The organism is Actinomycetota bacterium (assembly GCA_040881665.1).
Lineage (GTDB): Bacteria > Actinomycetota > UBA4738 > UBA4738 > HRBIN12 > JBBDWR01.
Genome location: JBBECT010000004.1, coordinates 238634 through 295706 on the forward strand (window position 1 = coordinate 238634; position 57073 = coordinate 295706).

53 protein-coding genes and 1 tRNA gene (2 of these 54 cut by a window edge) are annotated in these 57073 nt (G+C 69.0%); 22 read left to right on the forward strand and 32 right to left on the reverse strand.

Annotation, left to right across the window (positions count from 1 at the left end):
- The 6 genes from ftsH to WEF05_02135 all read right to left on the reverse strand — a co-directional run.
- Nucleotides 1-1295, reverse strand: the 5' portion of a protein-coding gene (gene ftsH / locus WEF05_02110; GenBank protein MEX1100695.1) for an ATP-dependent zinc metalloprotease FtsH. 589 nt of this gene lie to the left of the window's left edge; 1295 of the gene's 1884 nt are visible here — the first part of the coding sequence; the start codon lies at nt 1293-1295; its stop codon lies beyond the left edge, outside the window.
- 215 nt (nt 1296-1510) lie between these two features.
- Nucleotides 1511-2140, reverse strand: coding sequence for a hypoxanthine phosphoribosyltransferase (hpt, locus tag WEF05_02115; GenBank protein MEX1100696.1), 630 nt, complete (start codon nt 2138-2140; stop codon nt 1511-1513).
- Nucleotides 2121-3176: a tRNA lysidine(34) synthetase TilS gene (gene tilS, locus WEF05_02120; GenBank protein MEX1100697.1), complete on the reverse strand. Its 1056-nt coding sequence runs from the start codon at nt 3174-3176 to the stop codon at nt 2121-2123. The genes hpt and tilS overlap by 20 nt, the downstream gene beginning before the upstream one ends.
- Nucleotides 3177-3181: 5 nt before the next feature.
- Nucleotides 3182-4255 (reverse strand): zinc-dependent metalloprotease, encoded by a 1074-nt coding sequence (locus WEF05_02125; GenBank protein MEX1100698.1) that lies wholly within the window; start codon nt 4253-4255, stop codon nt 3182-3184.
- A gap of 10 nt (nt 4256-4265) precedes the next feature.
- Complete coding sequence (locus WEF05_02130) at nt 4266-4916, reverse strand: hypothetical protein (GenBank protein MEX1100699.1); 651 nt, start codon at nt 4914-4916, stop codon at nt 4266-4268.
- Between the two features lie 22 nt (nt 4917-4938).
- A tRNA-Thr gene (locus WEF05_02135) sits at nt 4939-5012 on the reverse strand.
- Nucleotides 5013-5136: 124 nt separating this feature from the next.
- Here WEF05_02135 and WEF05_02140 point away from each other — a divergent pair.
- Nucleotides 5137-7284, forward strand: a complete 2148-nt coding sequence (locus tag WEF05_02140; GenBank protein MEX1100700.1) for an AarF/UbiB family protein — start codon at nt 5137-5139, stop codon at nt 7282-7284.
- Nucleotides 7285-7341: 57 nt separating this feature from the next.
- Here WEF05_02140 and WEF05_02145 read toward each other — a convergent pair whose 3' ends face one another.
- Entirely contained in the window at nt 7342-8358 is a 1017-nt protein-coding gene (locus tag WEF05_02145) for a cyclic nucleotide-binding domain-containing protein (protein ID MEX1100701.1), read from the reverse strand.
- A gap of 28 nt (nt 8359-8386) precedes the next feature.
- The gene (locus tag WEF05_02150; protein ID MEX1100702.1) at nt 8387-8554 is read right to left on the reverse strand and encodes a hypothetical protein; all 168 of its coding nucleotides are present in this window, start codon (nt 8552-8554) and stop codon (nt 8387-8389) included.
- A 214-nt stretch (nt 8555-8768) separates the two neighbouring features.
- Between WEF05_02150 and WEF05_02155 the strand changes: the two genes are divergently transcribed.
- Nucleotides 8769-9269 carry a hypothetical protein gene (locus tag WEF05_02155; protein MEX1100703.1) on the forward strand — a complete coding sequence of 167 codons (501 nt, stop codon included), beginning with the start codon at nt 8769-8771 and terminating at the stop codon, nt 9267-9269.
- A gap of 105 nt (nt 9270-9374) precedes the next feature.
- Here the strand turns inward: WEF05_02155 and WEF05_02160 are convergent, their stop codons facing one another.
- From WEF05_02160 to topA, 3 genes are read right to left on the reverse strand one after another with little or no spacing between them, the layout of a single operon-like run.
- Complete coding sequence (locus WEF05_02160) at nt 9375-10490, reverse strand: DNA polymerase III subunit (GenBank protein MEX1100704.1); 1116 nt, start codon at nt 10488-10490, stop codon at nt 9375-9377.
- Nucleotides 10487-12664, reverse strand: a complete 2178-nt coding sequence (gene tmk, locus WEF05_02165; GenBank protein ID MEX1100705.1) for a dTMP kinase — start codon at nt 12662-12664, stop codon at nt 10487-10489. The genes WEF05_02160 and tmk overlap by 4 nt, the downstream gene beginning before the upstream one ends.
- Entirely contained in the window at nt 12664-15294 is a 2631-nt protein-coding gene (topA, locus tag WEF05_02170; GenBank protein ID MEX1100706.1) for a type I DNA topoisomerase, read from the reverse strand. Before topA ends, tmk begins: the two co-directional genes overlap by 1 nt.
- A gap of 369 nt (nt 15295-15663) precedes the next feature.
- Between topA and WEF05_02175 the strand changes: the two genes are divergently transcribed.
- Together WEF05_02175 and WEF05_02180 are read left to right on the forward strand one after the other, a co-directional pair.
- Nucleotides 15664-16281, forward strand: coding sequence for a DedA family protein (locus WEF05_02175; protein MEX1100707.1), 618 nt, complete (start codon nt 15664-15666; stop codon nt 16279-16281).
- A gap of 52 nt (nt 16282-16333) precedes the next feature.
- Entirely contained in the window at nt 16334-17212 is an 879-nt protein-coding gene (locus tag WEF05_02180) for a YihY/virulence factor BrkB family protein (GenBank protein MEX1100708.1), read from the forward strand.
- Here WEF05_02180 and WEF05_02185 read toward each other — a convergent pair.
- Nucleotides 17209-19608 carry an APC family permease gene (locus tag WEF05_02185; GenBank protein MEX1100709.1) on the reverse strand — a complete coding sequence of 800 codons (2400 nt, stop codon included), beginning with the start codon at nt 19606-19608 and terminating at the stop codon, nt 17209-17211. The two genes, WEF05_02180 and WEF05_02185, sit on opposite strands and share 4 nt — an antisense overlap.
- A gap of 13 nt (nt 19609-19621) precedes the next feature.
- Entirely contained in the window at nt 19622-21940 is a 2319-nt protein-coding gene (locus WEF05_02190; protein ID MEX1100710.1) for an APC family permease, read from the reverse strand.
- A gap of 101 nt (nt 21941-22041) precedes the next feature.
- Here WEF05_02190 and WEF05_02195 point away from each other — a divergent pair, with 101 nt between their 5' ends.
- Both WEF05_02195 and WEF05_02200 read left to right on the forward strand, forming a co-directional pair.
- Entirely contained in the window at nt 22042-22701 is a 660-nt protein-coding gene (locus WEF05_02195; protein ID MEX1100711.1) for a TrkA family potassium uptake protein, read from the forward strand.
- Nucleotides 22701-23417: a TrkA family potassium uptake protein gene (locus WEF05_02200; GenBank protein ID MEX1100712.1), complete on the forward strand. Its 717-nt coding sequence runs from the start codon at nt 22701-22703 to the stop codon at nt 23415-23417. The genes WEF05_02195 and WEF05_02200 overlap by 1 nt, the downstream gene beginning before the upstream one ends.
- 27 nt (nt 23418-23444) lie before the next feature.
- Here WEF05_02200 and WEF05_02205 read toward each other — a convergent pair whose 3' ends face one another.
- From WEF05_02205 to WEF05_02220, 4 genes are all read right to left on the reverse strand, one after another.
- Entirely contained in the window at nt 23445-24098 is a 654-nt protein-coding gene (locus WEF05_02205; protein MEX1100713.1) for a hypothetical protein, read from the reverse strand.
- Between the two features lie 52 nt (nt 24099-24150).
- Nucleotides 24151-24510, reverse strand: coding sequence for an OB-fold nucleic acid binding domain-containing protein (locus WEF05_02210; GenBank protein MEX1100714.1), 360 nt, complete (start codon nt 24508-24510; stop codon nt 24151-24153).
- A 19-nt stretch (nt 24511-24529) separates the two neighbouring features.
- Nucleotides 24530-26782, reverse strand: coding sequence for a sodium-translocating pyrophosphatase (locus tag WEF05_02215; GenBank protein ID MEX1100715.1), 2253 nt, complete (start codon nt 26780-26782; stop codon nt 24530-24532).
- A gap of 113 nt (nt 26783-26895) precedes the next feature.
- Nucleotides 26896-27507, reverse strand: a complete 612-nt coding sequence (locus tag WEF05_02220) for a histidine phosphatase family protein (GenBank protein MEX1100716.1) — start codon at nt 27505-27507, stop codon at nt 26896-26898.
- 93 nt (nt 27508-27600) lie between these two features.
- On the opposite strand from WEF05_02220, the gene crcB reads away from it, so the two are divergent.
- Both crcB and WEF05_02230 read left to right on the forward strand, forming a co-directional pair.
- A complete protein-coding gene (gene crcB, locus WEF05_02225) occupies nt 27601-27975 on the forward strand; it encodes a fluoride efflux transporter CrcB (protein ID MEX1100717.1) in 375 nt (124 codons plus the stop codon).
- Nucleotides 27972-28319: a DUF190 domain-containing protein gene (locus WEF05_02230; GenBank protein ID MEX1100718.1), complete on the forward strand. Its 348-nt coding sequence runs from the start codon at nt 27972-27974 to the stop codon at nt 28317-28319. Before crcB ends, WEF05_02230 begins: the two co-directional genes overlap by 4 nt.
- Here the strand turns inward: WEF05_02230 and nhaA are convergent.
- Nucleotides 28289-29782 carry a Na+/H+ antiporter NhaA gene (nhaA, locus tag WEF05_02235; protein MEX1100719.1) on the reverse strand — a complete coding sequence of 498 codons (1494 nt, stop codon included), beginning with the start codon at nt 29780-29782 and terminating at the stop codon, nt 28289-28291. The genes WEF05_02230 and nhaA overlap by 31 nt on opposite strands.
- A gap of 87 nt (nt 29783-29869) precedes the next feature.
- On the opposite strand from nhaA, the gene WEF05_02240 reads away from it, so the two are divergent.
- The 5 genes from WEF05_02240 (at nt 29870) to WEF05_02260 (ending at nt 36718) form a co-directional block, all read left to right on the forward strand.
- The gene (locus WEF05_02240; protein ID MEX1100720.1) at nt 29870-30502 is read left to right on the forward strand and encodes a hypothetical protein; all 633 of its coding nucleotides are present in this window, start codon (nt 29870-29872) and stop codon (nt 30500-30502) included.
- Nucleotides 30499-31446: an LCP family protein gene (locus WEF05_02245; protein MEX1100721.1), complete on the forward strand. Its 948-nt coding sequence runs from the start codon at nt 30499-30501 to the stop codon at nt 31444-31446. The genes WEF05_02240 and WEF05_02245 overlap by 4 nt, the downstream gene beginning before the upstream one ends.
- 71 nt (nt 31447-31517) lie before the next feature.
- Nucleotides 31518-32930 carry a sodium:proton exchanger gene (locus WEF05_02250; GenBank protein MEX1100722.1) on the forward strand — a complete coding sequence of 471 codons (1413 nt, stop codon included), beginning with the start codon at nt 31518-31520 and terminating at the stop codon, nt 32928-32930.
- A 70-nt stretch (nt 32931-33000) separates the two neighbouring features.
- Nucleotides 33001-35292, forward strand: a complete 2292-nt coding sequence (locus WEF05_02255; GenBank protein MEX1100723.1) for a DEAD/DEAH box helicase — start codon at nt 33001-33003, stop codon at nt 35290-35292.
- Between the two features lie 97 nt (nt 35293-35389).
- Nucleotides 35390-36718, forward strand: a complete 1329-nt coding sequence (locus WEF05_02260) for a glycosyl transferase family 2 (GenBank protein ID MEX1100724.1) — start codon at nt 35390-35392, stop codon at nt 36716-36718.
- Nucleotides 36719-36725: 7 nt separating this feature from the next.
- Here the strand turns inward: WEF05_02260 and WEF05_02265 are convergent, their stop codons facing one another.
- Genes WEF05_02265 through WEF05_02275 form a run of 3 tightly spaced genes read right to left on the reverse strand, consistent with a single transcriptional unit; the run spans nt 36726 to nt 40578 of the window.
- The gene (locus tag WEF05_02265) at nt 36726-37340 is read right to left on the reverse strand and encodes a universal stress protein (GenBank protein MEX1100725.1); all 615 of its coding nucleotides are present in this window, start codon (nt 37338-37340) and stop codon (nt 36726-36728) included.
- A 9-nt stretch (nt 37341-37349) separates the two neighbouring features.
- Entirely contained in the window at nt 37350-39017 is a 1668-nt protein-coding gene (locus WEF05_02270; protein ID MEX1100726.1) for a flippase, read from the reverse strand.
- Nucleotides 39001-40578, reverse strand: a complete 1578-nt coding sequence (locus WEF05_02275) for an alkaline phosphatase family protein (GenBank protein MEX1100727.1) — start codon at nt 40576-40578, stop codon at nt 39001-39003. The genes WEF05_02270 and WEF05_02275 overlap by 17 nt, the downstream gene beginning before the upstream one ends.
- Before the next feature lie 203 nt (nt 40579-40781).
- On the opposite strand from WEF05_02275, the gene WEF05_02280 reads away from it, so the two are divergent.
- The 3 genes from WEF05_02280 to WEF05_02290 all read left to right on the forward strand — a co-directional run bounded on the left by WEF05_02280 (nt 40782) and on the right by WEF05_02290 (nt 43239).
- Nucleotides 40782-41327, forward strand: coding sequence for a type 1 glutamine amidotransferase domain-containing protein (locus tag WEF05_02280; GenBank protein MEX1100728.1), 546 nt, complete (start codon nt 40782-40784; stop codon nt 41325-41327).
- Between the two features lie 155 nt (nt 41328-41482).
- A complete protein-coding gene (locus WEF05_02285; GenBank protein ID MEX1100729.1) occupies nt 41483-42121 on the forward strand; it encodes a PadR family transcriptional regulator in 639 nt (212 codons plus the stop codon).
- A complete protein-coding gene (locus WEF05_02290; GenBank protein MEX1100730.1) occupies nt 42118-43239 on the forward strand; it encodes an inositol-3-phosphate synthase in 1122 nt (373 codons plus the stop codon). The genes WEF05_02285 and WEF05_02290 overlap by 4 nt, the downstream gene beginning before the upstream one ends.
- 4 nt (nt 43240-43243) lie before the next feature.
- Here the strand turns inward: WEF05_02290 and coaA are convergent, their stop codons facing one another.
- Genes coaA through WEF05_02305 form a run of 3 tightly spaced genes read right to left on the reverse strand, consistent with a single transcriptional unit; the run spans nt 43244 to nt 45058 of the window.
- Nucleotides 43244-44218 carry a type I pantothenate kinase gene (coaA, locus tag WEF05_02295; GenBank protein MEX1100731.1) on the reverse strand — a complete coding sequence of 325 codons (975 nt, stop codon included), beginning with the start codon at nt 44216-44218 and terminating at the stop codon, nt 43244-43246.
- 10 nt (nt 44219-44228) lie between these two features.
- Entirely contained in the window at nt 44229-44732 is a 504-nt protein-coding gene (locus WEF05_02300; protein ID MEX1100732.1) for a hypothetical protein, read from the reverse strand.
- Nucleotides 44729-45058 (reverse strand): helix-turn-helix transcriptional regulator, encoded by a 330-nt coding sequence (locus WEF05_02305; protein MEX1100733.1) that lies wholly within the window; start codon nt 45056-45058, stop codon nt 44729-44731. The genes WEF05_02300 and WEF05_02305 overlap by 4 nt, the downstream gene beginning before the upstream one ends.
- 94 nt (nt 45059-45152) lie before the next feature.
- On the opposite strand from WEF05_02305, the gene WEF05_02310 reads away from it, so the two are divergent.
- The gene (locus WEF05_02310) at nt 45153-46622 is read left to right on the forward strand and encodes an MFS transporter (GenBank protein ID MEX1100734.1); all 1470 of its coding nucleotides are present in this window, start codon (nt 45153-45155) and stop codon (nt 46620-46622) included.
- A 21-nt stretch (nt 46623-46643) separates the two neighbouring features.
- Here WEF05_02310 and WEF05_02315 read toward each other — a convergent pair whose 3' ends face one another.
- The 4 genes from WEF05_02315 to WEF05_02330 all read right to left on the reverse strand — a co-directional run bounded on the left by WEF05_02315 (nt 46644) and on the right by WEF05_02330 (nt 50209).
- Nucleotides 46644-47957: an MFS transporter gene (locus WEF05_02315; GenBank protein ID MEX1100735.1), complete on the reverse strand. Its 1314-nt coding sequence runs from the start codon at nt 47955-47957 to the stop codon at nt 46644-46646.
- Nucleotides 47958-48036: 79 nt separating this feature from the next.
- Nucleotides 48037-48327 carry a hypothetical protein gene (locus WEF05_02320; GenBank protein MEX1100736.1) on the reverse strand — a complete coding sequence of 97 codons (291 nt, stop codon included), beginning with the start codon at nt 48325-48327 and terminating at the stop codon, nt 48037-48039.
- A gap of 101 nt (nt 48328-48428) precedes the next feature.
- A complete protein-coding gene (locus tag WEF05_02325; GenBank protein MEX1100737.1) occupies nt 48429-49757 on the reverse strand; it encodes an MFS transporter in 1329 nt (442 codons plus the stop codon).
- On the reverse strand, nt 49754-50209 hold the full coding sequence (locus WEF05_02330) for a MarR family transcriptional regulator (GenBank protein MEX1100738.1): 456 nt from the start codon (nt 50207-50209) through the stop codon (nt 49754-49756). Before WEF05_02330 ends, WEF05_02325 begins: the two co-directional genes overlap by 4 nt.
- 122 nt (nt 50210-50331) lie before the next feature.
- Here WEF05_02330 and WEF05_02335 point away from each other — a divergent pair, with 122 nt between their 5' ends.
- Both WEF05_02335 and WEF05_02340 read left to right on the forward strand, forming a co-directional pair.
- Nucleotides 50332-51006, forward strand: coding sequence for a M15 family metallopeptidase (locus WEF05_02335; GenBank protein ID MEX1100739.1), 675 nt, complete (start codon nt 50332-50334; stop codon nt 51004-51006).
- 204 nt (nt 51007-51210) lie between these two features.
- Complete coding sequence (locus WEF05_02340; GenBank protein ID MEX1100740.1) at nt 51211-51369, forward strand: hypothetical protein; 159 nt, start codon at nt 51211-51213, stop codon at nt 51367-51369.
- Nucleotides 51370-51381: 12 nt separating this feature from the next.
- Here WEF05_02340 and WEF05_02345 read toward each other — a convergent pair whose 3' ends face one another.
- The gene (locus WEF05_02345) at nt 51382-51924 is read right to left on the reverse strand and encodes a DsrE/DsrF/DrsH-like family protein (GenBank protein ID MEX1100741.1); all 543 of its coding nucleotides are present in this window, start codon (nt 51922-51924) and stop codon (nt 51382-51384) included.
- Nucleotides 51921-52160 carry a sulfurtransferase TusA family protein gene (locus WEF05_02350; protein ID MEX1100742.1) on the reverse strand — a complete coding sequence of 80 codons (240 nt, stop codon included), beginning with the start codon at nt 52158-52160 and terminating at the stop codon, nt 51921-51923. The genes WEF05_02345 and WEF05_02350 overlap by 4 nt, the downstream gene beginning before the upstream one ends.
- A gap of 242 nt (nt 52161-52402) precedes the next feature.
- Here WEF05_02350 and WEF05_02355 point away from each other — a divergent pair, with 242 nt between their 5' ends.
- The gene (locus tag WEF05_02355) at nt 52403-53650 is read left to right on the forward strand and encodes an arginine deiminase (protein MEX1100743.1); all 1248 of its coding nucleotides are present in this window, start codon (nt 52403-52405) and stop codon (nt 53648-53650) included.
- 2 nt (nt 53651-53652) lie between these two features.
- On the opposite strand, the gene WEF05_02360 is transcribed toward WEF05_02355, so the two are convergent.
- Entirely contained in the window at nt 53653-54432 is a 780-nt protein-coding gene (locus WEF05_02360; protein MEX1100744.1) for a hypothetical protein, read from the reverse strand.
- A 288-nt stretch (nt 54433-54720) separates the two neighbouring features.
- The gene (locus WEF05_02365) at nt 54721-55173 is read right to left on the reverse strand and encodes a S26 family signal peptidase (protein ID MEX1100745.1); all 453 of its coding nucleotides are present in this window, start codon (nt 55171-55173) and stop codon (nt 54721-54723) included.
- Nucleotides 55174-55196: 23 nt separating this feature from the next.
- Here WEF05_02365 and WEF05_02370 point away from each other — a divergent pair, with 23 nt between their 5' ends.
- Entirely contained in the window at nt 55197-56774 is a 1578-nt protein-coding gene (locus tag WEF05_02370) for a metallophosphoesterase (GenBank protein MEX1100746.1), read from the forward strand.
- A gap of 122 nt (nt 56775-56896) precedes the next feature.
- Nucleotides 56897-57073, forward strand: the beginning of a protein-coding gene (sodN, locus tag WEF05_02375) for a superoxide dismutase, Ni (GenBank protein MEX1100747.1). It continues 222 nt past the right edge of the window; the window shows 177 of its 399 coding nt (coding positions 1-177); its start codon is at nt 56897-56899; the stop codon falls past the right edge of the window.

The window sequence follows — 57073 nt, forward strand, 5'->3', positions numbered from 1 at the left end:
ACCGAGATCTTGTGCACCTCGTCGGTGTTCGGGAGCGCGTGCGCGACGACCGCGTGACCCAGCTCGTGATAGGCGATCACCTTCTTCTCGTGCTCGCTCATCACGCGGGTCTTCTTCTCGGGTCCCGCCATCACGCGGTCGATCGCCTCGTCGACCTCGTCGTTGGTGATCGTCTTCTTGTTGCGTCGCGCGGCCAGCAGTGCGGCCTCGTTGATCACGTTCGCGAGGTCGGCGCCGGTGAACCCCGGCGTGCGACGCGCGACCACGTCCAGGTCGAGGCCCGGGTCGATCGGCTTGCCGCGTGCGTGGACCGCGAGGATCCCCTTGCGCCCCTCGATGTCGGGACGATCGATCACGATGTGGCGGTCGAAGCGACCCGGACGCAAGAGCGCCGGATCGAGGATGTCGGGGCGGTTCGTCGCGGCCATGAGGATCACCGCGGTGCGCTGGTCGAACCCGTCCATCTCGACGAGCAACTGGTTCAACGTCTGCTCGCGCTCGTCGTGGCCGCCGCCCAGCCCGGCGCCACGGTGGCGGCCGACGGCGTCGATCTCGTCGATGAACACGATCGCCGGCGAGTTCGTCTTCGCCTGCTCGAACAGGTCCCGGACGCGGGCGGCGCCGACGCCGACGAACATCTCGACGAAGTCCGACCCCGAGATCGAGTAGAAGGGAACGCCCGCCTCGCCGGCCACGGCGCGAGCAAGCAGCGTCTTACCGGTTCCCGGAGGTCCGAACAGCAGCACACCACGCGGGATCTTCGCCCCCATCGACTGGAACTTCGCGGGGTTCTGCAGGTACTCCTTGACCTCTTCGAGCTCCTCGATCGCCTCATCGACGCCGGCGACGTCGGAGAAGCTGGTCTTCGGCTGGTCCTTCGTGACGACCTTCGCCTTCGACTTCCCGAAGCTCATCACCCGGTTTCCGCCCCCTTGCGAGCGGTTCATCACGTAGATCAGCACGGCGCCGATCAGTACGATCGGGAGGATGAACTGCAGGAAGAAGGTGAGCAGCCCGTTCGGCTGCTGCGCGTCGGCGGACACATCGACCCCGGCTTCGTCGAGTTCCTGGAACAGCTCGTCCTGGACCTCGAGGGGATAGGTCACCTCGTAGGTCTCACCGTCGCTGAACTCGCCCGTGATCACCTGCTGGCCCTCGAGGAACTCCGCGGTCTTGACCTCCCCGTCGGCAACGCGAGTCTGGAACGCCGTCACGGTGAGCGGGGCGTCGCTCTGCTGATCGCTCAGCAGCGGCATGAAGAACAGGATCGCGCCGAACAACAGGAGCAACCACAGAGCAGGACTGCGGAACGCCCTCCGGAACGGGGACTCAGGAGGTTGGGCGGCCGTCGGATGCTCCTTTCGCGCGTCGTCGCGTGTGACCTGCGGAGATGCTTCGGGGCCCGGACGCGAGCGACGCGTTCCGGAGCCCTCCGCGATGGTAGCACGGGGGTCTCTGGACGACCCCTAGAGGTATCGGCCCACCAGCGCGTTCACTGAGGAACGACCGGTCAGCTGTCGAGGTACGCGTCCGGCTTGAGGGTTGCGATGTAGGGGAGGTTGCGGAAGCGCTCGCCGAAGTCGAGACCGTAGCCGACGACGAACTCGGGGGGGATCTCGAAGCCCGTGTAGCGGATGTCGAGGGGTACCTGCTGGATGCCTTCCTTCTTCAACAGCGCGCAGACCTCGAGGCTCGCCGGCCGACGACCGCGGAGGTTCTTCAGCAGGTAGTTCAGTGTGAGGCCGGAATCGACGATGTCCTCGACGAGCAGGACGTCGCGTCCCTCGATGTCGTGGTCGAGGTCCTTGAGGATCCGAACGACACCCGACGTCTTCGTTGCCGCCCCGTACGAGGCGACCGCCATGAAGTCGAACTCGACCGGCAGCCGGATATGGCGCGACAGATCGGCCATCATCACGAACGCACCCTTGAGGACCCCGATCAACAGCGGGCTGCGGCCCCGATAGTCCTCGGTGATCTCGTCGCCGAGACGCCGGACCGAGGACTGGATCTCGTCCTCGGTGATCAGCACACGGTCGATGTCGTTCTCGTACGCCTCGACGTGGCCCTCGAGCCGGGCGAGCGAATCGTGCTCGGTGCCGGTCCGTGCGCTCGTGCGGTCAGTGGTCGGACGGTCCATATCCCGTTCCTCCGGGGGCGGTCTGGGGGGAAGTCCGTACCAGGACAATGTACGAGCCAACCCGCCTCGCCAACAAACCCCCCGACAGGTCCCGCGAACGCCCGGGTCGCCCCGCGGCCAGGTCGAGCACGGACTCGAGGTCCTCATTCGTGACCCGCGTGCAGCCCGCGGCGCGAAGCACGACCGAGATCGCGCGCGTGCCGATCGCCGGCGAGAGCGTCCGCAAGGGTCCGGCGGCGATGCGGACCTCGTCGAGATGCGAGAGCCGGTCGAGCGACCGGCGGCCGAGCAGGCGGCGTGCCGCCGTCTCCGCCTGTGCGCGAAGCTCGTCGCTGTCGCGCGCGAGCAGCGCAGCGCTGCGTGCGAGAGGCCGGCGCACCTGTCTGCCCGTCGCCTCCTCGATCGCCGGAAGGACCTCGAGCCGCAGCGCGTTCCGCAGGTACCGGGTGGACCGATTCGTCGGATCACGGCGCGGACGCATCCGCAGTGCCCGGCAGAACCCTTCGACCTCCTCACGGGTGACGTCGAGGAGCGGACGTGTGTGCACCCCCGAACGGGGACGGATCGCCGTGAGCGAGTCGAGCCCGCCCCCTTCGAGGATCCGCATCAGCACCGTCTCCGCCTGGTCGTCGACCGTGTGACCCCAGGCGAGGGCCGTTCCGCCGATCTCGTTCAACACCGCCACGGCGGCCGAGCGTCGGTGATCGCGGGCCCACTCCTCGACCGATGCACCGCGCGGCGGCGCGTCGTGCGCCGCACACGGATGGAACGCGAGGCGGTGGCGCGCGGCGAGTCGGCGGACGTAGGACGCGTCGTCGGCGGAGTCCGGACGGAGGCGATGGTCGTAGTGGAACACCTCGAGTGAGATCCGCAGCAACCTGCGCAGGCGAACGAGCGACTCGAGCAAGCACACCGAATCGGGCCCTCCCGACACGGCGACGAGGATCCGATCGCCGGGCTCGAAGAGATCCTCGCGACGGACGGTGCCCGCGACCCGCTCGAGCACACGAGCGACGGCCGGGGGACGACGCGCCATCGCCGCTAGGGTCCGACCCTCGCGATCCAGCGATCGGGGTCGGCGATCTCCGCGCCCGTGGGCAGGTTCGCCTCCTCGCGCCAGACCGCGTTGAACCCGTCCATACCCACGCGGTCGACGACCGCGGCCACGAACCGCTCGCCCGAGTCGTACTGCTGGATCTTCGAGTCGAACCCGACCGCCTTCTGGAACGAGCGCTCGACACGCCCCGAGCGACGTCGGTGCGAGAGCGCCCGGCGCATCCGGGGCAGGTCGGCGACCCGGCCGTCCGCGACGCGGTTCATGACGTAGGAGGCGTGGCCCTCGAGCAAGGACATCAGTCCCTGCGTCCGATGGAACAGCTCGCGCTGCTCGTCGTTGAGGAGCAGGTAGAACACGCCGATGCCCCGAGCTTCGGTCCGCCCGCTGCGGACCTCGTCGACGGCGCGGGAGAGCTGGCGCAGCAGCTCCCCGGAATCGAGGGAGACCGTGCTCAGGTAGTGGTCCACGGTCGCCGCGAGGTGGCTCGACAGCCACGGGGTCGCGCCGAACTGCACGCGGTGACAGACCTCGTGGACGGCGACCCAGAAGCGGAAGTCGCGCGGGGGCAGCCCGAAGCGCCGTTCGGCCTCGGCGAGATTCGGCCCGACGAAGTAGAGCAGGCCCTCGTCGTCGGGCGGGAGGAACACGTCGTACTGACCGAGCACCTTGCGGGAGACGTATCCCAGCAGCCCGCCGATCTGGGCCCCGAGCGCCTTGCGCCGGAACTCCGCCCGCGAGCGTCCTCCGGCGAGGACCCGCTCGGCGAGCGGCTCGAGCACCCGCTGCATGCTCCGCAGGTTCGCCTCGATCCATTCGCCGCGCGACATCACCCAGGCCCGGGAACGGAACCCCTCGATCTCCAGGCCGGTGAAGTCGGCGATCAGGCGTTCGCACTCGGGGACGAGATCGGAAAGGTCCTCACGCATCCGGGCACGCTCGACGGCGCTGACGCCGACGCCCGGTCCGGCCACACGGCGGCCGAGATCGATCGCGGTGTGCCAGTCGGCGAGCCGGGCCGCCGCCGACCCCATCGACCAGTCGACGTCGGTGGCGGCCATCACACGGGCTCTAGGAGCCCTCGGCCTTCTTCCGGGCGGCGATCATCGCGGCGCGCCGGGCCTGGCCCTCGGCGACGCGCCGGGTGACGCCTTGGTCGAGCAATTCCGCGAGCTTGGCTTCGAAGACCTCTTCGTCGAGCGAGACCTCCGGACGCTCCGCTGCGGGAGAGGCTTGCGCCGGGGCGGCGGCGGGAGCGGGAGCAGCTTGCGGTGCGGGAGCGACTTGCGCGGCCGCCGCTGGAGGGGCTGCGGGAGCCGCGGCGGGAGCCGGAGCGGTTGCGGCAGCCGCGGCGGGCGTTTCCGCGGGGAGTGCGGGCGGGGCGACGACCACCGGCTGCGCCTGGCTGACGTCGACCGAGCGTCGCGGGAATTCCTCCCCGACGGCCACGCGATCGGCGTGAACGATCTTGCGCCCCTGCTCGTCCCGCTGGAACCGCGGTGCGAACCGCAGGTAGCCGACCACGAGCGCGATCACCACGACGACGCCGAGGACCCCCACGAGCACGGCCATGCCGTAGACGAACCCACCGGTGTTCTTCGTGGGAACGACGTTGGGGTCGGGCACCACCTGCGCCAGTGCGGCGGGCGTCCAGAGGACCAACAGCACGATCACCCCCGCACAGAGGGCGACGGATCGGGCGGCAACTCCCCTGTCGAACACGGCGCGCATCTTAGCAAGCACGAGCCGGAGGACGGATTTGAACCGACGACCTACCGCTTACGAGGCGGTTGCTCTACCGAGCTGAGCTACTCCGGCGAACAGGCGCCGAGTCTATCAATGTGGGGGCGACGGACCTGTCGAGCGGCCCGCAACACCGCAGGATGCGAGCCGCGGCGAAGGGGGATCCTCGTGCCGGGCCGAGGATGGGACAATCCCCGCCATGGGTCTGCGGGATACGGTCGCGAGCGGCACCGGCGAGGGCAACGGGCAGGCTCCCGTCCATCGCGTGATGGTGGCGACCGATCGCTCCGAGAGCGCCGATCGCGCCGTCCGATGGGCGGCCTCGATGGCCGAGCGCTTCGGCTCCCAGCTGCTCGTCCTGCAGGTCGTCCCGCCCGACAGCCCGCCGGGCACCGAGGCCGGCATGGCGGAGGCGACGCGTGCGAGCGCCGCGGCGGAGGAGTTGACCGCGTTCGCGTACGAGCTCGCGGGAGAGCGGGGCGTCGCGCGGGTCGCGCTCCATGCCGACCCCGCTCTCGCGATCCTCGAGGCCGCCGAGGAGATGGGAACCGACGTCCTCGTCGTCGGTAACGCCGGGATGACCGGCCGTAAGGAGTTCCTGCTCGGGAACATCCCCAACCGGATCTCGCACAACGCCCGGTGCACGGTGATCATCGTGAACACCGCGACGCTCGACGCGGACGGCCGCGAGGTCGACAAGCCTCCGCCTCGCGGATCGGTGACGACCCAGCACGGCGGACGTCTCACGGACGAGATGACCGCCGAGGATCCGAAGCTGCTCGGTCGCGCGACGCGGATCGCGACCGTGATGGCACGGCACGGCGTGAAGGAGCTGTTCTCGCGCGGCGACGACGTGGAGTCCCGACGCGAGTCCGCGCGACGCCTCCGCGCCGCGATGGAGGAGCTCGGCCCGACCTTCTCCAAACTCGGCCAGGTGCTCTCCACGCGTCCCGACCTGCTCCCGCCCGAGTTCATCGAGGAGCTCGCCACCCTGCAGGACCACGTGTCGCCGCTCAGCGAGGCGGAGGTCGTGCGCGTGATGGAACAAGAGCTCGGCGTCCCGTGGGAGGACGTGTTCGAAACGATCGGCCCCGACCCGATGGCGGCGGGAACACTCGGACAGGTCCACCGCGCGACACTTGCCGCCGGAGAGCGCGTCGTCGTGAAGGTGCAGCGCCCGGGCGCTCGCGAGGCGATCGAACAGGACCTCGGTCTGCTGGAACTCTTCGCGGAGAAGACGGGGAACAGGCCGGCCCTCAAGCAGGTGATCGATCTGCAGGCGGTGTTCGAGCACCTGTCCGGGTCGCTCCAGCGCGAACTGGACTTCCTGTCCGAGGCCCGCAACATCGAACGGATGCGACAGGTGATCGCGAGCTACACGCGCCTCGCCGTTCCCGACGTCTTCAACGAGCTGTCGAGCCAGCGGCTGCTCGTGATGCAGGAGATCCAAGGCGTGCCGATCCGCGAGGCACCCGACGGACCCGCGCGCACGGATGCAGCGCGGCAACTGCTGGAGTCCTATTACCGCCAGATCCTCACCGAGGGCTTCTTCCACGCCGACCCGCACCCCGGAAACCTGTTGTGGTGGAACGACACGATCTACTTCCTCGATTTCGGCATGGTCGGCGAGCTCGGTCCGCAGATGCGCGAGAACCTGATGCTGCTGCTGATGGCCTTCTGGCAGGAGGACGTCGACTTCTTGATGGACGTGTCGTTGCAGTTGTCCGGGGTCACCGACCAACCGGGGCTCGACGTCAACACGTTCCGCCAGGACCTCGGCGAGGTGATGGCGCGCTACCGCAACGTCCCGTTGCAGGAGATCCAGCTCGGTCCGATCCTCCAGGAGATCACCGAGATCTCGATCCGTCACGACGTCCCGTTGCCCGCGTCACTCGCGTTGACCGGCAAGGCGATGGCGCAGATGCAGCTCGCGACCGCCGAGCTGGATCCCACCCTCGATCCGTTCGACGTGGCCGGCAGTTACCTGATGCGCAGTCTGATGGGCAAGATGCGCGAGCGGATCGACCCCAAGAAGGTGTTCTACGAAGGGCAGAAGCTCAAGGTCCGCCTGACGAGGTTGGTCGAGGCCTTCGAGCGGCTCGCGGGCGCGCGACCGGGGCCGAAACTCCAGGTCAACTTCGCCGCGGAGAAACTGGAAACGACCGTCCGGCGCGCCGGACGCCGTCTGTCGCTGGGCATCGTCGCCGGTGCATCGCTGCTCGGCTCGGCGATCACCGCCTCGTCCGCGCGTGCCGCCGACTGGGTGCCCCTCGTGCTCGGCTCGATCGGCGGCGGCCTCACGCTGACGCTCGTCGTCGATCTGATCCGCAAACGCGGTCCCGCCTGACCCTCGCGGGACTCGTCGATCAAGCGAGTCCCGCTTGATCCTCGCGCGACTCGTCGATCAAGCGAACGTGCCGGGCACGCGCGAGGCGTCGCCGCCGCCCTCCAGGCGACCGGCCGCAAGCTCCGCGAGCGCTTCGCGATCGATCAGGTCGCCCGGAACGGTGGCCACCCGGACCGCGGTGAGAGCACGGAGCGTCGCGGATCGCACGCCCCCCGCGAGCAGAGCTCCCTCGCCGACGACGGCACCGGGACCGAGTCGGGCGATCGTCTCCCCGTCGCGTTCGACCTCGAGCACGCCGTCGAAGATGAGGAACAGCTCGCCGCCCGGGTCGCCCTGCCGAGCGAGCTCCTCGCCGGGCCGCAGGCGACGGAACGGTGGGTCGCTGCCGACGATCACTCCCGACAGGCGACGTTCGAGCGCCGATTCGGCGGCCGCGACCAGGGCGGGCGTGTCGACGCCGCCCCACGGCGAAACGCGTCCGGCGTCCCGGTAGAACCAGTCGTCGAACTCGATCACGGCCGTCTTCGCGCGCAACCGGCCCGCCCCGTCATAGAGCCAGTGTCGGGGGAACGCGCTCGCCCCGATCAGCTCGTGGTCGCTCGTCCCGTCGGCGCGGATCGTCAGGACCAAGGTCGTCCATGCGGGCGGCGCACTCACGTGTGCGTCGCCACGCGGGCCGAGGCGACGAGGCGCCGCCAGGCCGGTCGACGCGCCGGCCGTCTGCACGAAGCGCACGTAGTCCTCGGCAACCTCGGGCTCGGGTCGCAGCACGGGGAACGCGTGTTGCGCGAAGGTCACCGTTTCGGTCACGGTCCGCTCGACGCCCCCGACCACGACCCCGCCGGCGATCCCGTGGGCCCTCACGCGTCCGTCCTCCACCTCGATCCACGCTCGGAGATCGTTCGCGACGGTGAACCCGCCCGCGCGCAGGAAGCTCCGTGGATCGTCGAGCATGTCGGGCGGCGGCTCGTCGAACCGGACGAGCCCGAGCTGGAACGGGAGTCGCGCCGGGCCCTCGACCGCCTCTCGTGGAACCCACGTGACGGCGAGGACGCCGCCCTCGATCCGGGTCACCACGAGCGATCCGAGACGCCCGTCGGCGTCACCGCCCCGGCTCCGAGATGTCGATCGTGCTGTCCTGGAGCAGCTCCTGCTCGAGGTTGTCGCCCAGGGTGTGCCGCGGCGGCGGCGCCTCCCCCCGACGCTTGATCCCGCGAAGGACGCGGCGCTCGAGAAGGACGGCGACGATCGTCATCCCGATCCCGAGCACCCATCGCTCGATCCTCCGCCCGATGCGACGCCGGCGGGACGGGCGTGGCCGGAGCGTTCTCGCGGATCCCATCACCGAAGTGTCCCATCCGGACCGGACCGCGGTCGAGGGGAGCCGGAGACAGGAGGCACTACCGGAGGTTCTCGATATGCTCTCGCGTACCTCCGCAACGGGCACGGGGGAGCCAGGATCCCCTCCCGAAAGGAGTCGCACGATGCACCGAACGACCCGAACCGCGATCGCACTTCTGCTCGGCGGCAGTCTGTTGCTCGCCGCCTGCGGCAGCGACGATCCCGAACCCGCCGACGACGCCACCCCGACGACCGAGGCGACGACCGAGGCCGCGACCGACCCGACGATCGTCGCCGAGGACTTCGCGTTCGACGGTCCCGACACGTGGGCCGCGGGTCCGCAGTCGGTGACGCTCGAGAACGAAGGGGAAGAGGACCACGAGATGGTGCTCGTCGGGCTCGACGAGGGCTACACGATCGACGACGTGCTGACCGAGGTCGAGGAGAACCCGAAGGGCGACCCGCCCCCATGGGCCACGATCATCGGTGGCACCTTCGCGAAGTCGGGCACCACCTCCGAGCAGCCCCTCGCGGCCGACCTGCAACCCGGGACCTACGCCCTCGTGTGCTTGGTCCCCTCGAAAGCGAACGACGGTCAGCCCCACGCGGCACTCGGCATGGTGAAGGAGATCACGGTCGCCTGACCGATCGAGTCATCCTCCCCCGTCCGGCGCCCGGTGAGCTTCCCGCCACCGGGCGCCGTCGCGTTCGGAGCTCCTCGCGCCCAGTGCCACCGGTCCGAGAACCCGTCAGGCAACGCGAACGGGCGCGCCGAGCTGGAGGAACGCCTGCTCGATCACGAGTCGCTGGTTCAGGTTGAGGTCCTCGGCGAGCGCGGCGCGCGCCTCTTCCACCGCGGCGAGGCCGCCGGCCGCGCCGACGATCGTCTCACCGTCGGGAGCCAGATCGACGTTCAGCAGCGCGTCCGGGCCCGCACCGACCCGGTCCGCGATCCGGTCGCGCAGGATCGCCGAGATCGCCAGCAGGACCCGGTCGACGAAGTCACGTTCCTCTCGGCGCAGGCGCCGGTGGTGACGCGTCTCCAGTCGCTTGATCGCGCCGCGGTAGGCCGCCTCGGGACGACCCTTGTCGTCGAGGAACGGCTCGAGCTCGACGGCGAGCTCCTCTTTCATGTCGGTGCGGCGCCGCTCGGCCGCCTTCAGAACGAGATCGGCGGCAGCGATCGCGCCCGGCGGCCCCGTGGACGCCCGGTCGAGGGCCTCCCGCGCGACGTCGCGGAACCCGAGGCCGTCGGCCCGGGCCATGCGACGCGCCCGTCCGACGTTGCCGCCGGCCAATCGCGCGGCGAGCGTTGCGAGGCTGCGCTCGGTCCCGTCCGCCGCGAGCGTCTCGACGACGAGGTCCTCGGCGAGCGGCGAGAAGGTGACGACGTGACACCGTGACAACACTGTCTCGGGCAGCTCATGCGGCCGCGCGGACATCAACAGGAAGACGCAGGCGGGCGGGGGCTCCTCGAGGACCTTCAGCAGAACGTCGGCTGCGGCGGGGTTCAGCCGGTCGGCCTCGCGGATCACGAAGAGCTTTCGGCCGGGCTCCGGAGGCGTTCGGTAGGCGGGATGCCAGATCTCGTCCCGGACCGTATCGACATGGATGTCACGTCCCTCCGGTTCGACGAGGAACGAGTTCGGATGGCGGTCATCGAGCGCGAGCCGGCAGGCGCGGCAGGTCCCACAGCCGCCGTCGGGGCACAGGAGCGCCGCGGCGAACGCGCGCGCGCCGAGCTGCTTGCCGCTGCCCTCGGGACCGGCGAACACGTATGCGTGGTGGGGACGTTCGGCCGCACCGCGGAGGAACGTCATCGCAGCGTCCTGACCGGGAACGAGATCGAGCACGGGCGGATTCACGACGAATCCTCCGATCGTCCGGGATCGATCTCGCGCTCGGTGACCGGTGTGGGGTCCGGCGCATCCGAAGTCGAAGCGTCGGTGGTTCCGGTGGAGCCGGCCTCGGTCTCGGAAGGGGTCCGGACCTCGTGCGAGGGAACGGGATGGATGTCACCGTCGCCCTGGCGCTCGCCCAACGTCCGGTCGACCGCGTCACGAACGTCGACGAAGACCTCGTCGGGTCCCCGCCCCGCGTCGATCACGACGAACCGCTCGGGGTGTTCCTCGGCGATCTTCAGGAACGCGTCCGCGACCTTGTCGAGGAAGGACGCTCCCTCGGCCTCGATCCGGTCGGCCTCGGCCGTGTCGATCCGGCCGAGACCGATCTCGGGCTCGAGGTGCAGCAGGAGCACGAGATCGGGGAACAACCCCTGCGTTCCCCACACGTTGAGCGAGAGGATGTCCTGCTCGCCGACGCCACGTCCCGCGCCCTGATAGGCGAGGGAGGAATCGATGTACCGGTCGCAGATCACGGTGCGACCTTCGGCGAGCGCGGGCCGCAACACCGTCGACACATGCTGGGCACGACTCGCCGCGAACAGCAGAGCCTCGGTCCGCGGTTCGATCCTGCCGGTCGCCGGATCGAGGACGACATCGCGGACCCGTTCTCCGAGGGCGGTTCCCCCCGGCTCGCGCGTCACCAGGACATCGTGACCCCGTTCGGCCAGGTACGAGCGGAGCATCTCGACCTGGGTTCCCTTGCCGGCACCCTCAACCCCCTCGAACGCGATGAACAACCCCGTGCTCGGCGGACGGATCAGCTTCGGCACGAGGGTGAGTGGCTTCGGGCGGAGTACCCGGAGCCGTCGGAGCCGTCGCCACGTGGTGCCGCCCGCCATCAGTGCCCCCAAGCCGGCGACCCACAGCGCGATCCTCGTTCCGGACAGATCGATGTCCGCCTGTCCGACCTGGATGACTCGCGGCCCGATGATCGCGGCGAGGGACGGGAAGGTCGTGAGCGCCAGGAACAGTGCGAGTCTAGCGACCACGGTGATCGAGCCGAAAGTTCGTCCGCGCATCTCATCGGTGACGTTCTCCTGAAGCAGTGTGTACCCCGTGACCCACATCGTCCCGCAGAATCCGCCGACCCCTACCGTGACCAGGGCGGCGGACGCGATGTTCGGCATGGCCGCGAGCACGAAGAGCGAGGCCGCGGCGCCGATCATCGATCCCGCGAACAACAGATCCTGATCCAGCCGCTTGCCGAACAGGTTGACCGACGCCATCCCCGCGGCCATCCCCACGCCGAACGCGGTCACGAGGATCGGCCAGCCGGCCGCCGACGCTTTCAGCGTGTCGGCGGCGAACACCGGTCCCAGCGAGAGCACCGCACCGACCGCACCGAACGCGAGCACGATGCCGATCGTCATCGTCGACACCAAGGGGTCCTTCGACAGGAACCGCACGCCTTCGAGGATGTCGTGACCGACCTTGCGGAACTGCAAGCCTCGGGCGCGCCCCGCCGCGACGGGTGAGGCGATCGCGATCCGGCTCACCATGAACGCGCTGAACGCGAATGTGCCAGAGTCCAGCCACAGCGCGAGGGACTCGGGGTGGGTCGAGAAGTAGGGGACGCCCGCGCCGAGGAAGTCCGACAGTCCCGCGAGCACCGTTGCGATCGCTCCTCCGATCGGCAGGGTTCCGTACGTCGTGAGCAGACCGATCGAGTTCGCATTCGGCAGCTGCCGACGCGGAACGAGGTGAGGCAGGCTCGCGTCACGAGCAGGCGTCCACAGCAGCGACATGCACTCGATGAAGAACGACAGGACGAAGATCGCCCACAGGTGTCCGACGAACGGCATCGATGCGTACATCAGCCCGCGTCCGACGTCGGCGGTGATCATCAGCTGCTTGCGATCGAGCCGGTCGACGATCGCGCCGGCGAACGGACCGAAGATCAGAGCGGGGAGCATCCGGGCGGTCATCACGGCCGCCACGGCACCCAGCGCCACTCGTTGGGAACCGGCGAGCCGCGCGACGAGCGAGGTGACCGCGACGAACCCGATCCAATCCCCGAGCGAGGACACCGTCATCGCCGCGAGCAGACGGGAGAACGTCGGGGAGGTGAGGAGATCCTTGAGGGTGGCTGACTTCGTCCCGCGGAGGGCGGCAACCTCCTCGGAGATACTGGCCATCAGGCCCCGGGACGCGTCGCCGGCACCTTGTCGGCGGCCTCGGAACCCGCCTCGATCGGGACCGACTCGTCGGCCTCAGCCGGACCCGCCGAGGAGGTCGCGCCGTTGCCACCGGCGACGGTTGTTTCCGCGGTCGTCGTCTTCTGCTTGGCGGTGGCCTTCCTCTTGGCGGTCGTCTTCTTCTTCGTGGCCTTCTTCTTGGCGGTCGTCTTCTTCTTCGTGCTCTTCTTCGTGCTCTTATTCTTCGCGGCCTTCGCCTCGGCGCGCTTGGCACGCGCGGCGTCCTTCGCCGCTCGCCGCTCCGCCTCCGCCTCCGGATCGCCGGACTCGACCACGGTGCCCTCGTCGTCGACGACGCACCCACAGTTCCAGCAACGGGCTCCGCCCTTCGTGGGCGCCTGCTCGAGCATGACCGAGGCGCACTCGGGGCAGGGACGATCGGGCACCGGCGGGTAGCTCGCGGCGAACGTGCAATCCGGGTACCGGCTGCAGGAGTAGAAGGTGCGGTTCCCGCGCGCGCGCTTGGGTACGATCTCGCCCTCGGAGCACTGCGGGCAGGTGACACCGGTGCCGGGAACTTCCTCGCGCTTGATGTAGCGGCAGTCGGGATAGCCCGAGCACCCGACGAACGGACCGAATCTGCCGACCTTCTTCGTCAGCTGCTTCCCGCATTCGGGGCAGGTCTCGTCGAGCATCTCCGGTTCCGGGCGTTCGGTGCCGTCCATGTTGCGGATGTAGGAGCAGTCGGGGTACTTGTCGCACCCGATGAACTTGCCGTACCGCCCCAGCTTCACGATCAGGTTCCCGGGCTCGCGACCTTCGGTCGGGCACTTCGGGCACTTCTCGTCGAGCTGCTGCTCGAACCGCTTGATCTCGTCCTCGTTCTTCTCGAGCAGCCGCTCGAAGGGACCGTAGAACTCGTCGAGCACCTGCGTCCAGCCGAGCTTGCCTTCGGCGATGTCGTCGAGCTCGTCCTCCATCTTGGCCGTGAAGCGCACATCGACGATGTCGGGGAAGAACTCGACGAGGAGGTCGGTGACGACCTCGCCGACGTCCTCGGGGAAGAACCGCCGGTCCTCGAGGCGCACGTACTCGCGGTCGCGGATCGTCGACAGGGTGCTGGCGTACGTCGAGGGGCGGCCGATCCCCTGCTCCTCGAGGGTCTTGACGAGTGAGGCCTCGGTGAACCGCGGCGGTGGCTGGGTGAAGTGCTGTTCGGGAAGCACTTCGAGCATCCGGAGCAGTTGCTCGGCGGTGAGCGCCGGAAGCATCGCCTCGGCGTCCTCGTCGACCGCATCGTCGCGGCCCTCGAAGTACACCCGCCGGAACCCGTCGAAGAGCAGCTGCTGCCCGGTCGCGCGCAGCACGTAGACGGAGCCGTCCGTCGTCGCGGTGGCCTCGATGTCGACCGACAGCTGCTTGAAGCGAGCTTCGGCCATCTGCGAAGCGACCGTGCGCTGCCAGATCAGGCGGTAGAGCTTCATCTGGTTCGCGTCGAGCGCGGACGACACCCGCTGCGGGGTGCGGAGCACCGACGTCGGGCGGATCGCCTCGTGCGCCTCCTGCGCGCCGCGTTGCTTCTTCTTGTACCGGCGCGGTTCCCCAAGCGTGTAGGCGTCGCCGTAGTCGTTCTTGACGAGCTCGGCGATCTCCCGGAGCGCGGTCTCGGCGATCGTGACCGAGTCGGTTCGGTGGTAGCTGATCAAACCGACCTGGCCCTCGCCGGGTAGGTTGATCCCTTCGTAGAGCTGCTGAGCCAGCCGCATCGTCTGCCGCGTGCTGAATCCGAGCTTGCGCGCCGCCTCCTGCTGGAGGGTGGACGTGGTGAACGGTGGGGAGGGCGACCGCTTCCGCTCGGACTCGCGGACCTCGCGAACGCGGTACGCGGCGTCCTGGAGTCTGTCGACGTGGGTCTGGGCCGCCGTCACGTCGGCGAGATGGATGCCCTTCTTGTCGGGGCTCGCGGCGAGCTTGCCCCCGGGGATCTCGATCAGCTTCGCGAGGAACGGGGCCTGCTCGTCCGGCGCGCCCTCCGGGGTGAGCCGGACCTCGACGCTCCAGTACTCGACCGGAGTGAACGCCCGGATCGCCCGCTCGCGCTCCACGATCAGCCGCACGGCGACCGACTGCACGCGGCCGGCCGACAGCCCAGGCCGCACCTTGCGCCACAGGATCGGTGAGATCCGGTAACCGACGAGTCGGTCGAGGATCCGCCGGGCCTGTTGCGCTTCGACGAGACGCAGATCGACGGTGCGCGGGTGCCGGAACGCGTCCAGGATCGCGTCCTTGGTGATCTCGGTGAAGGTCACCCGCTGGGTGGCGTCGATCGGGAGCTGCAGGAGCTCGGCGACGTGGAACGCGATCGCCTCGCCCTCGCGGTCGTAGTCGGTTGCGAGCACGACTGCGTCGGCGCGCTTCTGGGCGGCCCGCAGCTCTCGGACCGCCTTCTCCGAGTTCTCGGGCACGACGTATTCGGGCTCGAACCCATGATCGGGATCGACGCCCAGCTTGCTCTTGGGGAGGTCGCGGATGTGCCCGTACGAGGCTCGGACCGTGTAGTCGGAGCCCAAGTAGCGCTCCAGGGTCTTCGCCTTGGTGGGCGACTCCACGACGACGAGCGTCTTCGGCATGAAGCGTTCCTTTACCGGCGTGGGGTGGAAAGGTGTGGTGAGCCGGTCTCGGCGGCCCACGGTACCAGCACCCGTGTCACGGGGAGCCGAAGGGGCTCGAGGCCGGACCCGGGCGACGGACCGTGGCCTCTTGAACGACCCTCGGGGACAGCTCTATTCCCGAGGGGGCCCTGGAACCCCTCTGACCAGCGCCGATGCCGACGACAGGTACCCGGTCGGCCGGACCTGCGATCCGCCCGCCCGGGGCCGATCTCGATCGTGTCCCGGTTCGGTCACAGCCACCGGAGGTGCCGGGACCCGCTGGTAGGCTCGCCGAACCCCCGGACCCGACCCCTTCGGAGCCCCGTGTTCGACGCGATCGTCCATTTCATGACCGACGAGGTGGCCCGGTACGGGTACCTCGCGGTGTTCGTGCTCATGGTGCTCGAGTCCGCCTGCGTCCCGGTGCCGAGCGAGGTCACGATGCTGTTCGGTGGGGCGCTCGCGAGCGTGGGGTTCGCGGCCCCCGGGCAGGAGCTCGACCTCGTCTGGGTTGCGCTCTGGGGAACGTTCGGCAACCTGGTCGGTTCCTGGATCGCCTATGCCGCCGGGTCATGGGGGGGACGACCCCTGTTCGATCGGTTCGGCAAGTACCTGCTGATCCGCCAGCACGAGCTCGACAAGGCGCACGACTGGTTCGAGCGATACGGCGAAGCGGCGGTGTTCTTCTCCCGGCTGCTGCCGGTGATCCGCACCTTCATCTCCTTGCCGGCCGGCGTGGTCCGCATGAACTTCTGGAAGTTCACCCTTTACACAGTGCTCGGCTGCCTGCCGTGGACCTTCGCTCTCGCGTGGGTCGGCTACGAGATGGGGGCCCGGTGGGAGACCGTCGACCGGATCATGCGACCGATCTCCCTGGGCCTCGCGGTCGTTTTCGGCATCCTCCTGGTCTGGTTCGTGGTCCGCCGGGTCCGACAGGTGCGTGCCGACGCGGCCACGCCCCGATAGCCGGGCCACGGGAGGGTTTGCATCCCCCCTCGGGGATGGGAATGTTCAACAGATGCGCCCACCGACCCGATGGCCGATCGTGCAGCGGGCGATGGAGCTGTCCCCCGTCCGCCTCGCGGTCGCCGTCGTTCGGCGCGGCGGCGACGATCTGATCGGACCGCGTTCGGCGGGACTGGCGTTCTACGGGTTCCTCTCCCTGTTCCCGTTGCTGCTCCTCGGCCTCTCGGTGCTCGGGTTCGTCCTCGACGACGCTCAGGTGCGGGAATGGTCGGCGAGGATCGGGGAGGCGATCCCCGGCCTCGAGGCGCTCGTCGGGCGCAACCTCGAGACGTTGATCCGGGCCCGGGCGAGGATCGGGCTCCTGGGTCTGGTGTCGTTGTTGTGGGCCGCGGGAGGCGGGATCGGCGCCCTGCAGCGCGGCTTCGGCGCGATCTTCCGCGTGCCGGATCCGGGCTTCCTCCGGGCACGGCTCGCGGTGCTGCCGGCGGTGGTGATCCTGGGACTGCTCGGACTCGCTGCGATCACCGTGACCTCGGCCATCATGACCGTTCGGATCGGCGGGGCGTTCGCCGTGCCCACCAGGATCCTCACGCTGGTCGTGGCCTCGTGCGTCGCCGGCGGTGTGATCGCCCTCGCCTACTACCTGTTGACACCCGGTCGGTCACTTCCCCTGCGCGCGCACCTGCCCGGCGGTGCGCTGGGAGCGGTGGCGTGGACGGGACTGACCCTGCTCGGGAGCTGGTATGTGACCCGGGTGGTCGCGCAGAGCTCGGCGCTCTACGGCTCGATCGGCGCCGTCTTCGGACTGCTCGTCCTCCTGCAGCTGGCCGCGACGGCGGCCCTGTACGGAGCGGAGCTGTCCGCGGTCGTCGTCGAACGCCGACGTGGTGCGTCGCTGGGTGCGCCACCGCCCCCCGACGAAGCTACCTAGCTCCCCTTGCCGGTCGGACGCACGTCGGCGTCCGGAGCTTGGCGGCCCGCGCCGTCGGAGCGCTTCTCGAGCACGAACGGAACGCTCGAGAGAACCGCGCGCGGTTCATAGAGCAGCATCCGCTTGACGAACAGCGCGTTCTGGTTGTGCAGGAGCATGTGACGCCAGGTCGGGACGACGAACTCCGGGATGATCACGGCGCAGACGGTGTCCTCACGGACGGTGAAGCGGCGGACCTCCTCCTGCATCGGCTCGGTCAGATCGCGGAACGGCGCCTCGACGATATCGAGCGGGATGTCCAGGCCCTTCTCCGCCCACTCTTCGATCAGTCCGTGACTGACCTCGGAGTCGAGATCGAAGTACACCGCGCGGGTCTCGTTCGCATCGAGCGAGCGCGCGTAGTTGACCGCGCGGACGGTCGCGTCATGGACGGCCGAGACGAACACGAGCGCGACCGTGCGCTGGGGGATCAACGAGCGGGGCGTCGTCGCCGACGCCCGGTCGTCGGCGGCGACGGGCACGTCCGCGACGACGACGTTCGGCTCGCGGAGCAATCCCGCCTTGAGTCGGATCACCCGTCGGGCCCGGAGCAGATAGCCGAGGAGCCCCCCGGTCACGAGCTCGGGGATCACGATCGTGACGAAGTCCTCGGGTTCCCTCGCCACCCGTTTGAGCTCGCGGCGCATCGCGACGAGCAGGTCGTCCTTCTCGACACGGAGCCCCTCGATCGGCGGTGGATCGGCGAGGGCGAACTCGCGCCATCGCTGCCGGACGTCCGCCGGCACCTCGCCGGTGGGCGACGGGAACAGCACCCGGAACGACGCCGGACGGGAGGCGCGCACGTACCCGATCGCCTCGGCCGCTGCCGCGTCGAGATCGCGGATCAGCAGCAGAACGTGGTTGCGACCGTCGGCACCGACGCGCACCGCACCCCGGCGGAGCTGCAGCTTCACCGACTCGTAGTGCCGGTTCACGGACAGCAGCACGGGCACGAGCATCGCCATCGCGAGGATCGAGAGCCAGGCGCCGCCCGCGAACTTCGTGACGGTCACGACGACGAGGACGACGGTCGTCGTGACGCACCCGACCGCGTTGATCACGAGCGCGCGCCTCCACGCCGGATCCGCAGCCACGCCCTTGTCTCGCTCGCGTAACCAATGGACCACCATCCCGCCCTGCGACAACGAGAACGAGGTGAAGACCCCCACGACGTACATCTGGATCACGCGCGTCAGATCGGCATCGAACGCGTAGATCACGAGGCTCGCGAGCACACCCAGGCCGATGACCCCGTTCGAGAACACCAGACGGTCCCCACGGTTCATGAACTGGCGCGGCATGAATCGATCGCGCGCGAGGATCGCCGACAATCGGGGAAAGTCCTGGTAGGCCGTGTTCGCCGCGAGGATCAGGATCAACGCGGTGAACACGAGCACGATGTAGAACCCGGCGCCGCCCCCGAACACCGCGAACGCGATCTGCCCCACGACGGTGCGCTCATCGGAGACCGTCACGTTGCCGATGTGGGTCGCCAGCCATGAGATCGCGAGGAACATCGTGATCGCGATCCCCCCCATCCACAGCAGGGTGTCGGCGGCGTTCTTCGCCTGGGGCCGCCGGAAGGCCTGCACCCCGTTCGAGATCGCCTCGACCCCGGTGAGCGCCGTCGATCCCGACGAGAAGGCCTTGAGGATCACGAACAACCCGACCGCACCGCCTCCGGCGGCGAGATGATGCTCGGCCTCCACGATCTCGGTCGGCGGACAGCCCCCGACACACTGCGCGAGCCCGGCGACCGCCATCGCCCCGATCGCGACGATGAAGCCGTAGGTCGGGATCGCGAACAGGACGCCCGACTCTTTCGATCCCCGCAGGTTCGCCAGTGTCACCAACGCTATGAACGCGATCGCCATGGGCACGCGCTGATCGCGGAGGCTCGGCACGGCGGAGGTGATCGCGTAGACCCCGGCGGTGATCGAGACCACGACCGTCAGCATGTAATCGACCAGCAGCGCGGACGCGGCAACCAACCCCGGGAACATGCCGAGGTTCGCCTTGCTCACGATGTAGGCACCACCACCGGAGGGGTACGCGTGGATCGTCTGCCGGTACGAGCTGATCACCACGACCATCAGCACCGAAACCGCGATCGAGATCGGGATCGTCAGGTGCTTGGAGAGGGCGCTTGCCGTGAGCAGCACGATGAGGATCTCCTCCGTCGCGTAGGCGACCGAGGAGAGCGCGTCCGAGGCGAAGACGGGCAGCGCGAGCCGCTTCGGAAGCAACGTGTGTTCCAGCTTGCCGCTGGAGAACGCACGGCCGAGGAGGAGCCGCTTGACCACCTCGGCACGGGGCGCGCGGCCGCCGGTCGGCGGTCCGGTCGAGGTCGTGGCCATGAGGCCAACGATGCTACGAGGTTCCCGCTGCCCCGAGCGGCCGTTCCACGCGCGACCTCGCGCCCTCCGCCCCGAGATGGAAGGGAACGCTCGTGACCACGACATGCGGCTCGAACAGCAGCAGCCGCTTTATGTAGAGGCCGGTCTGATTGTGGAGCAGGTGCTCCCACCACCGATCGACCACGAACTCGGGGATCACCACACTGACCACCGTGTCGCCACGCGCCGTATGCCGGCGCACCTCTTCCAGCAAGGGCGGGCCCAGGTCGCGGAACGACGCATCCACGATCGCGAGCGGGACGTCGATCCTGGCCCCCGTCCACGCCTCGGAGATCGCGGGGATCTCCTCCGGACCTCCTGCGGCGAAGTACACCGCGAGCAGCTCGGTCGAATGGAGCCCACGCGCGTAGACGACCGCGCGGAGCGTCGCGTCGTGCACCGCCGAGACGGGGACCAGCACGACGCTCCGGCGGGGCTCGAGCGGCCGGTCGGACTCGGCTTCGGCCGCCTCGAGATCAGCTGGCAGCAGCGGGACGTCGGTGACGACGATCCCCGGTTCGAACAGCAGCCGGGCCTTCAACCAGAGTGCCCGTCGCTGGTGCGCGAACTGGAACCACGAGGGGGTCCCGAGCCGCTCGGGGATCACGACCGTCACGAAATCGCCTTCGGTCCGGGGGAGCTGGGCCAGGTATCGTCGGAGCGACCGCGCGACGTGGGCACCGCCTCCCGGCAACAGATCGAGCTTGCCGAACCGTGGCGCGACCTCGACCCAGCGCACGGTGGCTTCTTCGTACCCCTCGGGGTCACCCGTGTAGACGGCCACGACGCTCTGGGGGCGCAGTGCCCGGAGGTAGCCGACCGCGTGCGTCGTTTCTGGACCGAGAGCGGACACGAGGAGGACGAAGGTGTTCGCGGCGTCGTCGGACGCGCGGACGCGCCCAGCCCGAAGCACCCGGCCGACCCGGCCGTAGTGGCGATTGACGAACCAGAAGAAGCCCACGATCACCGGCATCGCCGCGATCACGATCCACGCCCCGCGCGCGAACTTCGTGATCGTGACGATCACCAGGACCACCCCCGTGGTCACCGCCCCGATGCCGTTCACGAGTGCGCTTCGCCTCCAGCCGGGCTCGCGCAACCGGAACCAGCGGCGCACCATGCCGGCCTGCGACAGCGTGAAGGCCGAGAACACGCCGACGACATACAGCTGGATCAACCGCGTGAGGTTCGCGTCGAACACGTAGACGAGCACCATCGCGAGCACCGTGAGAACGATCACCCCGTTGGAGAACACGAGCCGGTCGCCGCGGTTGCGGAACTGCGAGGGCATGAATCGGTCGCGGGCCAGGATCGCGGACAACCGGGGGAAGTCCTGGAACGCCGTGTTGGCCGCGAGGAACAGGATGCCCGCAGTGAACGCCTGCAGCGCGATGAACATGCCGCCGCCGCCGAAGACCGTGTCGCCGATCTGCGCCAGGACCGACTGCGCCGACTCCTCGGTGACCCGGACATCGAGCTGGCGCGCGAGGAAGGTGATGCCGGTGAACATCGTGATGCTGATGGCCGCCATGACACCGAGCGTCGTGGCGGCATTGCGCGCCTGAGGACGGCGGAACGCCTGCACGCCGTCGGCGATCGCCTCGACCCCGGTCAGTGCCGTCGCACCCGACGAGAACGCACGCAGCACGAGGAACAGGGACAGGGCAGACACGTCCTCGAGTTCGAGGTGAGAGCTCGCCGCCGTCCGACACTCGGACACGCACTGGATCAGGCCGGTCGCCAGCGTGATCCCGACGAAGAGCACGAACCCGTACGTCGGAGCCGCGAACAGGACCCCGGACTCCCTCGTTCCGCGCAGGTTCAGCAACGCGATCAGCGTCACGAACGCGAACGCGAGCAGCACGCGATGGTCGTCCACGGTCTCGACCGCGGAGGCGACCGCGATCGTTCCGGCGGTCACACTGACGGCGACCGTGAGGACGTAATCGATCAGGATCGACGCCGCCGCGATCAACCCCGGCAGGGTTCCGAGGTTCTCCTTCGAGACGATGTACGAACCTCCGCCCCGTGGGTAGGCGCGCACGGTCTGGCGGTAGGAGGTCACGACGATCGCAAGCAGCAACGCGATCGCGAATCCGATCGGCAGCATCAGCGAAAGGGCACCCGCGCCCGCCAACACCAGGACGAGCATCATCTCCTCGGTGGCGTAGGACACCGAGGAGAGCGGGTCCGAGGAGAACACCGGCAGCGCGACCGACTTCGGCAACAGCTGGTGTTCGGCCTTGTCGGTCGACAGCGCGCGGCCGACGAGCATCCGTTTCAGGCGAGCCATGTCTGGCGGATCGTAGGCGGGTCGCGGCGAGATCGGAAGGAGGCGATGCGGTGGATCCGGGGCCGGACACAGGACCCTCCGGGCAGTAGGCTGCCCCGGTCATGAAGGCGGTCATCATGGGATGCGGTCGTGTCGGGATCCTGCTCACGCAGGAGCTCGTGAAGGCGGGCAACGACGTCGCGGTCGTCGACAAGCGAGCCGAGGCCTTCGACCGACTCCCGCCGGGGTTCGAGGCCAAGAAGGTCGTCGGGATGGGATTCGATCGCGCGACGCTGATCGAGGCCGGGATCGAGGACGCCGACGCCTTCGTCGCGGTCTCCAGCGGAGACAACTCGAACATCGTCTCGGCGCGCGTCGCCCGGGAGCATTTCCACGTCCCCCAAGTGATCGCACGGATCTTCGATCCGATGCGCGCCGAGATCTACGAGCGCCTGAACATCCCCACGGTCGCGACGACGAAGTGGGGCGTCAAGCAGGTGATGCTGATGCTCACCCACCCCCGGGAGGAGATCAAGGAGAGCCTCGCGGGAGGCGACCTGTACCGTCTGCGTCTCAAGGTTCCTCCCCATCTGGCGGGCAAGGCGGTGGACACCCTGCAGGCGGAGGGACGCATCCTCGTCGTCGGCGTCGACCGCGGGGGAACGGGTTTCATCCCCGTGCCTACGAGCACGTTCCAGGATGGCGACTACACGGCGCTGATCGTCCACAAGGACGCGATGGACGAGCTCGACGAGCTGTTGACCCCGATCGGAGACCACTGATGTTCGTCGTGATCTCCGGTGCCGGAGCGGTCGGACGCCATCTGGCCGGCGATCTCGCGAAACGCGACCACCAGGTCACGCTGATCGAGCAGGATCCGGGCACGCTCGAACGAGCGCGCGAATGGGCTCCCGGCGTCGACCTGCTACTGGGCGACTCGTGCGAGCCCTGGGTGCTCCAGAAGGCGAACCTCGCGACCGCCGACGTCGTGGTCGCCGCGACCGGTGACGACGAGGACAACCTCGTGACCTCATTGCTCGCGAAGCAGGAGTTCGGCGTCCCCCGCGTGCTCGCCCGCGTGAACCATCCGAGCAACGAATGGCTCTTCACGAGCCAGTGGGGCGTGGACGCCGCGGTCTCCCCTCCCCACATCCTGACGGCGATGGTCGAGGAGGCCGTCACCGTGGGCGATCTCGTCAGGCTGCTCCGGCTCGAAGGCGGCCGGGTCTCGCTCGTCGAGCTCCGCCTGCCCGACGACGCACCGAACGCCGGGAAGGCGATCTACGAGCTCCGGCTGCCGACCGACAGCGCGATCGTCGCCGTGCTGCGCGAGGGACACGTGGTGATCCCGCAGCCCGAGACCGTGCTCGCTGCGGGCGACGAGATCGTGGCGATCTCCAGCCCGGGCGCCGAGGGCCTGCTGCGCGATGCGGTCGCCGGCGTGGGCGCATCCGGTTCGTCGCCGCCGAGCGAGCGCGGCTCGAGCGGCATACTCTGAGCGTCGGGTTCGTTCCGTTCGACCCGATTATGCCGGAGGACCGTTCCCGTTCCCGTTCCCGTTCCCGCCCGCATGGGACGAACCCCCGGCGTTGGATGACCCGCCGGCGTTGGAGCTGCCGCCACCGGCCCAGGGAGGAGGACCGCCTCCAGCGGAAGCTCCCGGCCCGCCGTTCCCGTTCCCGCCGCCGTTCGCCTTCGCTTCGTTACGCTCCTGCTTGCGCTCGAGGTTCTCGCGCAGGCGTTCGAGCGCGCGCTCGAGACCGGGGTTCGGATGGTCCTCGTAGTTCGCCTCGACACGGCAGATCGCGTTCTCGAGTCCGGTGAGCCCCTCGCACGCCTCGAACCGGGTGTCGCCCTCATCGGTCGGGTCGTCGGTGGGCGTCTCGGTCGGCTCCGGAGAGGGATCGACCGTGGGGTCGGGTGACGGTGTCGCCGTCGTCGTGGGAGAAGGATCGACCGTGGGGTCGGCTGTGGGGCTGACCGAGGGCGAAGGAGACGGACCGGGGCTCGGCTGCTCACCCAACCCCTCGAAGGCGCCGTCCGCGTAGGCCGCCGCACCGAGCATGAGAACGAGCACGACCGACATCGCGATCGTGCGCGCTCCTCCGAAGGACCCGGCGCGACCCATGCGGTAGTCATCGCCCGTTCGCGCGCCCCGCTTGAGCGCACCCCCATCCACCTGCAGCGATGCGACCCCGGAGGCGTGAGCTGCGCCGTCGGATCGGGGAGCTTCAGGCGGCGAACTCGAAGGTCGGATTCACGATCCGTCGGCCCCCGGGTGCCTCGCCGAGCACACCACGGAGCACGACCCGCGTTCCGAGGTTGAGGCCGGGGATCACCCGGCGTCCCATCCAGACGACGGTGACCTCCCCGGTTCCGTCAAAGACGAGCGCCTCCAGCGTCTCGCCGCCCTGCGCGGGAACCACCGTGATCCGCCGCACGACCCCGGCGACGGTGACCGGTTCGCGGCTGGGGCAATCCGCGAGTCGGATGCTTCCGGGAACGGAGTCGGCCCAGCCGCGGATCTCCGCGGCCAGACGGTCTTCGTCGGTCTCGGTGAGTCCGGTGCGTAGGCGGTCGAACAATCCCATCGCGCCGACCGGCCCGCGGCTACGCGGAGGCCGGCTCCTTCTCGGGGTCGGGCTCGACCATCGACTCGGTCTTCATCGACTTCGAGTACCAGATCATGCCGCCGACGATGACCGCGGCCACGACGGCGATCGTGATCCGTGCAAAGGTGTCGTCGGCCATGCTCACCACGAGGGGCGCCAACAGCAGCGCGACGAGGTTCATCACCTTGATCAGCGGATTCAGCGCCGGACCGGCGGTGTCCTTGAAGGGGTCCCCCACCGTGTCGCCGATCACCGCCGCCTTGTGCGCCTCGCTGTTCTTCCCGCCGTAGTGGCCTTCCTCGATGAACTTCTTCGCGTTGTCCCACGCACCGCCCGAATTCGAGAGCATCACCGCGAGCAGCTGCCCGGTGAGGATCGAGCCGGCGAGGAACGCCCCGAGCGCCTCGGCGCCGAGGAGGAACCCGGCGATCACCGGCGAGAGCACGGCCAGGATGCCGGGCGTCATGAGCTCGCGCAGGGAGGTTCTCGTACAGATGTCGACGACACGCGCGTATTCCGGCTTCTCGGTGTAGTCCATGATCCCGGGGTGTTCGCGGAACTGCTTGCGAACCTCGACCACCACCTGCGCGGCGGCACGGCCGACGGCCCGGATCGCGAGCGAGGAGAACAGGAACGCGACCGATCCGCCGAGGAGCAGCCCGACGAGCACGTCCGGATGGTCGATCCGGATGCCGGCGAACGACAAGCCTGCGGCGCGCAGCTCCTCTTCGAACGACCCGAACAGGGAGGTGGCCGCGATCACCGCGGTCGCGATCGCCATGCCCTTGGTGATCGCCTTCGTGGAGTTCCCGACCGCGTCGAGACCACCGAGGATCTCCGCGGGCCGGCCCTCGAACTCACCGGACATCTCCGCGATGCCCTGCGCGTTGTCCGAGACCGGTCCATAGGTGTCCATCGACACGATCACGCCGACCGTGGTGAGCATGCCCATGCCGGTCAGCGAGATGAAGTAGAGCGCCTCGGCCGTGCTGTCGCCGAGCAGGAACGCCGCCATGATCGTGCCGGCGATGATCAGGATCGACCACACGGTCGACTCCAGGCCGGTCGCGAACCCCGACAGGATCGTCGTCGCCGGGCCGGTCCGCGTAGCCTCGGCGATCTCCTGCACCGGCTTGAACTTCGTGTCGGTGAAGTACTGGGTCAGCACCTGGATGATCGACGCGAGGATCAGGCCGAACGCGACGGCGATCGCCGGCTTGAGCGAGTCCATGTAGACGGCGGACACGGCGAACACGGCGATCGCCGACAGCACCGCCGAGATGAAGAAGCCACGGTTGATCGCCTTCATGCCGTGCTCTTCCTCGCTCCGCGGCGAGACGGCGAGGATGCCGATGATCGAGGTCACCACGCCGATCGCGCGAACGAACAGCGGGAACATCACGCCGATGATCGCGCCCTCGGGCGAGCCCGCGAAGGCCGCCGCGCCCAGGATCAACGACGCCACGAGCGTGACCTCGTAGGACTCGAACAGGTCGGCCGCCATCCCGGCGCAGTCGCCGACGTTGTCGCCGACGTTGTCCGCGATCGTCGCGGCGTTGCGAGGGTCGTCCTCGGGGATGCCCTTCTCCACCTTGCCGACCAGGTCCGCACCTACGTCGGCCGCCTTCGTGAAGATGCCGCCGCCGACGCGCATGAACATCGCCAGCAGGGCGCCACCGAAGCCGAACCCGACCAGCACTGCCGTCGCGTCCTGCCGGAAGATCAGCAGGATCGCGGTCGCACCGAGAAGCCCGAGCCCGACCGTGAACATCCCGGCGACGCCGCCCGTCCGGAACGCGATCCGGAGCGCGCGGCGCAGGCCGCTTTCACGCGCGGCATTGGCGACGCGGACGTTCCCCCGGACCGCGAGCCACATGCCGGCATAGCCGGTGATCGCCGAGAACCCGGCGCCGAGGACGAACGCCAACGACCGACCGAAGCGGATCACGAACTCCGAATGCGCCGAATCCTCGGAGACCGGCAGGATGAAGAACAGCACGACCGCGAGGATCCCGAGGAACACCCCCACCGTTCGGAACTGACGGGAGAGGTAGGCGCTGGCACCCTCCTGGATCGCCGTGGCGATCTCCCGCATCGTCGGGGTGCCCTCCGGCGCCGCAAGCACCTCGCGCACGAGGTAGTACGCGAATACGAGGGCGACCAGGGAGATCCCCAGGATCACCCACAGCCAGGTGGTCTCGAACGACGTAAAGACCGCGTCGATCGGCCCACCTTCGGCGGCCAGGAACATGGATCCTCCTTGGAGATGAAGAGTCGGGTGAACGTGTCGGCGCTGCTCAGGACGCGAGCAGTATAGAGAGAACGCTCCCCACCCGACCGGACCGCCGCGGTGCCGGGCCCGCGTCAGGGAAGGTCGCCGCGGTACCCGGGGCCACCGGGAACCGCGGTCAGCGACCAGGCCTCGCCGTCGTGCCGGAGATCGACGATCCCGCCCGTGACCAGGGGAAACGCCCAGAATCCCTCCTCGGGGATCCCGGCGATCCGCGTCACGAGCACGCGGATCGGCACATCGTGCGACACGGCGACCGCGGGGGACGGACCCGCGCGCAGCCGATCGAGCGCCGCCAGCGCCCGTTCCTCGACGTCGGTCATCGGTTCCCCGCCGGGAGGTACGAACGAGCGAGGCGCGTTCCGCAGGCGTCCGAACACCTCGTCGTCGTCGGCCCGAGCCTCGTCGTAGGTCCGTCCCTCCCACCGGCCGTAGTCGATGTCCGCCAGCCCTGGCTCGACCCCCACGGTGAGATCGCGCCCGGCCGCGACGGCGGCCGCCGTCTGCTGCGCGCGGCGCAGGGGGCTGGCCGTGACGATCGCGATCGCCTCGGAGGCCAGCGCATCGGCGGCGCGCGTTGCGTCGACGCGGCCTTGGTCGTCGAGCTCAGGATCCTGATGGCCTCGGAAGCGGCCTTGCGCGTTGAGCGCGGTCCGACCGTGTCGCACGAGATGGAGCACCGTCATCGCGAGGACGATAGTCTCCCGTCCGGACGTGCGCACGACCGAGGTCGGGAGTCGTGACGCTCGCAGCGGCCGAAGAGACGCATCGAGGTGAGGATGAAGACGATCGTCGGGATCGCATTCGCCGGAGCAGCGGGAGCCCTCGCTCGCTATGGCGCCGGCGGACTCGTCGGCCGGTTCCAGGACGGTGCGTTTCCCTGGGGCACCCTGATCGTCAACGTTTCCGGCTCGTTCCTGCTCGGACTTCTCTTCGCGCTGTTCACGGAACGGTTCATCGTCTCGCCGGAGCTCCGGATCACGCTCACGGTTGGCTTCGTCGGCGCGTTCACGACGTACTCTACGTTCTCGCTCGAGACCCTGACGCTCCTGGAGGACGGAGCACACGGGCTTGCGCTCCTGAACGTCGTCGCCAGTCTCGTGCTCGGGCTCCTCGCGGCCTGGGGCGGCGTCTCTTTGGGGCGATCCCTGTGACGATCGACGGCCCGGCGGAGCGCCTCCGGATCTACATCGGAGAGTCGGACACTTGGCACGGCAAGCCGTTGTTCCAGGCGATCGTCCAGCGAGCACGGGAAGAAGGTCTGGCCGGCGCCACCGTGGTCCGCGGGATCGAGGGGTTCGGTGCGAGCTCACGGCTCCACACGGCCCGCATCCTTCGGATGAGCTCGGATCTGCCGATCGTGATCGAGCTCGTCGACCAGAAGGCCTCGATCGACCGGTTCGTCCCGATCCTCGACGACATGGTCGGTGAAGGACTCGTGACGCGCGACGAGATCCAGGTGCTCCATTACCGAGGTCGGCCACCGACCGACGACTGACCCGTCGAGGGGGCCGCCGGGGGCGCGTCGACGTCCGGCTTCGATCCGCCGCGTAACAAGAGCGCACCGGCGACCCCCGCCACCAGGGAGGCCGCGAGGATCCCGATCTTGGCGAGATCGAGGAGCGCCGTGCCTTCGAACGCGAGCTCGGCGATGAACAGCGACACCGTGAAGCCGATCCCGCCGAGTGCGGCAACTCCGGCGATGTGGCGCCACGTCGCGCCCTGGGGCATCGTGCCGAGACCGGCGCGAACGACGAGCCAGCTCGCGAGGGTGATGCCGACGAGCTTGCCGATCACGAGCCCGAGGAAGACTCCCAACGTGACGCCGCTGGTCGACGCGTCGACGATGCCGTCGAGGCTGAGCGGGATCCCCGCGTTCGCGAGCGCGAACAGCGGCACGATCAGGTAGCTCGTCCAGGGGTGCAGCATCGTCTCGAGTCGCGTGAGCGGTGAGACGGCCTCGCGCGAGAGGGACGCGAGCCGCAACCACTCCTGTGCGTCGGCGTCAGGCGGGTTCGGATCGTCGTCGGTTTCGGCAGCGACCCGACGGGCCTCGTCGCTGACGGCTCGCGGGCGTTGGAAGGGACGCGAGGGCGCGAGCAGACCGAGCACCACCCCGGCCAGCGTCGGCTCGATCCCCGCCTGCTGTACCGCCAGCCACACGGCCACACCGAGCCCGACGTAGACAGGCATCGCGCGGACGTGGAACCGGTCGGCCGCGAACATCAGGCCGATCGCAGCGATCGCCACGATCACCAGTTCCAAGTCGACCTGCTCGGTGTAGAACAGCGCGATCACGAGGATCGCCCCGATGTCGTCCACGATCGCGAGGGTGAGCAGGAACAGTTTCAGGCTCGCGGGGGCCCGGCGCCCGACGAGCGTGAGGACGCCCAGGGCGAAAGCGATGTCGGTTGCCATCGGGATTCCCCACCCGGCACCGGCGGCCCCCGTCCCCGCGATCAACACGTACAGCAGCGCGGGGACGACCATCCCGCCGATCGCGGCTGCCGCCGGAAGCGCGACCGCCTTGGGGTCGCGGAGCTCTCCGGTGGTGAGCTCGCGCTTGACCTCGAGTCCCACCACGAAGAAGAACAGGGTCATGAGTCCTTCGTTCACCCAGTGGTGGAGGTCGTTGGAGACCTCGAGGATGCCCTCGACACCGATCGTGGCCTGCGTGCCCCAGAATCGCTCGTAGGAGTCGCCGAACGGGCCGTTGGCCCAAACGAGCGCCACGATCGCCGCGGCGAGCAGGAGGATGCCGCCCGCCGCCTCCGTGTGCAGGAAGCTCTGCAGCGGCTGAAGCACACGGGTGGCGACCCGGCGCTCCGAGTGCAGGAACGTGTCGCGCAGGGAGGGAGCAGGGGGGTCCGGAGGCGTTCCACCGGGGGGGTTGCCGCTAGAAGACATCGTCACCTCGACGCCGACCAGGCTTCCCGGCACACCGACGGAACAGAGCCACATGGTACATTCCTCGGCGTTTTGGCCCAAAGCAAGCATGTGGCGCCCTCTTCTCGACGCTCCCGTCCGTGGATCGTCGCGGGTTCGATCGTGGCCGTGCTCGCGGTGGCCGGCATCGCCTTCATCGTCTTCAGCGGTGGGGGCGGAGAGGCGGCAGAGGACACGGACGAGGCTCCGAGTGCGGAGACCCCCCGGTTCAGCTTCAAGATCGACGAAGCGTCCGCCGTGTCGACCGTCGATGCCGAGACGAAGACGCTGAAAGGGCCGACGAAGACGGCGGCCAAACAAGCGTCGGATCTGCTCCAGGCGCTGTACACGGCCGGCTACCTCGATCCGGCCAACTGGCAGAAGGGAACCTACGACACCGTGCTCCAGGCCTTCGACCCCGGCGCGCGCGAGGCGGCGGCGTCCGATCTCGAGTCGCTGACCGCCGGGGCAGACGCCGGTGCCACGTTCACCTCGATCCAGCCGGGGCGCTCGAAGCTCTCGGTCAAGGTGCTGTTCGGCGACGAGAGCGACCCCGAGGCGATCGAGGTCAACGCGACCTTCAGCGCGAAGGGTGTGACCGAGGGGGGTTCGGCCACGAACATCCTGAGCCAGGGTTCCTATTTCCTCCAACCCTCGGGCGCCGACTGGAAGATCACCGCGTTCGAGGTCGATCGGCGCGAGAAGGCCGGGAAGAGCACCGGAACGAACGCCACGCCGACGGAGGCGTCGTCGTGAAGCGCCGACTCCCCCTGATCGCCGCCGTGATGGCCGCATGGATCGTCGGTGCGACGCTCGGGAGCCTGTCGGCGCCCGTCGCCGCGGAGGCGGTCCCTCTCCTTGCCGTCGGCAAGGTTCGCGCCGGGTACGTCCCCGACCTCGAGAGCGACGAGCCGATCTTCATCCTCGCGATCGGCAGCGACGCCCGCGTCGACGACGGCACCGCCGTGGAGAAGGGGCTCGGCGATTCGATCCACATCATCGGGATCAACCCGAAGAAGAAGGCGGTCACGATCCTCGGGTTCCCCCGTGATTCGTGGGTCGACATCCCCTGCTTCGGTCAGGGGAAGATCAACAACGCGCTGGCGAGCGGCGGCCCCGAGTGCATGGTCGAGACGATGGAACGCCTCACCGGCATCAAGATGGACTACTGGATGCTGACCTCGTTCGACGGCGTGAAGGACGCTGTCGACGAGATCGGGCGGCTCACGCTCGAGATCCCGTTCCCGATGAACGACCCCTACGCGAAGAGCGACTTCTCGCCGGGCACCTACGACCTGCGAGGCTACGACGTCCTCGCGTTCGGTCGCGATCGCAAGAGCTTCGGCCAGGGCGACTTCGCGCGGTCGGAGAACCAGGGCCGGATCATGGTCGCGGCCCTGGCGCAGTTCCGCAGCGAGTTCGCCGAAGACCCGAGCCGCCTGCTCGACTGGGTCGGCGCAGGGATGCGCAACGTCGACACCGACCTCTCGCTCGACGAGCTGGTCCGGTTCGGCTTCGCCGCGACCTCGTTCAACCCCGAGAAGGTCGAGAACATCGTCGTTCCCGGGTCGATCGGCATGGAAGGGGAGCAGAGCGTCGTCTTCATCACGAACGCGGCCCGACCGATCTACGCCGACATGAAGAAGGACGGCGTCGTCGCGCGGAACAACCTCCCGCCCAGCCCCACCGCCGGGGAGTAGGGCACGGCGATCGCGGTGCTAGGCTCGCGCGCGGCCCGTCACCCACCGGGTCGCGACCGAAGGGCCGCTCCATGACTACCCTCCAAGACGATCTGCACAACGTCCATCCGGCCCGTCAGCGCATGTACCTGGCGCTCGCGATCGTCGTGACGGTCCCGGGTGTGGTCGTGCGCTTCCTCGATCCGGGTCTGCCGCATCCGCTGGAGGCCGCGCTGTTCGGCATGGCGATCGTAGGCGCGGCGTTCCTGCTGTCCTGGGGGGCCGAGGCGGCTCAGCTCGACATCTCCGCGGGACTGGCGATCGCCGTGCTCGCGTTCATCGCGGTGCTGCCGGAGTACGCCGTCGATCTCGTGTTCGCCTCCAAGGCCGGCAACGCCGTTCAAGAGTTCGGGGCGGCCTGCGGTCCCCCGGGCAGCGATCCCGAGTCGACCCCCTGTTCCCTCGCACTCGCCAATATGACCGGAGCGAACCGGTTGCTGATCGGGATCGGGTGGTCGCTGGTCGTGTTCCTTGCCTGGTATCAGGTCCGGCGGTTCCGACGGCGGGAGACCGAAGGCACGCTCGACGCGGCGGACCGACGGGCTCTCGTGGGACAGAGCGGCACCGGAATCGAACTCGAGCGATCGCATGCGGTCGAAGTGAGCTTCCTCGCGCTCGCGACCCTCTACTCCTTGACGCTGCCGCTGAAGCATTCGATCACGCTGATCGACGCCGGCGTGCTCATCACGATCTTCGTCGCCTACACGATCCGGATCTCGCGCGCCCCCGCGGAGGAACCCCACCTCGTCGGCCCGGCACGGTACGTGGGTACCTTCTCCGATGGGCGTCGCCGCCTGAGCGTCGTCGCGATGTTCGTGTTCGCTGCGACGATCATCCTTCTGAGCGCCGAGCACTTCGCCGAGGCGCTCGTCGCCAGTGGCGAGACGCTCGGGATCAGCGAGTTCGTCCTGGTGCAGTGGCTCGCGCCGCTGGCGTCGGAGGCGCCGGAGCTGCTGATCGCAGGCCTCTACGCCTGGCGTCTCAATACGAACGCGGGTCTGGGCACCTTGGTGTCGTCGAAGGTGAACCAGTGGACCTTGCTGGTCGGGACCCTGCCGATCGTGTTCGCCATGGCCTCCGCGAGCTCCCACGGCCTGCCGCTGGGGGCGCTGCAGCGAGAGGAGCTGTTCCTCACCGCCGCGCAGTCGTTCTTCGCCGTGGCGGTCCTGTCGAGCCTCTCGTTGTCGAACCGCGAGGCGTTGATGCTGTTCGGGTTGTTCTGGGCGCAGTTCATCCTCGGCGCGGTCGTTCCGGAGTCCTTGGTCGCTGCGGAGCGGATCGGGGTAGGCATCCTCTATCTGGTGCTCGGTGCCGTGGTCCTGATGAAGGACCGCGGACAGATCCGGCGGCTGCTACGGGACGGGTTCCGAACACCCTTCTCCGAGATGATGGAGGACGAGCCGGCGGCGGATCCACGGACCTCGACCCCGGCTCCCGGAGCCTGATCGGTCCGGGGAGCCCGCCACCGAGGACCCCGCCACCGGCCGCGACGTCACCGATGGCTACGATGGATGCGTGGACCCCCGTGCCTTCCTCGCCTCGATACGCGACGACCCCGACCGCGCCGACTCCCTGACCCATGTCCGCGAACTGGCCGCGATCGCTCCGATCCTCGAGGCGTTCCCCTCCGAGGTCCCCGACCTGCTCGTGCGCCGACTCGAACTGCTCGGCATCGAGGGCCTGTATCCGCACCAGGCGCGAGCGCTCCGCGGGCTCCTCGACGGCCGCGACGTCGTGCTGTCGGCAGGCACGGCGTCGGGCAAGACGCTCGCCTCGACCCTCGCCTTCGCCACGGCGGCGCTCGACGGCGAGAAGGCGACCGCGCTCTGGGTGTATCCGACCAAGGCGCTGGCGCGCGATCAGCTCCGGCAGGTGCGGACGCTGAAGCTGCCCCAGCTCCGAGCGGCCGTCTACGACGGCGACACCCCGAAAGAGGAGCGTCCGCTGATCCGTCGCAACGCGAACCTGGTCCTGACGAACCCGGACATGCTCCATGCGTCGCTGTTGCCCGACCACGCGCGATGGGCGGACTTCTTCCTGCGACTGTCGCTCGTGGTCGTCGACGAGGCCCACACGGCGCGCGGGGTGTTCGGATCGCACGTGGCGATGGTCTTGCGGCGGTTGCGCCGGCTCGTCGCACACTACGGAGGCACGCCACGGTTCGCGCTGGCCTCGGCGACGATCGGCAACCCGACGGAGCTCGCGGAACGCCTGCTCGGCAGCCCCTGCGAGGCGATCGTCGACGATCGCGCTCCGCGCGGCGAGAAACTCTTCGCCCTCTGGAACCCGCCGGTGGTCGACGAGGACACGGGGCAACGCCGGAGCGCGCTCTCGGAGTCGGCCGATCTGCTGGCGGCCCTGACCGACGCCGGCGCGCGGTCGATCGGGTTCACGCGATCGCGGCGAGCAGCCGAGCTGTTGGCCACGTTCGCGCAACGAGCCGTCGGGGACGCGGTGGCGTGGGACACGATCAAGGCTTACCGCGCCGGCTATCTGCCCGAGCAGCGACGCGAGATCGAACGGGCGCTCGCCGCCGGCGAGCTCACCGCGATCGCCGCGACCAGCGCACTCGAGCTGGGCATCGACATCGGCTCGCTCGATGCCGCGGTGCTCGTCGGCTATCCGGGGACGCGCGCCTCGATGTGGCAGCAGGCCGGACGAGCGGGACGACGCGGTGACGGCTCGCTCGCGGTGCTCGTCGCGCAGGACGACCCGCTCGATCAGTACCTCGTCCACCATCCGGAGGCGTTGTTCGACCGGCCTCCGGAGGCCGCGGTGATCGACCCGGGGAATCCGTTCGTGCTGGAACCGCATCTGCGCTGCGCCGCGCGGGAGATGCCGCTGTCCCACGACGAGGCGGTCGCCTTCTTCGGACCCGCCGCGGAACGGGCCCTCGAACGGCTCGTGACCGCGGGCGAGCTCGTGGAGCGCCCCGTACGCGGCGGTGGCCGCGCGCTGCACCATGCCGGACGCGAGGCGCCGCATCGTTCCGTCGACATCCGGTCGGCGTCCAGCCACGTGTACTCGATCGTGATCGCGGACACCGGCGAGCTGCTCGGCACCGTGGACGAGGCGCGTGCCTTCGCCCAGGTGCACCCCGGGGCCGTGTACCTGCACCAAGGTGAGACGTTCCTCGTCGTCGAACTCGATCTCGTGGAGCGTGTGGCGATCGTCGAACGCGCAGAGCCGGACTACTTCACCCGTTCGCGGGATGTGACCGACCTCCGCGTGCGCGAGATCGAGCTCGGATCCGTCACGGGAACGGTTCCGGTGACGACCGGCACCGTTGAGGTCACGAACCAGGTCGTCGGATACGTGCGTACTTCGATCGCGTCGGGCGAGACGCTCGACGTCATTCCGCTGGCCTTCCCGCCCCAGTCGCTGCAGACCCGCGCGGTGTGGTGGTCGGTACCGAAGGACGTGATCGATCGTGCCGGGATCCGGCCCGCCGACCTGCCCGGAGCGGCCCACGCCGCCGAGCACGCGGCGATCGGTCTGTTGCCGCTCGTCGCCACATGCGACCGCTGGGACGTCGGCGGCGTCTCGACCGCACTGCACCCGGACACCGGGACGTGTGCGATCTTCGTGTACGACGGCTATCCGGGTGGGGCGGGCATCGCCTCGCGTGGGTTCGAGGAGGCCGACCGGTGGTTACGGGCGACCCTCGCGACCGTACGCGAGTGCCCGTGCACGCGAGGCTGCCCCTCGTGCGTCCAATCTCCCAAGTGTGGCAACGGCAACGAACCGTTGGACAAAGCGGGCGCGGTCGCTCTGCTCGCGGCGATCCTCGGCGAGCGGTGGGGCTGAGCTCGCCGAACGGCGCGTGAGCGGCATGTGTGCGCGAGACGAACACCCTGCCGTGGATGCGACCGCCCCTCCCGTTTCTGGCACGATACGCCGCACCATGGACGACCATCGCCGTCCGGCGGACTTCGCCGAGGTGACTCCCTCGCTCGAGGAGCTGACGCGCAACCTCTCCGAGCAGATCGACGAGGTGCAAGGCGCGGAGCTCATCGTCGGCATCCCCTGCTACGACAGCCAGGCGACCGTGGCCAACGTGGTGCGCGCGGTCGAGACGGGGCTGCGGCGCCACTACGCGGACGTCGCCTCGGCGATCGTGATCCTCGACAGCGGATCGAGCGACGCCACCGTCGCCATCGGGATGGGCGCCTCGACGAGCGTCGATCAGGACCTGTTGCTGATCCCCTCGGGAGCGCCGCTGCCCAAGCGGGTCGCGACGACGCTCGAGGGGATCCGCGGGAAGGGGAACGCTCTGCGGCCCCTGTTCACGATCGGGAGGGCGGTCGGGGCGCGGGCCCTCGCGTGTGTCGATTCCGACCTGCGGTCGATCACCCCAGTCTGGGTGGAACAGCTGCTCGGGCCGGTGCTCGAGCACGACGCCGACCATGTTCTACCGATGTATCTGCGCCACAAGCATGACGCGACGATCACGAACTCGGTCGCGTATCCGATGACCGCCGCGCTGTACGGAACCGAGGTTCGCCAGCCGATCGGCGGGGACTTCGGGTTCTCCGGGCGGATGGCCACCATGTGGGCGGAGCAGGACGACCTGTGGACCACCGAGGTCGCCCGGTTCGGGATCGACATCTGGATGACCACCTCGGCGATCGCCGGCGGGTACCGGGTCGCGCAGACGCTGCTCGGGAGCAAGCTACACGCGCCGAAAGACCCAGGAGAGCACCTCGGTCCGATGTTCCACCAGGTCGTCGGGACGATGTTCGCGCTTGCGGGACGCTTCCACGGCGTCTGGAGTGCGGTCGAGCGGATCGCCCCCGCACCCGTGTTCGGGTTCCCGTTCGCCACCGGGACCGACCCGCTCGCCGTGAACGTCGCGGGGCTGATCGGCAAGTTCCGCGACGGGGTCGTCGCATTCGCCCCGGACCTGGAGGATGCGCTCGAGGCCGCCACCCTCGCCCGCGTTCGCGAGGTTGCGAACGGCTCGCCCGATCCCGAGCGGTTCGCCTTCCCGCTCGAGCTGTGGATCGACGTCGTCCAGGACCTGCTCGTCGTCGCCAACCTTCCCGGAGCCGATCCGGACCGGTTGATCGACGCGATGATCCCGCTGTACTTCGCGCGAACGGCGTCGTTCGTGCGGGAAGCGGGCGGCGACGATCAGGCGGCGGCGGAACACCGGATCGGTACCTACCCCGCGGCCTTCCTGGCGCGAAAGGACCGGCTCCGTTCCCGGTGGGCCGACGTGATCGGTTCGTGAAGACCGACTAGCTGCCGGCGATCAAGACGGGAAGCCCAGGCGCCCGCACGAGGCGGCTCGCCACGCTCCCGAGAACCGCTTTGGACGCACCGTGTCCGCGGCTGCCGACCACGAGCAGGTCGTAGTCCTTGTCCGTCGCGTGCTGGAGCAGCGCCGCTCCCGGCGCGCCGGCGAGCACGACCGTCTCCGGATCCCACGCGACGACCGACGCGGCGCAGGTCTCGAGCGCGCGCTCGGCGTCTGCCGCGGCTCCCCACGGACGCGCGGTCCGCGCGGCGTCGTGGTCGATCACGGCGGCGAGGGTGAGCTGCCCGATCCGATCGCCGAGGAGGTCGATCGCGTGGCTCATCGCCGCGGTCGACTCGGCGGAACCGTCGATCCCGACCAGCACCTGCACCGGGCCGGGACCCGGCGTGCCCACGCGCACCTGGCGCGGGGCGGTGGCCTCTGGCTCGTGACGGGCCGCATCCAGGGCCAGGAAGATCACGAGGGGGCCGAACACCGCACCGAGCACCCCCCAGTTGAAGAGATCGTGCCCGCGACGTCCCATCACGAACGTGACGATCGACCCGATCGCCACCCACACGACCGCGATGAGCAGGAAGATCTGCGTCGTGCTCATGAGGCCATCCTAGCCCGCGGGTTTCGCTCCGCGGCCCGTGATCCGGCCGAGGATCGAGCCGATCATGCGCCGCTCCGCGGGAGCGAGCCCGAACGCGAGCAGCGCCGCGACGTACGTGGCCACACCGAGCCCTCCCGAGATCACGAGGTCGGCGAACCACCGGGCATCGGCGATCAGGAGGTCGGCCGCGATCATCACGCCCGCACCGATCGCCGCCGGCCCGAGCAGGCGTAGGAAATGCCGGTCGAACGGCCAGATGCGCACGAACCGCCGGACGAGCAGGAGCCGTACCGCGGCGGAGAACGTCAGGGTGGCGGCCTGCGCGATCGCAGCTCCCTCGATCCCGAGCGTGGGGATCAGCGCGTAGGCGAGCCCGATGTCGATCGCGAACCCGGCCAGGTACACGAGCAGATCCCATCCGGTCCGTCCGACCATGATCAGGATGAAGCCCACGGTACCGACGAGCACCGGAGCGATCATGCCGACGATCAAGATCCGCAACGCGTCCTCCCCTTGGGTGAACTCCGCGCCGAAGATGTGCAGCACCGGACCGGGAAGGATCGCGAGCACCAGCAGCACCGGGATCGTCGCCGCGAGCGTCCACCGCGTCACCGACTTGTAAAGACCATCCAGCTTCTCGTGCTCACCGCGGTGGTGCAGATCGGCCACGAACGGACTGAAGGTCAGCGACACCGAGGTCAGGAACAGGAACAGCGATTGCGCCGCCCTCAGCGCGGCAGCGTAGATACCGACCTGTGCCGCGCTCACGGCTCCCTGCCCGCCCGAGAGCGCGGACAGCACGAAGAAGTCGGCCCAGAAGATCAGCTGGGAGAACAGCGTGGCAGGAGCACGGAGCGCGCCGAAGCGCAGCAGGGAGCGGGTTCCCTCCTCCCGGATCCCCTCGCCGTCGGAAACCCGATCGAAGCCGCGGGTCTGCTTCTCCCACCCCCACCACGCGATCACGAGCGCGAGGCCCCAGGAGACGCTGAACGCCATCGTGGTCACACCCGCGCTGTCGGCGATCACCGCCCAGCCGATCAGCGCGAGCAGGATCCATCCGATCGGTTGCGCGGTCCACTGCGCATACAACGTGTAGCGCATGATCTTCAGGCCACGCGTGGCGCCCATGTAGGTGAACGCGAGCGCTCCGAGCGGGATCCCGATCGCCGCCGCCTGGAACGCCGGGGTGGCGACGGCAGGCAGCTCGGAGAACGTGCGCGCCATCCATCCGGATGCGAAGAACGATGCGAGCCCGAACGCGATGCTCACGGCTCCCGCGATCAGGACGGCCCGGCGCACGAGGCCCCGGACCCGGCCGTTCTCCCCGCGCCCGACGAGGATCGCGACGAGCCGAACGCTCGCGACGTCCATCCCGAACCGGGTCGCCGCCGCGGCGATGAAGGCGAACTGGGTCGTCAGGGTCACGATGCCGTACCGTGCGTCGCCGAGCGTGCGCGTCATCAGCACCTGCGCGACGAACGTCGCGACCGCACCGATGCCGAGACCGAGGACGTTCTGTCCGGTGTTCCCGAGGATGTTGCGCTGGTCGGCGAACCGCTCGCCCGCCAGCGCCCCGGCTACCGCGCCCCGCACGCCTCCCGGAGCCGGATCGACGACCTCGGCGCCCGTAGGGTCCGCGATCTCGCCGTCGCCGGAACCGTTACTCGAGGTAGCCAAGGCCGCGGAGGTGCTCCTCCATCTCGTCGGCCTCCGTGTCGCTGACCGTGGGCTCGGCGGTGGAAGAGGCGTCGACGGTCCCGGCCGCCGTTCCGGCCTTCACCGACGCGTCGGTCCCGACGACCTCGTGCAGCACGCGACCCGTGTGTTCGATCGAGGCCGGCGCGTCGAGGGCCGCGAGGATGGTCGGAGCGAGGTCGACGAGCAGCGGCGTCTGCTCGAAGGCTCGGACACCTGGACCGGTGACCGCCATCACGCCGTCGATCCGGTGGTCCCCCGCGATCCAGTCCGCCTTCTCGACCGCGCTCTTCGCGTGGGTGAGCGAGTACTGCTCGGCCGGCTCCATCAGGATGTCGGGCGCGGCGTCCGCGTGCTTGCCCTTGAAGATCTCCTCGCGCTTGAAGATCGCCTTCACGGGCTTCCTGCCGGTCTCGGGGTCGACGAAGCTCGACAGGGCGTCCATGACCTGGTCGCGGACCTTCTCGAAGTCCGCCGGGTCGACGATGCCGTCGGGCTCGCGCCCGGCGAGATTGATCGATACCCCCTCGCCTGTGGAGCGGATCGAGGTGTAGGCCTTGGTCTTCTGCCAGTTGACCGGCTGCTTCAGCGAGACCTTGCCGTGGAGGCCGAGCAGGTCGTAGACCTTGCGGGCCGCCGAGCGCATCGGTCCCCACTGCAACGGCCCGTAGACGACATTCGACGCGGAGAAGTCGAGGTAGCCGAACCGCTTCAGCAGGTGGTCCATGTGGATCGCGCGCGAGCACGACTGGAACCCGTGGTCGGAGATGAACATGACGATGTCGTCGTCGTTCGTCTTGGACACGAACGAACCGATCGCCTCATCGAGCTGGCGGTAGACGTCGACGACCTTGTTGTAACGCTGGGTCTTCGACAGCTTCGGGTAGTCGGGGTGGTCGGGACCGACGTAGTTCGACAGGCAGTGCTGGGTGCGGTCGACGCTGACCCACACCGACATCAGGAAGTCCCAGTCAGTGTTGTCCATCAACCAGTTCGTCGCGGCGATCCGCTTCCCGGTGATCTGGAGCGCCTCGTCCAGGTACGGGTCCGGCTTGTTGCGGAACGTGGTCCAGCTCATCCCGTTGATCTCCCACGGGACACCTGCGGCCTCGAGCTCGGTGGCGAGGCTGTCGGGATGGGAGAACGGACGACCCTTCGGGAGCACGCCACCGGCGAGGACCTTCCCTTTGACATCCGGGGGCGGGAACATCAGTGGGACGTCGACGTACACGCCCTCCTTGCCGGCCGCAGAGAGGTCGGAGACGAAGGTGCGCTCCTTGATCGACTTGTAGGTGACCGGGTACTGCTTGTGCGTTCCGGGAACGGTCTCGAGGATGTCGTAGACGCCGTGATCGGCGGGGTTGACTCCGGTGAGGAACGACGGCCACGCCGCCCACGAGTGGGTCGGGATCGTCGACTTCAGGACGTCGCGCTGGCCTTTGGCCAGCAGCGCCTGGAGGTTGGGAAGGGCCCCCTGCTCGAGCAGAGGGTCGAGGATGCGCCAGTCGGCTCCATCCCACGCGATCAGCAGAACTCTCGGCATCGATGCACCTCAGCGGGGGTCGGACGAGGGTCGGTCGGTGACCGGCGTAGTCTAGCCGCGGCCCTCGGGCGGCGACCATCGGTCCGATGTCGCGTTCCTGTCGCGGCCGACCGTGGAGCCCGGGACCGTTTGACCTTCCGAGGGGTCCGGGATCCGATCTCTCCCGAACCTCGGATCGCTCGGCACGAGAGGACGTGAGACGCATGGGTGTCCTGGACGGAAAGAAGGTGGCGTTCCTGGCCACGAACGGCGTGGAGCCGAGCGAGCTCAGCGAGCCCTGGACGGCGGTTGCGGCCGAGGGAGCAACACCCGAGCTGCTGTCGATCGAGGCGGGAGAGATCACCGGCAAGCACGAGAACGATCGGTTCACGGCGACCAAGGCGGTCGCCGCCGCGGACGCGGACTCCTACGATGCCCTCGTACTCCCGGGTGGAACGGGGAACCCGGACAAGCTCCGGATGCACGAGGAGGCCGTCGCCTTCGTCCGGCGCTTCTTCGAACAAGGCAAGCCTGTGGCAGCGATCTGTCATGCGCCGTGGACCCTGATCGAGGCCGACGTCGTGCGCGACCGGAGGATGACCAGCTACCCGAGCCTCAAGACGGATCTGCGGAACGCCGGCGCCACCTGGGTGGACGAGGAGGTCGTCGTGGATCGCGGTCTCGTCACGAGCAGGCGTCCGGACGACCTGCCGGCGTTCAACGCGAAGCTGATCGAGGAGTTCGCCGTGGGACGTCGAGCGGCCTCGTGAAACCGATCTGACCTGGGGATCCTTCGGAGTCCGGCCCCAGCCGGTGCCTGGACCGAGTTGACGTTCGCCCCTGGGAGGGGGAACATGCATCGAGCTGATATATCGGTTCGATATATCGAACCGATACCTCGACCGAGGAAGGATACCGCCCCACGATGCTGGAGCTCGCGATCCTGGGATTGCTGAAAGAGCGGACGATGCACGGGTACCAGCTCTCCAAGCGGCTCACGGATACCCTCGGGTTCTGGCGGGTTTCCTACGGTTCGCTGTATCCGACCCTGCGCCGGCTCGAGCAACAGGGCGCGGTCGAGAAGGTGTTCGACGAGGAGGTAGGGCGGCGGAAGAACGTCTACCGGATCACCGAGCAGGGCGAGAAGCTGTTCCTCGAGCTGCTGGAGGATCCCGGCGCCGACTCGGGCGAGGAGAACCGCTTCCGCGTCCGCCTCGCGTTCTTCAAGTACCTCGGCCCGGAGGCCCGGCTGCGGTTGCTCGAACGGCGGCGCGCCTACCTCGAGGAACGCCTGCAGACGATCGAGGCCTCGCTCGCGGGCGGTCGCGACGGAGCCGACACCTACACGCTCGCCCTGATGGAACACGGTCAGGACTCCGTCGAGCAGGACATCGCATGGCTCGACGACCTGATCCAGGCCGAGCGAACGATCGCCGAACGGGCGATCACCGAACGGAACGAACGCACGACCCGAACCAAACCCGAAAAGGGGGGAACGAAGCGCCGCGCGCAACGGAAGTCAGCGCGCGCAACGGCGCTTCGCGGAAAGGAGCGCACGACATGAGCAAGGTCAGACTCGCGATCGTAGGTGTGGGCAACTGTGCCTCGTCGCTCGTCCAGGGCTTGGAGTACTACAAGGACGCCTCGCCCGAGGACCCGGTTCCCGGACTGATGCACGTCGAGCTCGGCGGCTACCACGTCGGCGACGTGGAGATCGTTGCCGCCTTCGACGTCGACGCCAAGAAGGTCGGGACCGACGTGGCCGAGGCGATCCTGTCCGAGCCCAACAACACGATCCGCTTCGCCGACGTCCCCCCCGTCGACGTACGCGTGCAGCGCGGACCGACCTTCGACGGCCTCGGCGCCTACTACCGAGAGATGATCGAGGAGTCCGACGAGGCGCCCGTCGACGTGGCGCAGGCGCTCCGCGACGCGAAGGCCGACGTTCTCGTGTGCTACCTCCCGGTGGGTTCCGAGGAGGCCGCGAAGCACTACGCACAGGCGGCGATCGACGCGAAGGTGGCGTTCGTCAACTGCCTTCCGGTGTTCATCGCCTCGGATCGCACGTGGGCGAAGAGGTTCAGCGATGCGGGGATCCCGATCGTCGGCGACGACATCAAGAGCCAGGTCGGCGCGACGATCGTGCACCGCGTGCTCACGAAGCTGTTCGAAGAGCGCGGGGTGAAGCTGAACCGCACCTACCAGCTGAACTTCGGCGGCAACATGGACTTCATGAACATGCTCGAGCGCGAACGGCTGGTGTCGAAGAAGATCTCGAAGACCCAGTCGGTGCAGAGTCAGCTGCGCAAGAACCTCGACAAGCAGAACATCCACATCGGACCGTCGGACCACGTGCCGTGGCTCGAGGATCGCAAGTGGGCGCAGATCCGGCTCGAGGGACAGTCGTTCGGCGACGTGCCGCTCAACATCGAGCTGAAGCTCGAGGTCTGGGACAGCCCGAACTCGGCCGGCGTCGTGATCGACGGCCTGCGATGCGCCAAGATCGCGAAGGACCGCGGCATCGGCGGCCCACTGATCGGCCCGAGCGCCTACTTCATGAAGAGCCCGCCGGTGCAGTTCACCGACGACATGGCCCACGAGATGGTCGAGCAGTACATCCTCGGAACGGGCGAAACGGTGAACGCGGACTGGACCGACTTCTTCGACGAAACCCCCGCGTAGCCGCCTAGAGCTTGCGGAGCAGCACGCGGCGGACATCGTGATCCGCGCCCTTCTTCAGGATCAGCTTCGCGCGTTCGCGGGTCGGCTCGATGTTCTCACGGAGGTTCACGCCGTTGATCGTGTCCCAGATCTGAGCGGCGGTGCGACGAGCCTCGTCGTCGCTCAGGCTCGCGTACCGGTGGAAGTACGACTTCGGATCCCGGAAGACCGCCTCCCGCAACGTGAGGAACCGTTCGATGTACCAGCCGCGAACGTCCTCGTCCCGCGCGTCGGCGTAGATCGAGAAGTCGAAGAAATCCGACACGAAGATCCGCGGCGTGGTCCCGTCGCGCACCGCACCGGTCTGGAGGACCGTGAGTCCCTCGAGGATCAGGATGTCCGGGCGTTCGACCACCTTGACCTCGTCCCGAACCACGTCGTAGGCCAGGTGCGAGTACACGGGCACCTCGAGCCGGTCCCGACCGGACTTCACGTCGGCGAGGAACCGCAGCAGCCGGCGCCGGTCGTAGCTCTCGGGGAAACCCTTACGTTCCATCAGGCCGCGTTCGGCCAGCACCTCGTTCGCCAGCAGGAACCCGTCCGTGGTCACGAGATCGACGCGCGGATGATCGGGCCAGCGGGCAAGCAGCTCGCGCAGGATGCGCGCGGTCGTCGACTTCCCCACCGCCACGCTGCCGGCCACACCGATCACGTACGGCACGCGCTGACCGTTGTGCCCGAGGAACGTCGCCGTCGCCTGCTGCGCTTGCTGGGCCGCCGCCACCTGGAGGTTCAGCAGCCGCGAGAGCGGCAGGTAGACCTCCTCGACCTCCGCGAGGGACACCGACTCGTTGAGTCCGTGGAGCGCGAACAGGTCGTCCTCGGACAACGTGAGCGGGGTGGACGCGCGGAGCGCGGCCCACTGCTCGCGCGTGAAGTCGATGAACGGCGAGACCGTCGGTTGGGATCGCTCCGGCTCGCCGCGGGGCTGCTGGGACACGCCGCGCAGGCTACCCGGTTCCCCCGTCTCCGCCCTCTTCCAGGATCCGGCGCAACACGGGCAACACCACACGGTCCTTCTCCCGATCAGCGGCTTCCTTCGAACGGATCACGTCACCGAGCGATGCGACCGAAACATCCACCCCAAGGATCCGCAGCCGGACGGCCTCGCGTCGCAGGTCGTCGAACCCTCCGGTTCCAGACGGAACGAACGAGAGATCCAGGTTCCCGGCGGTCGTCACGAGGTTGAGGATCCCAGCATGCTCGAGCGAGGACGCCGAGTGCGCGAACACGAGGCCCTCGGGTTCGTCGACCGTACGGATCCGGGCGTCGAGCTCGGTGAGCGCCTCCGAGAGCCGCTGCAGGTTGTCGCGACGACGGGACGGTGTCACGTCGACGTCGGTCGTCGTGTGCGGCGCGCCGTGGATCACGGCCGCGAAGCCCCCGATCACCACGAACTCGACCGCGTGTCGCTCGAGCACCTCGAGGATGTGTTCGGGGCGGAACGCAGTCATGGTTCGCGAGGGCCCGCGGCGAGCGCTTCACGGCCGGCCTGCGCGAACCGGACCGAGGCGAGCATGCGCTCGACGCGCTCGTCCGGGTCCAACGCGAGGTTCTGGCGCGCGAGCGCCCAGTCGTCGTCATCGAGGTCGACGAGTCGGACCCGCAGATCGAGCCCACAGGACCGGACGAGATCGACGATGTGCTCGAGCGAGGGAGCCGACCCCCCGCGCTCGAGCCGCGCGATCGCCGACTGGGTCGTTCCCGCGCGATCCGCGAGGTCGGCCTGTGTCAGGCCGGCCCGGCGTCGCGCCTCGCGAACGAGATGCGCACCCTTCATGGAATCAGCATAGCACATGCGCTATCACTCCATAGCATAGACGCTATCACCGGAGAGACAGGGAGCTACGCGACGACGACGCCTAGGCTGAAGCATGACCACCGCCGCTCCCACGCTGCAACGCACACGTGACGCGCTGCGCGCGCCCGACTTCCGTCGGCTGCTGGCGATGCGCGTGGCGAGCACGGTGGGGGACGGGCTCTTCCAGGCGGCGCTCGTGACCTCCTTGGTGTTCTCGCCCGGAGACCAGACCACGACCGCCGGCTTCGCTATCGCGAGCCTGATCGTCGTGCTTCCGTATTCGGTGATCGGTCCGTTCGCGGGGGTCTTCATCGACCGCTGGTCCCGGCGCAGGATCCTCGTGATCGGCCCGTTGCTCCGCGTCGCGACGGCGGCACTCGTGCTCCTCGACGTGACAGACGCGCCGGTGCTCTTCTACGGCGGAGCCCTCCTCGTCCTGTCGGTCAACCGGTTCTTCTTGTCTGCGGCCAGCGCCGTCGTGCCGCGGCTCGTGCCGACGGAGGACCTGCTGATCGCCAACTCCCTCGCCACGATCGGGGGGACGACGGCGCTGCTCGTCGGCGTGTTCGCGGGCGGAATCGTCGCCGACGCGTTCGGGACCGTTCCTCTCGTGATCGGGTGCGGGGTCATCTGGCTGATCGCTTCGGCTGCTGCCGCACGGATCCGCAGCGACCTTCGGCCGCACACGCTCCCCGAGTCACCCGAGCTGCTCCGGCACGCGCTCCGACGGGTGGCGGTCGAGTTCGGGACCGGGGTCCGGCTGCTCGCGCGAACGCCTCGCGCCCTGGGACCGATCACGACGATGGGGGTCGACCAGTTCGGGCAGGGGCTGGTGCTCGTGCTGTCGCTGTTCGTGTTCCGCGAGCGGTTCCAGGAGGGCGTCGGGTCGTTCTCGTACCTGATCGGCGCCGGGGGTCTCGGGGTGTTCGCGGGCCTGGCCACCGTCGGAGTGCTGGAGCGACGATGGGCCAAGGAACGGATCGTCGGCGTCGCGTTCGCGGTCGGCGGGGCGACGTTGCTCGTGATCGCACCCCTGATCGGACCGTGGACGGTGCTGTTCGCCAGCTTCTTCGTCGGACTCTCGTTCGCCTGGAAGAAGATCCCGTCCGACACGCTGGTGCAGGAGTCGGTCCCCGACGGCTTCCGCGGCAGGATCTTCGCCGTCTACGACGTCTGGTACCAGGTGAGCCGGCTGCTGGCGGCGTTCGTCGCGATCTGGATGCTCCCGACGCTCGGCGAGGCATGGTCGGTGGCGCTGGTCGGGCTGCTGTTCCTCGCCTGGTCGCCGGTGCTCCCGCGCTGGCTGGCCCGCGCTCCCGAGCTGACCCTCGAGTTCACCGGCGGCGACGCGGGGAAACCGACGGCAGTGGTATGGGGGGCGGTGACCGAACCGGTCGAGGTCCTGATCGCGGGGAGTCTCGACGCGACCGGTCGGACGGAGTCGTTCCGTCTGACGATGCGGGACGGAACGACGATCGATGTCCGTCGTGAAGGCGAGGACTGGCACCTGGTCCGTGAGCTCGATGACCGGGCGACCCCGTGAGCGGTCGCGAATGGGACGCGATCAGTCGCCGGTGGCCAGCTCCGGCTGGGTGAGCTCCGCCGCCGCGCGCGCTTCGACATCCCGCTCGTGCGCCTCGTCGATCGTGTCCTGCATCCCGATGCGGCGCACGACCGATAGCGCGTACGCGCCGACCGCGGCGGCGATCAGCCCGCTGATCGCGAAGGCGATCCTGGGGTCCCACACGACGACCATCGCGCCGGCCAACAGCGCTCCGATCGGGGTCGAGCCGAGGAACACGACCGTGTAGATCGCCATCACCCGGCCGCGCATCGTGTCGCTCGACGTGAGCTGCAGCGTGGAGTTGCCGGTGATCGCGAACGCGATCCCCATCGCACCCAGCGGCGGCATCACGATGCCGGCGATCCACGGCGTGGGCGAGAGGCTGAGCGCGAGCGTGACGCCACCGAGCGCAACACCGAACATCGCGAGCCTGCGGGGGTTCGGACGGGTCGACCGGCTCGCGAGGAACAAGGCCCCCGCCAGGGACCCGACGCCCCACAGCGACATCAGCCAGCCCAGCATCCTCGGACCGCCGGAGAACGTCGTCTCCACGAGCAGCGGGATCAGCACGACGAAGTTGAACGAGAACAGGAACACGACGGCCATCGTCAACATCGGGATCCGCAGCCCGGGTGTTCCGAACACGTAGCGGATCCCCTCGCGGATCTGACCGGGCTTGCGCTCGACCCGATCGCGGGGGTTCAGGTCGGCCGTGCGCATCGCGAGCAGGGCCGCGACGACGGCGAGGTAGGTCAACGCGTTGATCAGGAACACCGGCGCGAAGCCGAACGCCGCGACGAGAACGCCACCCAGCGCCGATCCCACGATGCGTGAGCCGGTGAAGGTCGCGGTGTTGAGGCTCATCGCGTTCGTGAGCTGCTGCGGCCCGACCATCTCGAGGTAGAAGCTCTGGCGCGTCGGCATGTCGATCGCCATCACCGATCCCGTCAGGAACGACAGCGACAGGATCATCCACAGCTCCGCGACGCCGGTCGCCAGAACGATCCAGAACCCGAGCGCCACCACCGCGTACAGGATCTGGGTCGTGATCTGGATCTTGCGGTTGTCGAACCGGTCGGCGATGACACCGCCATAGGCCCCGAGCAGCATGATCGGCAGGAACTGCAGCGCGACGTCGGCGCCCACCCAGACCGCTTGCAGGTCGCTTCCTCTGGTCAGGTTGAGCACGACCAGCGGCGCGGCCACGCTCTGCATCCAGGTGCCCGACGCGGACAGCAGCTGCCCGCCGATGAACAGACGGAAGTTGCGAACGCGCAGTGAGGCGAACGTCCGTCCGAGGGTGCCCGTGCTCATGCGAACGCGCCCGGACGGAGCGAGGAGGGACCCATGCCCGTCATCCTAGGGGCTGGCGTGGGAACCGACGCCGCGAGGGTCAGACCCGCGGCTCGGACGGCGGCGACTCGTTCGGCGGCGACTCGGCCGTCGGTTCCCATTCCTTGATCGACTCGGCGAGCTTGACGAGCAGGGCTCCGGCGCCGGCCACGCCGAACAGGCGGACGATCCGGCTCGCACGCAGCGCCGGATGGTTCATGATCACCGGCGAGGCGGCGACGACACCCGCCGCCAGCAGCTCGCGCGTCTTCCTCCCCGCGGGCGACGCGAGCCATCGACGGAGCGACTCGCTCTCGTCCCGGGCCAGCTGCATCGCAGCATCGAGGGACATCGGCGGGATCCGCACCGTGGGTCGGGGGAAGGATCGCGTTCGTCGGGAGCGTGGGGTGGTCGCCATAGGCCTCCTGTATACCCCGGTTCGCGACCGACGACTCACGCCGAGAGCGAGCGCTCGACCGCCGGCTCGGTGTCGGGGGCGGGAGTGTCGAGGACGACCGTGTGCTCCACGACCTCGGCCTCGTGCTCCGCGGCCCGTTCGCGGGCCGTGCGCGAGGCGCGGCGGAGCGCCCAGAGTGCGGTCAGTCCGCCCGCGGCCGCGATCAGGCCGCCGAGGATCAGCCCGGTACGAGCTCCGAGGTGTTCCCCGACCCAGCCCGCGATCGGCGCGCCGATCGGCGTCGAACCCAGGAACACGACCGAATACAGCGACATCACCCGGCCGCGCATCGCCGGATCGGCCGTGAGCTGCAGCGTCGTGTTCCCGGTGATCATGAAGGCGATCGACGCGAGACCGAGCAGGACGACGATGCCGAGCTCCCAGCCGAAGGTCGGCGCGATCCCCGCGGCGACGCTCAGCACGCCCACCGCGACCGCCGCCAGGGCGAGCAGGCGTCGTCCGGGTCGGGCGCGGTGGGCGAGCACGAGCGCGCCGACGAACGAGCCCACACCCATCATCGAGAGGATCAAACCGTAGGTGCGCGCATCGCCGTCGAACGTGCGCTCGGCGAGCAGCGGCATGAACACGAACCAGTTGAACGAGAAAGTGAACAGCACCGACATCAGCAACAGCGGCAACCGGAGCTCCCGGGAGCTCCACACGTAGCGGAGTCCGTCGAGCACGCCGCGCTCGCCCTCCGGAGCGCGTTCGGCCGGCCGGAGCTCCGCAGACCGCATCGCACACAGACTCACGACGACCGCGAGGTAGGACACACCGTCCAACAGATAGCCGGGAGCGATACCCACCGCGGCGATGATGCCGGCGCCGATCGCCGGACCGACGATCCGTGTGCCGGTGAACACGGCGCTGTTGAGGCCGACGGCGTTCGCGAGGTTCCGCTTGCCGACGATCTCGGGGACGAACGCCTGCCGCGTCGGGTGATCGACCGCCGTGACCAGGCCCTGGACCAACGCGACGGCGTAGACCATCCACAGCTGGACGACCTGGAACGCCACGAGCGCGCCGAGCGAGAGGGCCAGCACCGCGAAGGCGGTTTGGGTGACGATCAGCGTCCGGCGCTTGTCGAAGCGGTCGGCCACCACGCCGCCGAACGCACCGAGCACCAGGATCGGGAGGAACTCGAGCGCGAGGAGCAGCCCGAGCGCGACCCCGCTTCCCGAGAGGCGGAGGACGAGCCAGGCGGACGCGACCGTGTGGATCCAGATCCCGGTCGTCGACACGGCCATGCCGGCCAGGTAGATCCGGAAGTTGCGGACCCGCATCGAATCGAACGTGCGATGGAACGCGAGGACGACCGCGCTCACGGGGCGTCCCGCTCGGCCTGCAGCCGCTCGAAGATCTGGCTCGCGCGATCGAGCACCGCCAACTCTGCCGACGACAGGGTCTTCAAACGCTTCGCGAGCCACTCGTCGCCACGGCGGCGGGCGGTGCGGATCAGCTTCTTGCCCTCGGGGGTCGGCAGGACCCACGCGACCCGGCGATCGAGCGGATCGGACTGCCGGGTGACCAGGCCTGCCTCGATCAGGGCGACGACGATCTTGGTCATCGTCGGCGGCCGGACCTGTTCGGACTCGGCGAGCTTGCCGACCGTGATCGGACCGGCCTGCTCGACCGTGGAGAGGGTCGCGAGCTGCGAGGGAGTGATGCCGGACACGGCCTGGCGCCGCAGCGTTCGGGAGAGCCGCATCACACCGAACCGCAGCCGGCCGGCCAGTTCGCCGGGGGCCACGCTGCGGGAGACGGGAGGAGCGGTCACGTCCCCCATGATACTTCACCAGGCTAATTAGTGTCACGAACGATCTGTTGCGACGGTGTGACTTCTCACCGGATCGGGCCCTTCCGGTTGAGCCGGGACGCGGTCTGGCCGAGGATGGAGCCATGGTGCTCCGACGCCTCGCCCGCGCGCTCGTGTTCTCCCTGCTCGCGGCCCTCCTCGTGGTTCCCGGCGTCGCCCTCGCGGGGGGTCAGCCAGCGTTCGAGGGGGCCGTCTCCCGGCTGGACCGGCCGACGAAGCGGCTGATGACCGGGAAGTCATGGCGCCCGGGATGCCCGGTGAAGCTCCGGGACCTGCGCTACGTGCGCCTGCGGATCTGGACCTTCGACCGCGTGGCCCGGTGGGGCGAGCTGGTCGTGCACGAGAGGGTCGCCGACCGGATGGTCCGGGCCTTCCGGGACATCTACGAGGCGCGCTTCCCGATCCGCCGTATGCGCCTGGTCGATCACTACAACGCCAACGACACGCGATCGATGAAGCATGACAATACGAGCGCGTTCAACTGCCGGTGGCGAGCGGGATCACCGGGCGTGTGGTCGATGCACGCGTACGGCAAGGCGATCGACATCAACCCCGTTGAGAACCCCTATTACATCCCCTCGAGCAACTACGTCTCGCCCAAGCGCGGCCGGAAGTTCGTCGACCGTTCGAAGCGGCGCCGCGGCATGATCTACAAGCGCGACGTGGTCTGGCGTGCGTTCCGCGACATCGGCTGGGAATGGGGCGGAACGTGGCGCAACGTCAAGGACTGGCAGCACTTCAGCACGAACCACCGCTAGTCGAGCATGTACCGGCGCGCGAGCACCCTCACCGGTGGTGCTGTTGTTCCGATGCGTGACACCGGGACCGGACGACCTGCGTCGATAGGCCCGGCGAGAGGGCCGATCTCTAGCCCTTCGACGTAGCGTCAGCGCAGGAGGCGGCCCCTACACTGGACCGAGCGCCGCACCGACGGCGCACCGACGGGAAAGTGGATGGGACACATGGATCACGATCCGGGCACGTTCGCCGAGTGCGATGAGTGCCGGGACGTCGCGTACGAGCCGGGGTGGTACGCCCTGCTGAAGCGGCTGTCCGATCCCAGCGAGGCCCGAGACCTCTGGCTCGTCGGCAAGGACGAGGACTTCTCGGACACCTTCTGACCGCGACCGCGGCTAGATGAACAGGTGGACGTCGGACTCCTTCATCTGCAGCAGCGCGGTGGCCGCGCCGATCGGCTCCTCGAGACCATCGATCAAGTCGTCGGTGCCGAGGCCGAGCAGGTCCATCGTCATCTGGCACGGGATCAGTCGCACGCCCATGTCCTGCGCCATCTCGAGCAGCTCGCTCGGGAGCGGCACCTTGTTGTCCTTCGCGAGCTTCTTCATCATCGCCGGCCCGGCGCCGCCGAACTGATACTTCGACAGCTTCGCCTTGTCGGTCGTCCCGGGGTTCATCACCGAGAGCATCTTCTGCATCCAGTTGTCGCCCGTGATCCGCACCCCGGGCTTCACCAGGGAGAACAGGCCCCAGAACGTGAAGAACACGCTGGCGTGCATCCCGCTCGCAGCGGCCGTCGTCGACAGGATCAGCACCGGCCAGACGCGGTCGAGGTCGCCGCTCCAGCAGATGATCGAGAGCCCGCCGTCCTCGCGGACGACGGCCGCTCCCTCCAGCTCGTCGGCTGCGACCGGGTCGCTCGTCTCGGGCGCGCTCATCGGACACGGATCAGGAAACGGAACTGCCCGTCCGAGGCGCTCGCCTCGAGCAGCTCGTTCCCTGAGATCTCGGCCCACGAGGGGATGTCGGTCTTCGCGCCGGGATCGGTGGCGAGCAGCTCGACAACGGTGCCGGGGGCGGCGGTCTTCAGTTCCTTGGCCAGGCTCACGATCGGTCCGGGGCAGGACTGCCCGCGGGCATCGACGGTGAGGGTGGGTTCTACGGCGGTGTCCACTGGGGGACCTCCTGGATCGGGTGGGACGAGGGGTGGGGAGGGAAAGGTCAGGAGCGTGCGCGCGCGAGGGCCGCGGCGCCGCCCGGCTTGGGGCGACAGCACAGGCGGCTGGGGATCATGGCCCCGACGAGTCCGGCGCAGCGTGTTCGGATCATGTGCAGGTGCAAAGCGTAACGCCGCTGGTCACGAACGCACAACCCCCGAGCATCTGCGGTCCGAGGCGCCCTAGACTGAGCGCCACGATGGCGGCCCAGGCACCCGAGCGCGAGCGTGAGCGTGATCCTCGCCTGTACGTCGGGTCCGAGGTCGGAACCCTGCGGCGGGTGATGCTCCACCGGCCCGACCTCGAGCTGCAACGCCTGACGCCCACGAACAAGGACGAGCTGCTCTTCGACGACGTCCCCTGGGTCAAACGCGCGCGGCAAGAGCACGACGCCTTCGCGGCCACCCTGACCGATCGGGGGGTCGAGGTCCTCTACCTCGAGGAGCTGCTGGCCGAGGCGCTGGACCTCGACGGGGTACGGGTCTCGCTCCTGGACCGGCTCCACCTCGAGACCCTGGGTCCCCTACTGGGACCCGCCGTGCGGGAATGGCTCGACGACGTGCCCGCGAAGGAGCTCACCGAGCGGATGATCGCCGGCATCACGTTCGGGGACCTGCCCTTCGAGACCGACAGCCTCGTGCACCACGTGCGCCGCGGATTCGTCCTGACCCCCCTGCCCAATCAGTTGTTCACCCGTGATCCGTCGGCGTGGATCTACGGCGGGGTATCGATCAATGCGCTCGCCAAGCCCGCTCGCGAGCGAGAGTCGCTCCACCTGGATGTGATCTACCGGCACCACCCCGTTTTCGCCGGGCAGCCGTTCGAGATCTGGAGCGACGACGTCGCGGCCCCGCTCGCCGTCGAGGGTGGCGACGTGCTCGTGATCGGCAACGGGGTGGTGCTCGTCGGGATGGGCGAGCGCACGAGGCCAGGGACCGTCGAGACGCTCGCCGAACGGCTGTTCCGTGCCGGGGCGGCGACCGAGGTGCTCGCGATCGAGCTTCCCGAGAAGCGCAGCGCGATGCATCTCGACACCGTGCTGACGATGCTGGACGTGGACGCGTTCACCGTCTACCCCGAATTGCGCGCATCGATGCTCACCTACCGACTGCATCCGGGGGTCGGGGGCGTCACGATCGAAGAGGAGGACGACCTGTTCCGTGCGATCGGCCGGTCCCTCGGCCTCTCGGAGGTCCGCATCTACGACACGGGCGGCGACCGGTTCCAAGCCGAACGGGAACAGTGGGACGACGGCAACAACGTGCTGGCGATCTCGCCCGGCGTCGTGATCGCCTACGAACGGAACGTCGACACGAACACGCGACTGCGCCAGGGCGGGATCGAGGTGATCACGGTCGAGGGGTTCGAGCTCGGCCGTGGTCGCGGCGGCCCCCGTTGCATGTCGTGTCCGATCGAGCGCGACCCGCTGCCCGGCGCGACCGTCTAGAGCTACCGGTCGGGCAGAGGCGGGGGAGACAGGCACCCTGCGTCGGCACCGAGTCGGGCGAGGCCGGCGAGGTCTCCTTGCCCGTACGCGGTCGCGGTCGATCGCCCGTCGGTCGACATGATCTCGTCACGCGCGTGCACGTGGGCGAGGCCCACGGCGTGGCCGAGCTCGTGGAGCATCGTGACGCCACGGGACCACGGCCAGGCGAACCCGCGAGGGCCGCGATCGCGGGCGTTGAGCGCGATCACGCCGCTGACGTACACGCCGGGATCGCGCGGTGACCATCTCGGGCTGGCGAGCCCGAGGGCGAGCGGGCCCTCGTCGCTCACACGCCAGTCGAACGATGAGGTCCTGGGGTCGTGCCAGTCGACGAGCAGTGGCGCCCACCGCTCGCCGTACCTTCCCGGCTGGTAGAGGGCGCGGGTCGGGCGGGCGACCTCGTCGGTGCGTCCCTCAAAGTCGAACCGGAGACCGCTCGCCGCCTCGAGGGCACCGACGGCCGACTTGAGGTCCGCGAGCGCGCCGCGTGGGGCCTCGTCGAGGTTCGTGACGTAGTGGATCTCTCCGCACGGATCGAACCGCCACGGCCCCTTGCCCTTCGAGCGCTCGAGGAACCGGAACGTCGCGGAACCTGCCGGCGCGTCCGGCACCACGGTTCGGGTGGCGTCGGGGGTGGGATCAGCTCGCGCGTCGGCGCTCTCTCTCGCCGGTCGCTCGCGCACGCGGCTCAGGGCGACGGCGCTCGCGGCGAGGATCCCGATCAGTCCCAGGACGATGAGCACGCTGCCGAAGCTTCGTCGCGGGGGTCGGCCTGCCGGCGACGGCGACAGATCCGGACGGGGCGGGACGTTCACGCGCTCGAGTGTAGGTCGTACCCGGGTGGGTCGCGCCGAAGGGCAGCGCGGCCCCCGATCGTGTGTTCCCAGCTAGTACGCGGTTCTAGTACGCGGTTCTAGTACGCGGTCCTAGTACGCGGTCCTAGTACGCGGTTCTAGCCTGGGGAACCCTCGGAGCGCTCCCGTGGATCCGCGCGACGCGGGTGGAACGAACGGCGGTACCTGTCACCGGCGTCACAAGGTCCGACGGCGCGTCGCCGGCGCGTATATCAGCCGGACGCGCAGGCGGATCAGCGAGCGAGGAACGGGCCCGAACGAGCGGCTGTCCGTCGATGCTTCCGGCGCATCACCCTCGACCCACCATGCGTCGGCTCCCAGCGGTGTTCCGTCGGGAGCGAGGTCGCCCGGTCCGGCGATCACGCGTTTGACCAGCTCGAAGCCGAGGCGCTCGGGATGACCGAGCACGACGACGTCGCCCACCTTCACGCGGCGGGCGGGAACGGCCAGCGCCCAGTCGCCCGGCACCAAGGTCGGCGCCATCGATGCGCCGTCGATCTCGACGCGCGACGGGCGCCACCGCACGCACGCGACGATCACGCCGGCCGTGACCGCGGCCGCGGTTACGGCCCGCCCCACGCGGAACCGGCGCCCGACGCGCCCCACACCGCCCTCACGCGGAACCCCCATGCGCCACAGCGTAGAGTGGTTGGGTGCCTCCCGCGGACGCCGACGACTCCGAGCAGCGGCCGGCGCGGCCCGGACGATCCCCTCGTGCACCGGTCGAGCGACTCGTGAGCTCGGTCCGATCGCCTGCCGGCCGGCGGGTAGGCCGATGGCTCGCCGCGATCGCGGTCGGGCTGATCGGCGCGATGATCGGGATGACGCTGTTCGCGACGACCGTCGAACGGATGGGGCCGTTCGACGTGCGGCTGCACTCGAGCTTCGGAGAAGGCGTGACCGACGTCCTGCTCCCACCGTTCGGCAGCGTCACCGCCGACACGCACATCGCTCCCCTGCGCCTGGAAGCCGAGCTCGAAGAGGTCCGCGTCACCGAGATCGAGGACTTCGTGTCGTCGGGCGTCGGGCTCGACGAACTGACCGCGCTGGTCGAGGCGGCGGCGGTCGACGCGATCCCCCGATTCGCTGCGGTCACCCTGACGGCGGGGACCCTGGGCGCGCTCGTTCTCGGACTGCTCGTGTTCCGTCGCCGGATGCGCCAGGCAGCCATCGCGACGTTGACGGCGCTGGTGGTCGTCGGCGCGAGCATCGTCCTCGCGGGCGCCACCTACGCACCGGAACGGTTCCGCGCGTACAAGGCGACCGGATCACTCAGCCTGATCCCGCAGCTGCTCGGCCCCGCGGAGCGAACCGGCGAGCAGCTCGACGTGTTCCGCGCCGAGCTCGGCCGGCTCGTCGACGGGGCGGCGAGGGCGTACGCCTCGATCGAGGCGAACCCCCTGTCCGGGGATCAGATCCGGGTGCTCCACATCTCCGATATGCACCTGTCGGTGCTCGGGTTCGACTTCGCGAAGAGCGTTGCGGACGGCTTCGACGTCGATGCCGTTCTCGACACCGGCGACGTGACGAGCTTCGGTACGCGGGCCGATCAGCTGATCCTGCGCTACGTCCCGCAGTTCGACAGACCCTACGTGTTCATCCGCGGGAACCACGATTCCGCCGACGTTCCGGCGACGATCGAGGGGTTCCAGGACACCTTCGTACTCGATAGCACCGAGGCGAACGTGGCCGGCGTGTCGTTCTTCGGAACGGCGGATCCCTTGTTCAACGGCGACCCGGACAGACCGATCGAGACCGAGGCGGTCGATCGGGTCAAACGCGCGTACGGACGCGACGTCGTGCTCCCCGCGCTCGAGGAGCTCCCCGAGGTTCCCGACGTCGTCGCGGTCCACGACGATCGAGTCGGCGAACCGCTCGCGGGCCGTGTTCCGCTCGTCGTCTCCGGGCACTACCACGAGGCCTCGGCCCGGGTGATCGACGGAACGCTGTTCCTGCGCGCGGGAACCACCGGCGGAGCGGGACCGATCTCGTTCACATCCGAGGGCGGCGTTCCGCTGTCCGCGGAGATCCTGTACTTCGATCCCGCATCCACGACCGACGGAGCGAGCCTCGTGGCATGGGACGTAGTGGAGCAGGACCCGGGCACCGGGAACCTCACCGTCACGCGCCACCTGGTCGAGGAGGAGTTCGGCGAGCTCGTCCCGAGCCCGGCACCCATCGAGCTCGAAGGCGAGCAGCCCGAAGTCGCTCCCGACGAGACCAGCCCCTGAATCGTTCGGGGACAGCCCCATCCCGGGTGGTCAGAGCCGCGGCCCGTGAGTAGCGTGCGTCACGGAGCGGGGTTCCGGGTATCGGAGTACGGACCCCGACGGACCATCCCGAAGGAGGGGACATGCGTATCGCGGATCTGCTGCGGCCCCGCCGCGTCGTCCACGCACACTGCGACCTGCCGTGCGGCGTCTACGACCCGGCGCAGGCGCGGATCGAGGCCGAGTCGGTCAAGGCCTGCCAGGAGAAGTACCAGGGCTCGGACGACGAGATCTTCAAGGACCGCGCCGTCTCGATCAAA

What these genes read in the sequence shown, in the direction of transcription:
- hpt (MEX1100696.1), bottom strand. Translation starts at nt 2,140, where the DNA reads ATGGACCGTCCGACCACTGACCGCACGAGCGCACGGACCGGCACCGAG.
- tilS (MEX1100697.1), bottom strand. Translation starts at nt 3,176, where the DNA reads ATGGCGCGTCGTCCCCCGGCCGTCGCTCGTGTGCTCGAGCGGGTCGCG.
- WEF05_02125 (MEX1100698.1), bottom strand. Translation starts at nt 4,255, where the DNA reads ATGGCCGCCACCGACGTCGACTGGTCGATGGGGTCGGCGGCGGCCCGG.
- WEF05_02140 (MEX1100700.1), top strand. Translation starts at nt 5,137, where the DNA reads ATGGGTCTGCGGGATACGGTCGCGAGCGGCACCGGCGAGGGCAACGGG.
- WEF05_02155 (MEX1100703.1), top strand. Translation starts at nt 8,769, where the DNA reads ATGCACCGAACGACCCGAACCGCGATCGCACTTCTGCTCGGCGGCAGT.
- tmk (MEX1100705.1), bottom strand. Translation starts at nt 12,664, where the DNA reads ATGGCCAGTATCTCCGAGGAGGTTGCCGCCCTCCGCGGGACGAAGTCA.
- topA (MEX1100706.1), bottom strand. Translation starts at nt 15,294, where the DNA reads ATGCCGAAGACGCTCGTCGTCGTGGAGTCGCCCACCAAGGCGAAGACC.
- WEF05_02175 (MEX1100707.1), top strand. Translation starts at nt 15,664, where the DNA reads ATGACCGACGAGGTGGCCCGGTACGGGTACCTCGCGGTGTTCGTGCTC.
- WEF05_02180 (MEX1100708.1), top strand. Translation starts at nt 16,334, where the DNA reads ATGCGCCCACCGACCCGATGGCCGATCGTGCAGCGGGCGATGGAGCTG.
- WEF05_02185 (MEX1100709.1), bottom strand. Translation starts at nt 19,608, where the DNA reads ATGGCCACGACCTCGACCGGACCGCCGACCGGCGGCCGCGCGCCCCGT.
- WEF05_02190 (MEX1100710.1), bottom strand. Translation starts at nt 21,940, where the DNA reads ATGGCTCGCCTGAAACGGATGCTCGTCGGCCGCGCGCTGTCGACCGAC.
- WEF05_02195 (MEX1100711.1), top strand. Translation starts at nt 22,042, where the DNA reads ATGAAGGCGGTCATCATGGGATGCGGTCGTGTCGGGATCCTGCTCACG.
- WEF05_02200 (MEX1100712.1), top strand. Translation starts at nt 22,701, where the DNA reads ATGTTCGTCGTGATCTCCGGTGCCGGAGCGGTCGGACGCCATCTGGCC.
- WEF05_02210 (MEX1100714.1), bottom strand. Translation starts at nt 24,510, where the DNA reads ATGGGATTGTTCGACCGCCTACGCACCGGACTCACCGAGACCGACGAA.
- WEF05_02215 (MEX1100715.1), bottom strand. Translation starts at nt 26,782, where the DNA reads ATGTTCCTGGCCGCCGAAGGTGGGCCGATCGACGCGGTCTTTACGTCG.
- WEF05_02220 (MEX1100716.1), bottom strand. Translation starts at nt 27,507, where the DNA reads ATGACGGTGCTCCATCTCGTGCGACACGGTCGGACCGCGCTCAACGCG.
- crcB (MEX1100717.1), top strand. Translation starts at nt 27,601, where the DNA reads ATGAAGACGATCGTCGGGATCGCATTCGCCGGAGCAGCGGGAGCCCTC.
- nhaA (MEX1100719.1), bottom strand. Translation starts at nt 29,782, where the DNA reads ATGTGGCTCTGTTCCGTCGGTGTGCCGGGAAGCCTGGTCGGCGTCGAG.
- WEF05_02250 (MEX1100722.1), top strand. Translation starts at nt 31,518, where the DNA reads ATGACTACCCTCCAAGACGATCTGCACAACGTCCATCCGGCCCGTCAG.
- WEF05_02260 (MEX1100724.1), top strand. Translation starts at nt 35,390, where the DNA reads ATGGACGACCATCGCCGTCCGGCGGACTTCGCCGAGGTGACTCCCTCG.
- WEF05_02265 (MEX1100725.1), bottom strand. Translation starts at nt 37,340, where the DNA reads ATGAGCACGACGCAGATCTTCCTGCTCATCGCGGTCGTGTGGGTGGCG.
- WEF05_02275 (MEX1100727.1), bottom strand. Translation starts at nt 40,578, where the DNA reads ATGCCGAGAGTTCTGCTGATCGCGTGGGATGGAGCCGACTGGCGCATC.
- WEF05_02280 (MEX1100728.1), top strand. Translation starts at nt 40,782, where the DNA reads ATGGGTGTCCTGGACGGAAAGAAGGTGGCGTTCCTGGCCACGAACGGC.
- WEF05_02285 (MEX1100729.1), top strand. Translation starts at nt 41,483, where the DNA reads ATGCTGGAGCTCGCGATCCTGGGATTGCTGAAAGAGCGGACGATGCAC.
- WEF05_02290 (MEX1100730.1), top strand. Translation starts at nt 42,118, where the DNA reads ATGAGCAAGGTCAGACTCGCGATCGTAGGTGTGGGCAACTGTGCCTCG.
- WEF05_02300 (MEX1100732.1), bottom strand. Translation starts at nt 44,732, where the DNA reads ATGACTGCGTTCCGCCCCGAACACATCCTCGAGGTGCTCGAGCGACAC.
- WEF05_02305 (MEX1100733.1), bottom strand. Translation starts at nt 45,058, where the DNA reads ATGAAGGGTGCGCATCTCGTTCGCGAGGCGCGACGCCGGGCCGGCCTG.
- WEF05_02310 (MEX1100734.1), top strand. Translation starts at nt 45,153, where the DNA reads ATGACCACCGCCGCTCCCACGCTGCAACGCACACGTGACGCGCTGCGC.
- WEF05_02315 (MEX1100735.1), bottom strand. Translation starts at nt 47,957, where the DNA reads ATGAGCACGGGCACCCTCGGACGGACGTTCGCCTCACTGCGCGTTCGC.
- WEF05_02320 (MEX1100736.1), bottom strand. Translation starts at nt 48,327, where the DNA reads ATGTCCCTCGATGCTGCGATGCAGCTGGCCCGGGACGAGAGCGAGTCG.
- WEF05_02335 (MEX1100739.1), top strand. Translation starts at nt 50,332, where the DNA reads ATGGTGCTCCGACGCCTCGCCCGCGCGCTCGTGTTCTCCCTGCTCGCG.
- WEF05_02340 (MEX1100740.1), top strand. Translation starts at nt 51,211, where the DNA reads ATGGATCACGATCCGGGCACGTTCGCCGAGTGCGATGAGTGCCGGGAC.
- WEF05_02345 (MEX1100741.1), bottom strand. Translation starts at nt 51,924, where the DNA reads ATGAGCGCGCCCGAGACGAGCGACCCGGTCGCAGCCGACGAGCTGGAG.
- WEF05_02355 (MEX1100743.1), top strand. Translation starts at nt 52,403, where the DNA reads ATGGCGGCCCAGGCACCCGAGCGCGAGCGTGAGCGTGATCCTCGCCTG.
- WEF05_02365 (MEX1100745.1), bottom strand. Translation starts at nt 55,173, where the DNA reads ATGGGGGTTCCGCGTGAGGGCGGTGTGGGGCGCGTCGGGCGCCGGTTC.